This window comes from Streptomyces sp. NPDC097617 (assembly GCF_044761485.1).
Taxonomy (GTDB): Bacteria; Actinomycetota; Actinomycetes; order Streptomycetales; family Streptomycetaceae; genus Streptomyces.
In genome coordinates this window covers 222291-278782 of sequence record NZ_JBIWCL010000002.1, presented here as the reverse complement: position 1 = coordinate 278782, position 56492 = coordinate 222291, and the positions used below count along the sequence as shown (strand labels likewise).

General features: G+C 72.7%; 49 protein-coding genes and 3 pseudogenes (2 of these 52 cut by a window edge). 21 read left to right on the top strand and 31 right to left on the bottom strand.

The genetic code is table 11. From position 1 onward, the window contains the following. On the top strand, positions 1 to 745 hold the 3' portion of the coding sequence (locus ACIQZO_RS04560) for a hypothetical protein (RefSeq protein ID WP_403619992.1). 821 nt of this gene lie to the left of the window's left edge; the window shows 745 of its 1566 coding nt (coding positions 822-1566); its start codon lies beyond the left edge, outside the window; its stop codon occupies positions 743 to 745. A 16-nt stretch (positions 746 to 761) separates the two neighbouring features. Here ACIQZO_RS04560 and ACIQZO_RS04555 read toward each other — a convergent pair whose 3' ends face one another. From ACIQZO_RS04555 to ACIQZO_RS04545, 3 genes and pseudogenes are all read right to left on the bottom strand, one after another. Continuing rightward, a complete protein-coding gene (locus tag ACIQZO_RS04555) occupies positions 762 to 956 on the bottom strand; it encodes a hypothetical protein (RefSeq protein WP_403619990.1) in 195 nt (64 codons plus the stop codon). Between the two features lie 428 nt (positions 957 to 1384). Further along, a pseudogene (locus tag ACIQZO_RS04550) lies at positions 1385 to 1852 on the bottom strand (TOBE domain-containing protein); the annotation flags it as partial. Between the two features lie 12 nt (positions 1853 to 1864). Further along, positions 1865 to 2161 (bottom strand): annotated as a pseudogene (locus ACIQZO_RS04545) (hypothetical protein); the annotation flags it as partial. On the opposite strand from ACIQZO_RS04545, the gene ACIQZO_RS04540 reads away from it, so the two are divergent. Continuing rightward, a complete protein-coding gene (locus ACIQZO_RS04540; protein ID WP_403619986.1) occupies positions 2088 to 2795 on the top strand; it encodes a M24 family metallopeptidase in 708 nt (235 codons plus the stop codon). The pseudogene ACIQZO_RS04545 and the gene ACIQZO_RS04540 sit on opposite strands and share 74 nt — an antisense overlap. A gap of 29 nt (positions 2796 to 2824) precedes the next feature. On the opposite strand, the gene ACIQZO_RS04535 is transcribed toward ACIQZO_RS04540, so the two are convergent. The 7 genes from ACIQZO_RS04535 to ACIQZO_RS04505 form a co-directional block, all read right to left on the bottom strand. After that, on the bottom strand, positions 2825 to 7105 hold the full coding sequence (locus ACIQZO_RS04535; protein WP_403619982.1) for a molybdopterin-dependent oxidoreductase: 4281 nt from the start codon (positions 7103 to 7105) through the stop codon (positions 2825 to 2827). A gap of 342 nt (positions 7106 to 7447) precedes the next feature. After that, positions 7448 to 8110: a hypothetical protein gene (locus ACIQZO_RS04530; RefSeq protein ID WP_403619979.1), complete on the bottom strand. Its 663-nt coding sequence runs from the start codon at positions 8108 to 8110 to the stop codon at positions 7448 to 7450. Beyond that, positions 8107 to 8685: an RNA polymerase sigma factor gene (locus ACIQZO_RS04525; RefSeq protein WP_403619976.1), complete on the bottom strand. Its 579-nt coding sequence runs from the start codon at positions 8683 to 8685 to the stop codon at positions 8107 to 8109. Before ACIQZO_RS04525 ends, ACIQZO_RS04530 begins: the two co-directional genes overlap by 4 nt. Before the next feature lie 120 nt (positions 8686 to 8805). After that, a complete protein-coding gene (locus ACIQZO_RS04520) occupies positions 8806 to 9459 on the bottom strand; it encodes a hypothetical protein (protein WP_403619973.1) in 654 nt (217 codons plus the stop codon). Continuing rightward, the gene (locus tag ACIQZO_RS04515; protein WP_403619970.1) at positions 9456 to 9797 is read right to left on the bottom strand and encodes a S26 family signal peptidase; all 342 of its coding nucleotides are present in this window, start codon (positions 9795 to 9797) and stop codon (positions 9456 to 9458) included. The genes ACIQZO_RS04520 and ACIQZO_RS04515 overlap by 4 nt, the downstream gene beginning before the upstream one ends. A gap of 129 nt (positions 9798 to 9926) precedes the next feature. Further along, entirely contained in the window at positions 9927 to 11582 is a 1656-nt protein-coding gene (gene dacB, locus ACIQZO_RS04510; RefSeq protein WP_403619967.1) for a D-alanyl-D-alanine carboxypeptidase/D-alanyl-D-alanine-endopeptidase, read from the bottom strand. Between the two features lie 87 nt (positions 11583 to 11669). After that, complete coding sequence (locus ACIQZO_RS04505) at positions 11670 to 13178, bottom strand: carotenoid oxygenase family protein (RefSeq protein WP_403619965.1); 1509 nt, start codon at positions 13176 to 13178, stop codon at positions 11670 to 11672. A 233-nt stretch (positions 13179 to 13411) separates the two neighbouring features. Here ACIQZO_RS04505 and ACIQZO_RS04500 point away from each other — a divergent pair, with 233 nt between their 5' ends. Beyond that, on the top strand, positions 13412 to 13876 hold the full coding sequence (locus ACIQZO_RS04500; RefSeq protein WP_403619963.1) for a hypothetical protein: 465 nt from the start codon (positions 13412 to 13414) through the stop codon (positions 13874 to 13876). A 3-nt stretch (positions 13877 to 13879) separates the two neighbouring features. Here ACIQZO_RS04500 and ACIQZO_RS04495 read toward each other — a convergent pair whose 3' ends face one another. The 3 genes from ACIQZO_RS04495 to ACIQZO_RS04485 form a co-directional block, all read right to left on the bottom strand. Beyond that, a complete protein-coding gene (locus ACIQZO_RS04495) occupies positions 13880 to 14272 on the bottom strand; it encodes a hypothetical protein (protein ID WP_403619961.1) in 393 nt (130 codons plus the stop codon). A 90-nt stretch (positions 14273 to 14362) separates the two neighbouring features. Next, positions 14363 to 15880, bottom strand: coding sequence for a cytochrome ubiquinol oxidase subunit I (locus ACIQZO_RS04490; protein WP_403619959.1), 1518 nt, complete (start codon positions 15878 to 15880; stop codon positions 14363 to 14365). A 111-nt stretch (positions 15881 to 15991) separates the two neighbouring features. Further along, the gene (locus tag ACIQZO_RS04485; RefSeq protein WP_403619957.1) at positions 15992 to 17074 is read right to left on the bottom strand and encodes a hypothetical protein; all 1083 of its coding nucleotides are present in this window, start codon (positions 17072 to 17074) and stop codon (positions 15992 to 15994) included. Positions 17075 to 17247: 173 nt separating this feature from the next. Between ACIQZO_RS04485 and ACIQZO_RS04480 the strand changes: the two genes are divergently transcribed. Beyond that, on the top strand, positions 17248 to 17682 hold the full coding sequence (locus ACIQZO_RS04480; RefSeq protein ID WP_403619955.1) for an Ig domain-containing protein: 435 nt from the start codon (positions 17248 to 17250) through the stop codon (positions 17680 to 17682). A 73-nt stretch (positions 17683 to 17755) separates the two neighbouring features. Further along, positions 17756 to 18373 (top strand): nucleoside/nucleotide kinase family protein, encoded by a 618-nt coding sequence (locus ACIQZO_RS04475; protein ID WP_403619952.1) that lies wholly within the window; start codon positions 17756 to 17758, stop codon positions 18371 to 18373. A gap of 47 nt (positions 18374 to 18420) precedes the next feature. Here the strand turns inward: ACIQZO_RS04475 and ACIQZO_RS04470 are convergent, their stop codons facing one another. Then, positions 18421 to 19026, bottom strand: a complete 606-nt coding sequence (locus ACIQZO_RS04470; RefSeq protein WP_403619949.1) for a GPP34 family phosphoprotein — start codon at positions 19024 to 19026, stop codon at positions 18421 to 18423. An 80-nt stretch (positions 19027 to 19106) separates the two neighbouring features. Further along, positions 19107 to 19409, bottom strand: a pseudogene (locus ACIQZO_RS04465) (hypothetical protein); the annotation flags it as partial. A 206-nt stretch (positions 19410 to 19615) separates the two neighbouring features. Here ACIQZO_RS04465 and ACIQZO_RS04460 point away from each other — a divergent pair. From ACIQZO_RS04460 to ACIQZO_RS04435, 6 genes are all read left to right on the top strand, one after another. Continuing rightward, positions 19616 to 20986, top strand: coding sequence for a CHAT domain-containing protein (locus ACIQZO_RS04460; RefSeq protein WP_403619946.1), 1371 nt, complete (start codon positions 19616 to 19618; stop codon positions 20984 to 20986). Positions 20987 to 21027: 41 nt separating this feature from the next. After that, a complete protein-coding gene (locus ACIQZO_RS04455; protein ID WP_403619943.1) occupies positions 21028 to 21408 on the top strand; it encodes a hypothetical protein in 381 nt (126 codons plus the stop codon). Beyond that, positions 21405 to 22040, top strand: a complete 636-nt coding sequence (locus ACIQZO_RS04450) for a hypothetical protein (protein ID WP_403619940.1) — start codon at positions 21405 to 21407, stop codon at positions 22038 to 22040. Before ACIQZO_RS04455 ends, ACIQZO_RS04450 begins: the two co-directional genes overlap by 4 nt. After that, entirely contained in the window at positions 22037 to 23692 is a 1656-nt protein-coding gene (locus ACIQZO_RS04445) for a hypothetical protein (RefSeq protein ID WP_403619937.1), read from the top strand. The genes ACIQZO_RS04450 and ACIQZO_RS04445 overlap by 4 nt, the downstream gene beginning before the upstream one ends. An 88-nt stretch (positions 23693 to 23780) precedes the next feature. Next, entirely contained in the window at positions 23781 to 24353 is a 573-nt protein-coding gene (locus ACIQZO_RS04440; RefSeq protein ID WP_403619934.1) for a PadR family transcriptional regulator, read from the top strand. 100 nt (positions 24354 to 24453) lie between these two features. Then, positions 24454 to 26190: an acyl-CoA dehydrogenase family protein gene (locus ACIQZO_RS04435; RefSeq protein ID WP_403619932.1), complete on the top strand. Its 1737-nt coding sequence runs from the start codon at positions 24454 to 24456 to the stop codon at positions 26188 to 26190. 58 nt (positions 26191 to 26248) lie between these two features. On the opposite strand, the gene ACIQZO_RS04430 is transcribed toward ACIQZO_RS04435, so the two are convergent. After that, positions 26249 to 26980, bottom strand: coding sequence for an SDR family oxidoreductase (locus tag ACIQZO_RS04430; RefSeq protein WP_403619929.1), 732 nt, complete (start codon positions 26978 to 26980; stop codon positions 26249 to 26251). Positions 26981 to 27115: 135 nt separating this feature from the next. On the opposite strand from ACIQZO_RS04430, the gene ACIQZO_RS04425 reads away from it, so the two are divergent. Beyond that, a complete protein-coding gene (locus ACIQZO_RS04425) occupies positions 27116 to 27709 on the top strand; it encodes a TetR/AcrR family transcriptional regulator (protein WP_403619926.1) in 594 nt (197 codons plus the stop codon). Positions 27710 to 27724: 15 nt separating this feature from the next. Here the strand turns inward: ACIQZO_RS04425 and ACIQZO_RS04420 are convergent, their stop codons facing one another. Further along, the gene (locus ACIQZO_RS04420; RefSeq protein WP_403619923.1) at positions 27725 to 28645 is read right to left on the bottom strand and encodes a DUF6891 domain-containing protein; all 921 of its coding nucleotides are present in this window, start codon (positions 28643 to 28645) and stop codon (positions 27725 to 27727) included. A gap of 55 nt (positions 28646 to 28700) precedes the next feature. Continuing rightward, the gene (gene bla, locus ACIQZO_RS04415) at positions 28701 to 29618 is read right to left on the bottom strand and encodes a class A beta-lactamase (RefSeq protein ID WP_403619920.1); all 918 of its coding nucleotides are present in this window, start codon (positions 29616 to 29618) and stop codon (positions 28701 to 28703) included. A 163-nt stretch (positions 29619 to 29781) separates the two neighbouring features. Between bla and ACIQZO_RS04410 the strand changes: the two genes are divergently transcribed. After that, entirely contained in the window at positions 29782 to 30282 is a 501-nt protein-coding gene (locus tag ACIQZO_RS04410) for a GNAT family N-acetyltransferase (protein ID WP_403619917.1), read from the top strand. A gap of 4 nt (positions 30283 to 30286) precedes the next feature. Here ACIQZO_RS04410 and ACIQZO_RS04405 read toward each other — a convergent pair whose 3' ends face one another. Beyond that, a complete protein-coding gene (locus tag ACIQZO_RS04405; protein ID WP_403619914.1) occupies positions 30287 to 30577 on the bottom strand; it encodes a transposase in 291 nt (96 codons plus the stop codon). Positions 30578 to 31230: 653 nt separating this feature from the next. Here ACIQZO_RS04405 and ACIQZO_RS04400 point away from each other — a divergent pair. From ACIQZO_RS04400 to ACIQZO_RS04390, 3 genes are all read left to right on the top strand, one after another. After that, positions 31231 to 32643: a family 2B encapsulin nanocompartment shell protein gene (locus ACIQZO_RS04400; RefSeq protein WP_403619911.1), complete on the top strand. Its 1413-nt coding sequence runs from the start codon at positions 31231 to 31233 to the stop codon at positions 32641 to 32643. Positions 32644 to 32748: 105 nt separating this feature from the next. Next, a complete protein-coding gene (locus ACIQZO_RS04395) occupies positions 32749 to 34101 on the top strand; it encodes a family 2 encapsulin nanocompartment cargo protein terpene cyclase (protein WP_403619908.1) in 1353 nt (450 codons plus the stop codon). Positions 34102 to 34116: 15 nt separating this feature from the next. Next, the gene (locus ACIQZO_RS04390; RefSeq protein WP_403619905.1) at positions 34117 to 35004 is read left to right on the top strand and encodes a geranyl diphosphate 2-C-methyltransferase; all 888 of its coding nucleotides are present in this window, start codon (positions 34117 to 34119) and stop codon (positions 35002 to 35004) included. Positions 35005 to 35102: 98 nt separating this feature from the next. Here ACIQZO_RS04390 and ACIQZO_RS04385 read toward each other — a convergent pair whose 3' ends face one another. Next, positions 35103 to 36725: an FAD-binding oxidoreductase gene (locus tag ACIQZO_RS04385; protein ID WP_403619902.1), complete on the bottom strand. Its 1623-nt coding sequence runs from the start codon at positions 36723 to 36725 to the stop codon at positions 35103 to 35105. A gap of 64 nt (positions 36726 to 36789) precedes the next feature. Here ACIQZO_RS04385 and ACIQZO_RS04380 point away from each other — a divergent pair, with 64 nt between their 5' ends. Continuing rightward, complete coding sequence (locus ACIQZO_RS04380) at positions 36790 to 37422, top strand: TetR/AcrR family transcriptional regulator (RefSeq protein WP_403619899.1); 633 nt, start codon at positions 36790 to 36792, stop codon at positions 37420 to 37422. 31 nt (positions 37423 to 37453) lie between these two features. Here ACIQZO_RS04380 and ACIQZO_RS04375 read toward each other — a convergent pair whose 3' ends face one another. Beyond that, positions 37454 to 37945, bottom strand: a complete 492-nt coding sequence (locus ACIQZO_RS04375; protein WP_403619896.1) for a MarR family winged helix-turn-helix transcriptional regulator — start codon at positions 37943 to 37945, stop codon at positions 37454 to 37456. A gap of 88 nt (positions 37946 to 38033) precedes the next feature. Here ACIQZO_RS04375 and ACIQZO_RS04370 point away from each other — a divergent pair, with 88 nt between their 5' ends. Both ACIQZO_RS04370 and ACIQZO_RS04365 read left to right on the top strand, forming a co-directional pair. Then, a complete protein-coding gene (locus ACIQZO_RS04370) occupies positions 38034 to 38900 on the top strand; it encodes an SDR family NAD(P)-dependent oxidoreductase (protein ID WP_403619893.1) in 867 nt (288 codons plus the stop codon). Positions 38901 to 39483: 583 nt separating this feature from the next. Further along, a complete protein-coding gene (locus tag ACIQZO_RS04365; protein WP_403620877.1) occupies positions 39484 to 40197 on the top strand; it encodes an NPP1 family protein in 714 nt (237 codons plus the stop codon). Between the two features lie 64 nt (positions 40198 to 40261). On the opposite strand, the gene ACIQZO_RS04360 is transcribed toward ACIQZO_RS04365, so the two are convergent. From ACIQZO_RS04360 to ACIQZO_RS04340, 5 genes are all read right to left on the bottom strand, one after another. After that, positions 40262 to 41410, bottom strand: a complete 1149-nt coding sequence (locus ACIQZO_RS04360) for a substrate-binding domain-containing protein (protein ID WP_403619890.1) — start codon at positions 41408 to 41410, stop codon at positions 40262 to 40264. Positions 41411 to 41443: 33 nt separating this feature from the next. Beyond that, complete coding sequence (locus tag ACIQZO_RS04355; RefSeq protein ID WP_403619887.1) at positions 41444 to 42502, bottom strand: ABC transporter permease; 1059 nt, start codon at positions 42500 to 42502, stop codon at positions 41444 to 41446. Next, positions 42499 to 44079, bottom strand: coding sequence for a sugar ABC transporter ATP-binding protein (locus ACIQZO_RS04350; protein WP_403619884.1), 1581 nt, complete (start codon positions 44077 to 44079; stop codon positions 42499 to 42501). Before ACIQZO_RS04350 ends, ACIQZO_RS04355 begins: the two co-directional genes overlap by 4 nt. 123 nt (positions 44080 to 44202) lie before the next feature. Next, entirely contained in the window at positions 44203 to 46878 is a 2676-nt protein-coding gene (locus tag ACIQZO_RS04345; RefSeq protein ID WP_403619881.1) for a SpoIIE family protein phosphatase, read from the bottom strand. A gap of 143 nt (positions 46879 to 47021) precedes the next feature. Beyond that, positions 47022 to 47969 (bottom strand): cyclase family protein, encoded by a 948-nt coding sequence (locus ACIQZO_RS04340; protein ID WP_403619878.1) that lies wholly within the window; start codon positions 47967 to 47969, stop codon positions 47022 to 47024. A gap of 91 nt (positions 47970 to 48060) precedes the next feature. Between ACIQZO_RS04340 and ACIQZO_RS04335 the strand changes: the two genes are divergently transcribed. Together ACIQZO_RS04335 and ACIQZO_RS04330 are read left to right on the top strand one after the other, a co-directional pair. Beyond that, positions 48061 to 49002, top strand: coding sequence for an NAD-dependent epimerase/dehydratase family protein (locus ACIQZO_RS04335; RefSeq protein ID WP_403619875.1), 942 nt, complete (start codon positions 48061 to 48063; stop codon positions 49000 to 49002). 19 nt (positions 49003 to 49021) lie between these two features. After that, positions 49022 to 52408: an aminotransferase class I/II-fold pyridoxal phosphate-dependent enzyme gene (locus tag ACIQZO_RS04330; protein ID WP_403619872.1), complete on the top strand. Its 3387-nt coding sequence runs from the start codon at positions 49022 to 49024 to the stop codon at positions 52406 to 52408. Positions 52409 to 52418: 10 nt separating this feature from the next. Here the strand turns inward: ACIQZO_RS04330 and ACIQZO_RS04325 are convergent, their stop codons facing one another. The 5 genes from ACIQZO_RS04325 to ACIQZO_RS04305 all read right to left on the bottom strand — a co-directional run. Further along, the gene (locus ACIQZO_RS04325) at positions 52419 to 52997 is read right to left on the bottom strand and encodes a toxin (RefSeq protein ID WP_403619869.1); all 579 of its coding nucleotides are present in this window, start codon (positions 52995 to 52997) and stop codon (positions 52419 to 52421) included. Further along, complete coding sequence (locus ACIQZO_RS04320) at positions 52994 to 53458, bottom strand: helix-turn-helix domain-containing protein (protein WP_403619866.1); 465 nt, start codon at positions 53456 to 53458, stop codon at positions 52994 to 52996. The genes ACIQZO_RS04325 and ACIQZO_RS04320 overlap by 4 nt, the downstream gene beginning before the upstream one ends. A gap of 288 nt (positions 53459 to 53746) precedes the next feature. After that, complete coding sequence (locus ACIQZO_RS04315; protein WP_403619863.1) at positions 53747 to 54898, bottom strand: MAB_1171c family putative transporter; 1152 nt, start codon at positions 54896 to 54898, stop codon at positions 53747 to 53749. A 41-nt stretch (positions 54899 to 54939) separates the two neighbouring features. After that, positions 54940 to 55671, bottom strand: coding sequence for a TetR-like C-terminal domain-containing protein (locus ACIQZO_RS04310; RefSeq protein WP_403619861.1), 732 nt, complete (start codon positions 55669 to 55671; stop codon positions 54940 to 54942). Positions 55672 to 55799: 128 nt separating this feature from the next. Then, positions 55800 to 56492, bottom strand: the 3' portion of a protein-coding gene (locus tag ACIQZO_RS04305; RefSeq protein WP_403619858.1) for a hypothetical protein. It continues 27 nt past the right edge of the window; 693 of the gene's 720 nt are visible here — the last part of the coding sequence; its start codon lies beyond the right edge, outside the window — the gene reads right to left on this strand; it ends in the stop codon at positions 55800 to 55802.

Sequence of the window (56492 nt, the reverse complement as noted above, 5' to 3'; positions counted from 1 at the left end):
ACTCCGCGGCACCTACGAGGACTGGCTGCGCATGTGGGACTCCGTCACCGGCCAGTGGGCCTACCTCGGAGCCGCCGCCGTCGGCGTCCTGCTGGGCCTCGGGGCCGGGCTCGTCGCATCCGCATCCGCATCCGCATCTACACCAGCACCAGCACCAGCACCAGCACCAGCATCCGCATCCGCACCGGCATCCGCGTCCGTGAAGCGGGCGGCGGGCCGGGACGTCCCGCGGGGGATGCTCGTCGCCCTGCTGCTGCTTCCGGTGCCCGTCGTCGTGCTGGGGTCGTTCGCGGTGGTGCTGGGCCTGCGCAGCGGCTACGGACCGACCGGGTGGACGTACGCCCGTACCTGGACGAACTACCTCGTGCCGATGGAACTGGCGCTATGTGTCTACGGGGTGCTGCTGGGGGTGTGGGCCCGCCGGTTCCTGGCGCTCCGGGGGGCCGCGGCCACGGCCCTGCCGGCGGGTGTCGTCGTCGCGACCGGACTGGCGCTGGCCTCGCTGGCCGTGCTCGTTCCGAACGTCAAGCAGCTCACCACGGCCACGGTCACCCGGGCGGTGGCCTGGGACGCCCAGAACTCCCGCATCCGGACCGAGGTCGCTGCCGGTGCCACCGACCTCGGCTACCGGCCCCTGCACATCGCAACCCTGGCCGAGCCCTTCTTCACCTCCGACTACGACCGGGACTGGGTCGCCGCCTGCATCTCGGACTGGTACGGCATCGACCGGATACATCCCCTCTGAGCGAGGGCGTACGGGGTCAGCCGCGCGGCACCGCGCGGGCCAGGAAGTGCCCGGCGGCGTCCTCGTACTCCGCCAGGTGCCAGCCCGCGTACCCCAGCGCGCTCCGCGGGTACCCCTCCGTGAGCAGGTCGTCGGGGTCCGGGGTCCGGGGTGCGGCCGTGCCGGGCGGCGCGCTCCGCGCGTCCCGACGGGTGGAAGAGCAGCAGGACACCGTCGACCGCCGTGACGCGGGCCCATTCGCGCAGGGCCGCGGACGGGTCCGGGAGGGTACCTCCGCGGCGAGTGCCTCCCGTACGAAGGCCGGATCGGCGGGGTCCAGGACGATCACCCTCGACGCCGCTGAGATCGGCTGACGGGGCGGACGGCCCGGCGTCGCCCGCGGGCAGCGGCAGGACGGTCCGGGAACTCAGCCCCGCGGCGGCGAGCAGCCGGCGCACGGCGTTCGGCGCGGGTCCGGCCGCGTGCTGCGTGACGACCACCGCCATACGTAAGTCCTCGCATTCGAGCCGGTGGACCTGTTTCAAGTTGTATCTGCGCAAGCATGCCCACATGGGGGCCGCATATACCAGATGCGCTCCGGTCCGTGAGGCGGGTGGGGCGGATGGTGTCCACCCGGTCGGATCCCAGCGGGCTCAGAGGGGGGACGAGGGTGATCTCGGTGGCCTTGACGCTGCACCACGCCTCGGTGCCGTCGGCGATGGCCAGCTCGGCGGCCGCCTGCGGGGTGATCTCCGAGACGACGTCGGCGGCGGCGTGCGAGGTGATGGGGACACGGAGCCTGCTGCCCGCCGCGGTGATCTCCCGGACCGTGCCGGGCCACACGTTGCGGGGGCTGCCGGACGGCTGCTCGCGTTGCAGGGAGACGGCCTCGGGCGCCACGATGGCCAGCGCCTGCGAGCCCTCCGCCCCGGGCTCCGCCACCACGACGGAGCCGCCGGCGACGAGGGTGAGCCCGTCCGCCGTGGTGATTCCGGGCCAGGCGTTGCGGCCGAGCATGCGGGCCACCCACGGGGAGCGCGGGTTGCGGGTCACCTCTGCGGGCGGTGCGTCCTGGAGGGCGTGGCCGTGGTCGAGTACGAGGACCCGGTCGGCGAGGGAGACGGCTTCGTGCTCGGGCCAGTAGAAGGTGAGCGCGGCGCGCGGGTGGACGGCCAGTTGGTGTCCCTTGGGGCTGAAGCCGTGCCCGGCGAACTGCCACCCGGAGCCGTCCGCTCCTTTGAGGATCACATGCGCATGCGTCCGCACAGGGGCATGCGCATACTCGGAGGCACGCGCTCGCGCAGGCGCGCCCCCGGGTCGGGCCCATCCGGGCCGTGCGCCCACTACGACGGAGGGAAGCCTCGTGACGCTCGGGACGACGGACGCACTGGAGGAACGGCGCGTCCACGGGCTGGTGGCGGCGCAGGAGAAGGCCATCGCGCTGTTCGCCGAGGTGGAGGCACGCGGGCTCGTGGTGCCCGGGCGCGGGGAGCGCGAAGCCAGCGACCTGATCCGCGATCTGGCCAACGAGATGTTCGGCACCACCAAGCACTGGCACAAGCGGATCATCCGCTCCGGCCCCAACACCCTGCTGCCGTACCGGGAGACCCCACCGGACCGGCTCATCGACCCCGACGACATCGCCTTCGCCGACTTCGGCCCGATCTTCGAGGAGTACGAGGCGGACTTCGGCCGCACCTACGTCTTCGGCGACGACCCGCACAAGCACCGCATGCTCGCGGACCTGCCCCGCATCTTCGACGCCGGGCGCGCCCACTTCGCCGCTCGTCCCGACATCACCGGCCGGCAGCTGTACGCCGAGGTCGAGCGGCTGGCCGCCGAGGCCGGCTGGGCCGTCGGCATCTGGCACGCCGGCCACCTCGTCGGAGAGTTCCCCCACGAGACCAACGACGGCGCCAAGGCCGACTCCTACATCACCCCCGAGAACGACACCCCACTGCGCCGCACCGACCGCGCCGGCCGGACCTGCCACTGGATCCTCGAACTGCACCTCGTCGACCGGGAGCGCGGCTTCGGTGGATTCTACGAGCAGCTCCTCGACCTCGCCTGACGCGCCCGCCCGGGACCCCCGGCAGACGCTCAGTACACGTCGCGGCCGTACCGCTTGGCGGCGGAGAGCTGCTTCAGGTACGCGGCGGCCTCGTCCTCCTCGAGGCCGCCGTGCGTCACGGCGATCTCGCGCAGCACCCGGTCCACGTCCTTCGCCATGCGGCTCGCATCACCGCACACGTAGAAGTGGGCGCCGTCCTGGAGCCAGGACCACACCAGGGCGCCGTGCTCGCGCAACCGGTCCTGGACGTAGACCTTGGCCCGCTGGTCCCGGGAGAAGGCCAGGTCGAGGCGGGTGAGCGTGCCGTGCCGGTGGAGTTCCTCGAGCTCCTCGCGGTAGTAGAAGTCGGTGGCTCGGCGCTGTTCGCCGAAGAGCAGCCAGTTGGCGCCCCGGTGACCGAGCGCGCGGCGGTGTTCCAGGAAGCCCATGAACGGGGCGATCCCGGTGCCCGGGCCGACCATGATCGCCGGGGTGTCCGCGCCCGCGGGAGGACGGAAGTGCGCCGAGCTCTGGACGAACAGCGGTACCGGGGTGTCCGGTTCGGCGTCCGCCAGGAAGGCGGAGGCGACGCCCTTGCGGTGGTGGCCGCCCGGTCCCTCGTAGCGCAGCACCGAGACGGTCAGGCCGACCCGGCGCGGGTCGGTGAGCGGGCTGGAGGAGATGGAGTAGAGCCGCGGCTGCAGGCGCCGCAGGCGCTCGGCCCACATCTGGGCGCTCAGCCGGACCGGGAACTCGGCCAGGACGTCGACGGGCCCGCGACCCCAGGTCCACCGGGCGAGACCGTCCTTGTTGTCGGGGCGGGTCAGCTGCTTGAGCCTGCGGTCGCCGGTGTGCTCGGTGATGAAGCGCAGCAGTTCGGGCGTCAGACGGGTGATGTCCAGGTGCCGGTGGAGCGCCTCGGCGAAGGGCATGGGCTCGCGGCCGGGCACGGCGACCTCCGCGTCCGGGGGAAGACCGGTGGCGGCCAGCCATTCGGTCACCAGGCCGGGGCAGTTGACCGGCTGGACCCCGAGGGCGTCGCCCGCCTCGTACGCGGGGCCGTCCTCGCCGAGGTCGAAGGTGAACCGGCGGACCTCCTTGGCGGCGCCGGGCAGGCTGAGCAGCCGGTTGCCCGACAGGCGTGCGGTGTGGGGGGAGTTGCGGTCGGGAGCGGGGCGGGGCCGCTCGGCAGCCGCCGGGGCAGGGGCCGGGGCGGCCGCCGGGGCAGCCGCGGTCGCGGGTTCGGGGGCGGCCGAGAGCGCCGCGCGCACCTGCTCCAGCCACCGGCCCGCGGGTTCCTCGTAGTCGGGCTCGCAGTCCACCCGGGGCAGGATGCGACGGCCTCCGAGCTCTTGGAGGCGCTCGTCGAGCCGGCGGCCGTGGCCGCAGAAGGCGCCGTACGCGGAGTCGCCGAGCGCCAGCACCGCGTACCGGACGTCCTGGAGGCGAGGCGCGTCGGCGGCGCTGAGGGACTCCCAGAACGCGGCGCCGTTGTCCGGAGCGTCTCCGTCGCCGAAGGTGCTGGTGACGACCAGCAGATCCGTACCGGGTGTCAGGGCGGCGGGTGTGCGGTCCGCCATGTCGTGCACGCTCGCCGGGGAGCCGCTGTCGGTCAGGGCCGCCGCGACGGTGGCGGCGAGCTCCTCGGCGTTGCCGGTCTGCGAGGCCCACAGGACCACGGCCTGCCGGGTCGGGGTGGCGGGCACCGCTGTCGCGGGAGCCGGGGCCGGGGCCGGGGCCGCGGCGGCTGCGGTGGCCAGGGCGGTCGCCGTACGCGAGTACGTGCCGGCGAGGACCCCGTCGACCCAGAGCGCGCTGCCGGGCTCGAACGGGGCGCCGGCCGGAAGCGCCGGGACGCCCGTGCCGGGCGGGGCGGAGGCGAGCCCGGTGAGGAATCCGGCGAGGTACTGGCGCTCCCGGTCGGAGAGAGCGGGCGGTGTGTGGTCGTCGAGCCCGAACAGGGCGGTGAGAGCGGCGGCGGCCGGGGCGGCCGCCGGATGACGGATCGGGGTCGTGACGGCACCTTCCGACGGGACCCGGGCGGGTGCGGCGGCAGGGGCAGGAGAGGCAGGGGCAGGAGAGGCAGCGGCGGTGGGCGAGAGGGCCGCCGCGGAGGCCGGGGCCCGGACCGGGACCGGGACCGGGGCCAGCGTCCTGGTCAGGGTCACCGCGCACATCTTGAAGCCGGGCTGGAAGGAGATCGGGTCGACGGCGTCGTCGGTGACGGCGTTGACGCTGAGGTACTCGCCGAACAGGTCGTTCCAGTGGAAGGGGGCGAAGCAGTTCCCGGGCCGGACCCGGTCGGTGACCACGGCCGGCAGCACGGCCCGCCCGCGCCGGGAGGCCACCTCCACCCCGTCGCCCTCCGCGATGCCGAGCGCGGCCGCGTCCTGCGGGTGGATCTCCACGAACGGTCCGGGGTTGAGCTTGTTGAGCCCCGCGACCCGGCCGGTCTTGGTCAGGGTGTGCCACTGGTGCTGCAGCCGGCCCGTGTTGAGTACGAACGGGTAGTCGTCGTCGGGGAGTTCGCCGTCCGGCAGGTGGGGGCGGGCGAAGAACACCGCCCGTCCCGTCGCTGTCGGGAAGACCAGCCGGGGGCGGCTGCCGTCCGGGCGCTCGGCCAGGGTCTGGCTGACCCCGTCGTTGAGGTAGCGGACCGGGTTGCGGTCCGGCCCGTCCGGAGCGGCCGGCCACTGCACCGGACCCGAGCGCAGCCGCTCGTACGTGACTCCGCGCAGGTCCCAGCCGGTCTTGGGGTTCCAGGCCTGCCGCAGCTCCTCGAACACCTCCTCGGCGCACGCGTACGTGAAGGCTTCGGCGAACCCCATCGCGCGGGCGACCTCGGCGATCAGCTGCCAGTCGGGGAGGGCCTCGCCGGGCGGGTCGGCCGCCCCCTGCACCAGGGTGAGGTTGCGCTCCGAGTTGATCATCACCCCGTCCGCCTCGGCCCAGAGGGTGGCGGGCAGCGCGATGTCGGCGTAGGCATTGGTCTCGGTCTCCGCGAACACGTCCTGTGTGATGACGAGTTCGGCGGTCTCCAGCGCCTTGATCACGGTGCTGCGGTTGGCGACGGAGGCCACCGGATTGGTGCAGATGATCCAGCACGCCTTGATCTCGCCGGCGGCCATCTTCTGGAACATCTCGACCGTGCCGCTCCCGACGTCGGTGCGCAGCGTGCCCTTCGGAATGCCCCACAGCTCCTCGACCCGGTCGCGGTCCTCCGCCACCAGGACGGAGCGCTGGCCGGGGAGCCCCGGCCCCATGTAGCCCATCTCCCGTCCGCCCATCGCGTTGGGCTGGCCGGTGAGGGAGAAGGGGCCGCTGCCCGGACGGCAGACGGCGCCGGTGGCGAGGTGCAGGTTGACCAGGGCGTTGGTGTTCCAGGTGCCGTGGACGGACTGGTTGAGGCCCATGGTCCAGCAGCTCATCCACGCGCCTGCCTCCCCGATCCAGCGGGCGGCCAGCCGGATGTCGTCCTCGGGTATCCCGGTGATCTCGGCGACCCGCGCGGGCGCGTAATCCTCCAGGAAGGCGGGCATGTCCTGCCAGCCCTCGGTGTGCTCGGCGATGAACCCGGGGTCGGTCCAGCCGCCCTCGACGAGCAGGTGCAGCAGGCCGTTGAGCAGGGCCAGGTCGGTGCCCGGCCGGATCTGCAGGAACAGGTCGGCCTTGTCGGCGGTGGCGTTGCGCCGGGGATCGACCACGATGAGCCTGGCGCCGGCCGTCTTGACCCGGTCCATCATCCGCAGGAACAGGATGGGGTGGCAGTCGGCCATGTTGGAGCCGATGACGAAGAAGGCGTCCGCCCGGTCGAAGTCCTCGTACGAGCCGGGCGGCCCGTCGGCGCCGAGCGAGAGCTTGTAGCCGCTGCCGGCGCTCGCCATGCACAGCCGTGAGTTGGATTCGATCTGGTTGGTCCGCAGGAAGCCCTTGGCGAGCTTGTTCGCCAGGTACTGGGCCTCCAGGGACATCTGGCCGGAGACGTAGAGCGCCAGCGCGTCCGGGCCGTGCTCGTCGAGGATCTTCCTCAGGCGCCGGGCCGTCTCGGCCACGGCGGCCGCCACCGGGGCGGCGGTGGGTTCGGCGCCCCGCTCGCCGCGGACCAGCGCGGTCTCGAGCCGGCCGGGGGCGGCCAGCATGTCGGCGTGCGTGGCGCCCTTGGTGCACAGGCGCCCGGCGTTCGCGGGGTGCTGTTTGTCGCCGACCGCCCTGGCCACCGTACGGCGCCCGTCGGCGCCCGTGGCGATGTCCAGGACGATCCCGCAGCCGACCCCGCAGTAGGAGCAGACCGTACGCACCTGCTGCCCCTTCGCGGCCTTCGTCTCCGCCACAGCAGCCCCCCTCGATCCCGTTGCGGACCAACGTAGGAAGTCCCTGTTGCGCGCATGTGTCGGGCGGTGCCACCCCGGGGTTACAAGGGGCTTCACCAAGATCGTGACGGGTGGTGAGGCGCTGAGGCTCTGAGGTGGTGCGGCGGTGCGGTGACGCGGCGGTCGACGGCTCAGCGGCTCACGGCGTCGAGGTGACGGTGGAGCGCCCGGTGCCCCTCGGGAGTGGGGTACAGGCCGTCGACGAGCAGCCGGAGGGTGGCGGTGCGCGGACCGCGGTCACGGTCCGCGCACCGTCCTACGAGGAACTTGCCGGCAGGGCCGGTGCCGTCCGGGCCGGGTGGCCTACGGGTTGGTGCCCGGGGCGACGTAGCCCTCGCCGATGTCGTTCTTGGACTCCGGGAAGCAGCTGGGCACCTCGCGCACGACCGACATCCGCAGCGCGCCCACCTGCCCGTGCGGTCCTGTCGTCGCCACGAACAACAGGTGCGACCCGCTCGGGACGGCGCTCGGCCTGATCAGCGAGTAGTGCCCGTCGATCCCGCTGTCCCCGCGGTCCTGGGGAAACACCCCCATGAGGTCGGCGCTCTCGTCGTAGCGGATCGTCGCGCCGCACGAGGCCGACATCCCCATCACCGCCGCGGGAATGCCCGCTCGGCGAAGAGCGGCCTGCAGCCCGGGGATGCCCTGGGGACTCATGACCTCCACGGCGATCGTGCCGTCCGGGATGGACTTCACCACGTAGTCGGCGTTGACGATGTCGATCGTGCCGCTCCCGGAGCCGTGGGGTGCCGGCGCGGCCCGCGGGTCGTGCGTCCCGCCGGCCGGCGCCGTGGACACGGCCAGAGCCACGGCCGCGGCGGTCGCCGCGACGGCGCCCAGCGCGAAGGTGAGCCGACGGCGCGGGGCGCGGGTCCGGACGCGGTGGCCCGTCGGGGCGGCCAGGGCCGTCGCGCGGGCGTGGAGCTCGTCCGCGAGCTGCTGCTTGAAGTGCAGGGGGGCGTTCACTGGGTGGCCTCCAGAACGGCTTCGCGGTGGTCGGTGCGGGTCTGCTGGGCGCTGCGCAGGGCCTTGCGGGCGCGGTGCAGCCGCACCCGGGCAGCGGCCGAGCCGATGCCCAGCGCCTGTGCGGCCTCACGGGTGGTCAACCCGTCCAGGGCGACCAGGTCGAGCACCTCGCGCAGCGGGTCGGGCAGCGCGGCGTGGGCGGCTGCCATCTGCCGGGCGGCGCGGGCGGCATCGATCCGCCCCTCGATGGCGCTGAGGTCCTGGTCGTCCAGGAGGCGGCGCCCGGCGATGCGGGCGACCGCGTGCTGTTCGCGGGCGCTGCCGCGGAAGTGCGCGGAGATGACGTTGCGGGATATGCCGTACACCCAGGCGGCGGGCGCGCCGCGGCGGGTGTCGTAGGTGTGCGCGTTCTCCAGTGCGGCGACGAAGATGTCCGCGGTGAGGTCGGCGGCCAGGTGCGGGCTGTCGACGCGCCGGGTGACGAAGCCGAGTACGTTGTCGAACTGCTGCTCGTAGAACACGGCGAACCCGTCGGGGTCGCGCAGGGGTGGTGCTGTCGGATGTTCCGCTGGCACGGATCGCTCCCTGGGGCAGGTCGGGCGTGTGCTGCCTTACGTCTCTACTTGGTCGCAGCGCCCGGAAGTGTTACATCCCCGACCTCGGAGGCGGCCGGCCCCAGTGGGTTCGGCTCCGGGTCACGGGCTCCACTCGTCGCAGTACTCGATGTGGATCTCGCGCGCGTTCCCGAGGACGCCGGCGTCGGCGTGGAGTTGGGTGCAGAAGTGCGGGCAGCGCGGGTTGTCGGACACGTATCCGGGGCCGTTGCGGGCGACATCGACGAAATGGCGGGCCGTGTCCCTGAAGACCTTCGCGCTGCCCGTCATGAAGAGGGTCTCGGCGTGGAGGTGCTGGTGGAACAGGTCCCGGTTCTCCCGGTAGTGCCGTTCTCCCTGGAAGGCCGAGGGGTCGTCGGTGAGATCCGGTGCGGGCAGCTCCACCGTCCGCGGGCGTCCCGGGTCGAGCCGGGCGCGGAGCTCCTTCCAGCGGGAGGGCGCGAACTGCAGTGAGTGGTCCAGCAGTACGAGGTCCAGCTGCCGGGTGCGGGGCTCCGGCGGTTCGTGCGCGGGGGCGGGATTTCCGCGCACCGGCAGGTGGATCAGCGAGCGCGGGGAGGAGGAGGCGAGCGTCCACAGGCCGCCGAACAGTTTCGCCGCCTGCTGGTCCAGGTAGGCGTCCAAGTGGCTGTCGTGGTCGACCAGTACGGCGTTGACCAGGGGCCGGGCCGGTCGGATGACCTTGAACTCCATCGCTCCGAGCCGGGCGCGGTGGACGGTGACGCGCAGCTTCACCTGTCGCGCCGCGTCCTGGCCGCGGCTCCCGCCCGGGGGACACCGTCGACGGCCACGCAGATGCCGAAGACCCGGTCGTGGCCGGTCCAGCCGTTCACCCGGCCCCGGTTGTTGCTGATCCGGACCCGCTTCCTCGCCGGGTCCAGGGAGGAAACCAGGTGCAGGTACACCGTCCCGGCGACGCGGGCGAGGACGATGTCCCCGACCTCGAGCCTCGACGGGTCGGCCGGAGCGACCACCACCTGCTGACGACTGCGTATCAGCGGAACCATCGACGAGCCGGTCGGCCGGAACTCCACGGTGGCTCCGCGGGCGACCCTGCCGGCCACTGCGTTCATTGCACCCATGGTGAGGATGCTGGCAGATCCGCCCGCAGGACCCCATTGATTTACTTCCTGGGGGCTGATCGCGGTCCACGACGAAGTGGTGGGCGTCCTCCGGTCGATCGGGGCGTACTGACGCGCGCGTCAGGGCGAGGAGGCGGACTCCTGGAGGTAAGCGGCGATCAGGGCGAGGTCGTTGGCGATGGACAGCACCTCGGTGGGGTCGGCGCCCGGTGTGGAGGCGCCGTTGACGCCCGCGTAGAAGGTGTCGAAACGGCCGCCGCCCTTGTCCAGGTAACCCGCGATCGTGATGGCGCCGACGGCCAGCCGGTCGTTGAGGGCGTCCCCGCCGACCGCCGCGCCCGTCTTCGCGAACACCTTCCCCTTCGCCGGACAGGTACGGCAGTTCTCGGCGAGCAGCCCGTCGACCCCCAGGATGGGCAGGGCCTCCCGGAACAGTCGGGCCTGGGGGCCGTGCTGCCAGTACGCCAGCATCTGCACCAGCACCTGCGGCGTGGCCCGGTCGGCGGGGTTGCCGCCCCGGCCGTCCATGAGCTGCGCCTGCCCGCGGTCGACGCCCGCCCGGTCGAGGAAGCCGGCGAGCACCGGGAAGCCGGCCGGGCACTGGTTGCTGTCCGCCGTGACGGCCAGCAGGCAGATGCCGAGGTTGGCGCCGAGGTTGTGGCTGACCTTGAGGATCAGCTTGGCGTACTCGGCGTAGGGCGGGGAGGTGTACGCGGCCACGCGCGGCCGCCCGTCGTAGTCGCGCGGCAGCCGCGCCACGGGGTTGGGGCCCGACGGGTCGGCCGTCACGTGCACCCCGGCGCGTTCCAGCGCCTCGATCAGCGCGACGCGTCCGAAGGCGGCCGGATCGGTGATGGGGGAGGTGCGCAGCAGCGGTTCGGAGTCCGCCGCTATCGTTCCGGTCAGCCGGATCCGGGTGCCGCCGTCGGTGGCCGTCACATTGACCGCGGTGGGCTTTCCGGCCGCCACGGTCTTGACCTCCGAGGTGACGTGGTACGGAGCGACCTTCGGCCGCCAGCCCAGCGCGGCGTCCGCGCCGGGCCGGTCCCCGGGGGTGGTCAGGAGGTCGATCAGGTTGTCGTTGACGATCAGGGGCGTCGGGGTGGGCACGAGCTCCGGGTCGGGGAGGAACAGCCGGCTGTCGACGATCACGTCGCCGTCGACGCGGGTGATGCCGGAGGCGCGCACCTGCCGGGCGAGCTCGTCGATCCCGGCGAGGGGGTTCTCCGGGGTGAGGGTCGCGCCGGGGAAGTCGTTGGCGTAGGTGTGGTCGAGATCGGTGTACGCGACCGTGCCGTCGGGGCGTGTCCGGCCACCCATGGTGAGGTCGCCCTGGGCGACGAGGTCGAGGTCGCCGGTCAGCGTGGCGCCGTCGCGTTCGCCCACCGCATGCACGGGCGTGACGAAGCGGTGGTCGGCGCCGAGGGTCTGCCACGGGCCCGAGACACTGAGCAGTTTGGCCGTGGACCCGGGGATGAAGAACTGCTCGGGGAACAGGCTGTGCACCACGCGGCCGGTGTCCGGATCGGTCTGCAACAGGCCCCACTGGGCATTGCGGTACTCCGGCTTCCGCATGATCGCCGTGATGCGCGGGTCGAGCCCGCCGAGGCCGGTGTCGCCGGATGCGGAGGGCGAGGACGGCGGCGTCGGGGAGGACGGCGAAGGGGTCGGGTCCGCGCCGGTCGCCGTACCCGCGGCGAGGGCCACGAACAGCAGGGCGGCGCAGGCCGCTGCCGCGGCGCGCCGCGGCCGTGCGGGGTGGATCGGTCCGCTCACAGCGCGCTCCGTTCGTCGCGGCTGTCTCCTCCCGAGGCCAAGGAACAGCGTGGCACGGCCGGGGCGCCGGGGCGCGTCGGGCGGGGTTCACTCCTGCGTCGGCAGCCAGCAGCCGTGCAGGCCGAGCGGGACGCGGACGGGGATGCGGACGCGGGCCACCGGGCCGGAGGCCGGGTCCTCGGCCGGGAGGACCAGGAACCAGCTCGAGCCGTCCGTACGGTCGGTGGCGAACGTCAGCCAGTAGCCGCGCTGCTCGGCGTCGGAGCCGTCGGAGCCGTCGGAGCCGTCGGAAGCGTCGGAGCCGTCGTCGGAGGGGTCTGCGGTGTCGGAAGACCCCCAGGAGCCGGGCTCGGGGGCGAAGACCGGCTCGCCGACCGAGAGGTTCCCGGCCGACCAGACGCGGGAGGTGCCGGTCCGGCTGTCGTACCAGCGCACGGCGTCGTACTCGCCGGGCAGCAGGTCCGTCCGACCCGTCCCGGTGGCCAGCGCGGTGTACCGGTGGCGCCGGCCGATGCGCCGGTCGTCGACCCGCGGGAACTCCACCCGGGAGTCGTCCAGCAGGGTGCGGGTCATGCTTCCCGCGACCGGGTCGATGCGCGCCCGTACCAGGCCGCCGCTGACCGGGTCGGAGTCCTCCTGCGGTCCGCCGACCGCCAGCCGGCTCCACTGCACGTAGTCGAGGACCACCGGGGCGTCCGCGCCGGGCCCGTCGTCGTGTGCGTTCACCGTGTGCCACACCCAGAAGGCCTCGTCGGCCGCCCAGCGCGGCGGCCCGCCGTCGCGCGGGATCAGCGCCACGCGGGTGCCGCGCTCGGGGCGCCAGGCCAGGAAGGAGCCGCCCGCCATGGCCGCGGCCAGGTCGAAGAAGGCCGGGGCGAGGACGAGGACGGCGTAGCGGTCGGTCAGCGCCATGTCGTGGATCATCATCGGCTCGTCGACCCCGTCGACGGGGGTGGGCCCGCGGCCGACGGTGCCGTCGCGGCCGATGACGGACCAGGTCAGGTAGGGCGGCTCCAGGCCGTAGCAGAAGACGACCATCTCGCCGGTGACCGGGTCGATCTTGGGGTGGGCGGTGATGCCGGCCGGCAGGACCCCGCCGAAGTCCTCGCGGCCCAGCGTCGCCAGCCCGTTGTCGACGCGGAAGGGGCAGGCCGACTCGGCGAGGGCCAGCAGGCGGCCGGCGTGCCGGACGACGTTGATGTCGGGGAGTTCCCTGAAGGTCCCGGCGAGTTCCGGTCCCACCTGGTCGGCATCCGGCACGATCAGCGATCCGAGGCCGCCCCACAGGGCGCGGCCGGCCCGTTCCTCGGCCACCAGCGCGGGGGTGCGCACGAAGCGGTTGCGGTAGCGGGCCCGGCCGCCGGAGATCCACACGCCGTGCAGCATGCCGTCGCCGTCGATGGGGTACAGGTACGAGCCGATCGGCGTGAAGCGCGGATTGGGGCCGTTGCGCAGGTACAGGCCGTCCAGGGTGTCCGGCAGCTCGCCCGTCACCTCCAGGTCCGCGACGTCCACCTCCTCGGACACGGGCGCGAAGCTCCCGAGGAGGTGGGGGACGCGGGTGGGGTCGAAGCGGGGTGGCACGTACGTGTTCACGGGACCTCCCGGGGTGCACGGTCCGGCGCCGGCGCGCTTGTACGCCACCCTCCAGTGAAACGCGCGTCGGGTGGGCCTGCCAGGCGGCTCCACCGGCCCGTCGGCCTCCCCCGCGGTTGCCGGTCCTCCGTCCCGGAATGCGGCCGGTCGCGGGCGCTCGCAGGACGGGGAACGAGGCGGGTACCGGTTCCGGCACGCCGGGGCGCCCCGCTCCGTACCGTTGTGGAGGCCCGATGGCTGCTGCGGACCGTACCGATGGCAAGGCTCTTGGGGCCGGCCGCTCCGGCATCTTCCTGGGGTTCGCGCCGTGGATCATCTTCGACGTGGCGGCGGGCCCCAGTACCTGGAAACTGGCCGCTTTCACCGCGCTGATCGCCTCACTGGTGCTGAACCTGGCCGACATGCGGCGGGGCAGCCTCAAGTTGCTGGAGGTCACCGGCCTGGTGTTCTTCGCCGTCATCTCGGTCCTGGCGCTGGTGCTCGACCGCCAGGACCTGATGTGGCTGGAGACGTACGCGCAGACCCTGGCGAGCGCGGTCATCGCGGTCTTCGGCCTGATCACCGCGCGGACCGGGCACCACGGGGACTGGCTCAACTGGGTCGTCCCCATCGCCTTGCTGGTCCTGGCGGTGAAGTTCACCAACTGGTACCCGGAACACGTCCGCGCGAGCATCCGGGACGGGGGACGGGTGGCGTGAACCTCAGGCGGAGGTGAAGAGTTCCGCGTGCGCGCCGTCGAGGACGAACCCGTTGTCGAAGCGGACGCGGACCGTCACGTGCAGCCTCCGCTCCTGGTGGGCGATCCACGCCGGCTCCAGGGAAACGACCTTGTCCTCCAGCTGCTTCCTGCTTCCTTCGGGCATCTGGTGCCCGAAGGAGTCCAGGAGCGACCGCAGCCGCTCGTACTCGATGACGTCCTCGCCGCTCTGCGGATGGTGCTCGTCCACCCGCTCGACGGCGCCCTCGGTGCCCGCCGCCAGCGCCAGGAAGCCGGCGACGGCCTCCCCCTCGGGTGCGACCGGGCCGGTCGTCAGCCTGAGCTCCGCCGCCAGCTTCACCCGGCTGCCCACCCGCGGGCCCGCGTTCAACGTCATCGTTCTTCATCTCCCCGGTCGGGGCACGAGCCTACCGGTGGCGCGGCCGCCGGCCCCGACCGGCACCGCACCGCACCGCACACGTCAACGTCAGTACGAGAACGCCATCGGCCGGTCGTTGTCGTCGTCGTGGTCGCCGCCGACCCGGGTGGGCGGGTCGAGCTCGTGCACGGCCGGTTCCGCGGGACCCGCCCGCACGGCCGCGACGATCAGCTTGATCTCGATCGCGGCGAGTACGGCGTACAGCGCGGTGTAGGCCGTGAGGGAGGCGATCACCTCGCCCTGGGAGACCTCGGGGGACACGGCGTCGACCGTGCGCAGGAGCCCGTACACCACCCACGGCTGACGGCCCATTTCGGTGAAGATCCAGCCCCAGGAGGTCGAGACGAGCGGGAAGGCCAGGGTCCACACGGTCAGCCACCAGTACCAGGTGGCCACCCTCGGGGGCAGCCGGCGACCGCTGGTGAGGGCGAGCTGCGGCACCTCGTCCTCGGTGGTGCGCAGGGCGGGCCGGAGCAGGAAGCGGCGCCGCGTCAGCCACAGGCCGAGGAGGCCCAGGCCGAAGGAGGCCATGCCGAAACCGATCATGAAGCGGAAGCCCCAGAAGGCGATCGCGACGTTCGGGAGGTAGTCGCCGGGGCCGTACCGCGCCTCCTCGGTGGCGGCGGTGTCGTTGATCCCGGGGACGTAGGCGGTGAAGTTCCCCTCGGCGAGGAAGGACAGCAGCCCGGGGACGGACCATTCGACGGTGTTGTGCCCCTCGGACACGTCACCGATGGCGAAGACCGAGAAGGGCGCGGAGGTCTGGCCCTCCCACAGGGCTTCGGCCGCGGCCATCTTCATCGGCTGCTGCTGGAACATGACCTTCCCCAGCGTGTCCCCGCTGAGGGCCACGAGCAGGCCCGAGACGGCCAGAGTGACCAGGCCCAGGCGCAGCGAGGTGCGCATCACGGGAACGTGCCGGCCGCGCCGCAGGTGGATCGCGGCCACGCCCGCCATGAAGGCCCCGCCGGTCACGAACGCGGCGGAGAGCGTGTGGTAGACGACCACGCGCGTGGTTTCCTGCGTCAGCACGGCCAGGAAGTCGGTGAGTTCGGCGCGCCCGGTCTCGGGTGAGATGCGGTAGCCGACGGGATGCTGCATCCACGAGTTGGCCGCGAGGATGAACCAGGCGGAGAGCAGGGCCCCGGTGGCCATCGCCCAGGCACAGGCCAGGTGGATCCGCTTCGGCAGGCGGTCCCATCCGAAGATCCACAGGCCGATGAAGGTCGATTCGAGGAAGAAGGCGATCAGCGCCTCGAAGGCCAGGGGCGCGCCGAAGACATCGCCGACGAACCGTGAGTACGTCGACCAGTTCATGCCGAACTGGAACTCCTGCACGATGCCCGTGACCACGCCCATCGCGACGTTGATCAGGAACAGCCGCCCCCAGAAGGTGGTGGCCATCAGGTACTTCCGCTTCCCGGTACGCACCCACGCGGTCTGCAGGAGGGCCACGAGCACGCCGAGGGAGATCGTCAGCGGCACGAAGAGGAAGTGGTAGACGGTGGTGATGCCGAACTGCCAGCGGGCGACCGTGTCGGGTGCCAGCGCCAGGTCCCACGGCATCCTCGTCCTCCTCCGTGCACGGCTGCTTCCGAGGAGGGCCACTCTGCCCGGAGCACCGGCGTCGGACCCGTCGCCGGCGGCCGACCCGCGCGGCGTTGCCCCGTACGGTCGTCAGCCGCGGGCCGCGAGGTGCTCGGCGACCGCCTCGTGGGTCAGGTGCAGGCCCGCCCGCAGGACGACGTCGTGCCGGGTGGGGTGGGCCGCGCGGTGGGCGAGGTCCAGTGCGCGGGAGCGGTCGAGGTCGGCCGCTGCCGCCGCGCGGTCCTCGTCGCGCAGGGCGGCGTCCACGGTGCGGGCCGTGGCCCGGACCAGCGGGGCGAGGTCGCGCAGGGCGGTGTCCGCCCCGGCGGGCGGAGCGGGGCCGTCGGTCCGGGCGCGCTCGCGCAGCTCCTGGGTGAAGTACTGGAGGGTGAGGGCGGTCCGGGCGGCGAGCCTCAACCGCTCCTCCAGCCCGTTCGGTGGCCGGCCCGGCGTACGGAGGTACAGCCGGGTGAGCCGGGTGCGCCGGGCGGCCCGTTCGTAGGCGGCGAGGCCGTTCCCCGGTCGCCCCCACAGCTGTGCCTCCTCGGGGCGATCCCGGGCGGCCGGGGGGCCGCCGGAGCCGAGCCGGGTGGCGACCGTGCCGAGGAGGCCACCGAGTTCGCCCCGGTACGCGTCGAGGCCGGCCGCGGCGGACCGGTACGGGTCCGGCGGCCACAGCAGCGGCCCGAGCAGGACGACGGTGGCGATGCCGACGGCGCTCTCCGCCAGGCGGGCCAGAGCGTAGCCGGGGGTGGCGGTCGCGTAGATCACCAGCGCGGTGACCAGGACCTGCTGGTTGGGGGTGCCGCCGCGGTACATCAGGTACATGCCCGCGCAACCGCAGGCCAGTACGGCGAGGAAGGACGCCGAGGCGGCCCACGACACCGAGCTCACCGAGTCGGCCGTGGGCGCCGGCAGCCAGTGCAGCACGAGCGCGGTCAGCACCACGCCCACGACGACGCCCACGAGCCGGTCCCACCCCAGGCGCGGGGCGGCGTACACGTCGTCGCGGAGGATCAGTACGGCCGGCAGGGCGGCCGGCACCGGGACCGTGCTCGTGCCCCACCACAGGCAGAGGAACCAGGGCACGGCGGCGCACACGGCCAAGCGGGCGGCGGACCGCAGTCGTGCGCGGGGCGGCGGGTCGAGCGGAACGCGGACCGAACCGGGCATGGCGGACATCGTAGGCCCGCGGGGCCGCTCGCGGCGCCATCGACGGGACGGCCGCGCCCGCCTATGATTCCGACGCGCCACGCACCTCGAACATGCATACCCGCAACGGGTGATGACGGCCCCGGGACCCGTGCCGGAAACGCCGCTCTCTCCCGACGATTTCGGAGGTCCTGTTGAGCACATCCACGCGCACCGCGCACACCTCGCGCGCTCCTCGCAGACTGGCGGCGCTGGCCGTGGGCCTGACCGCCGTCCTGGCCGCATCGGTCGGTCCGTCCTTCGCCGCGCCGCACACCACGACCGCCGCGCCGACCCGGACCGCGGCCGCGGCCGCCCCGTCCGTGGTCAACCCGGGCAACCAGGTGTCCCTCCAGTACGACTCCGCGTACTTACCGATGCGCGCCAACGGCGGCGCGGCTCCCTACACCTGGTCGGCGGTCAACCTGCCCGTCGGTGCCTCGATCAACGCCTCGACCGGCCTCGTCTCGGGCCTCCTGCGCGGCAGCGGCATCCGTACGGTGACCGTCACCGCCAAGGACGCCACCGGCGCCACGGCCTCCACCACCTTCACCTGGCGCGTGATCCGGGACGCCTGCCCCCGCTGCTGACCCGGCGCCCGGTGTCCCCGCCCGGCGCCGCGGGCGGGGACACCGGGCGGTGTTCCTCGGGCAGGATGGACGGATGCGTACGACGGACTGGGCAAGGAGGGCGGAGGCGCTGGCCGCCGCCGGCGAGCGGCGCATCCTGGGCATCGCCGGGCCCCCGGGGGCCGGAAAGTCCACCCTGGCGGCCCGGATCGCGGACGGGCTCGGACCGGAGCGGGCCGTGGTGGTCCCGATGGACGGGTTCCACCTCGCCCGGGCCGAGCTGGACCGGCTGGGCCGCGCCGACCGCAAGGGCGCCCCGGACACCTTCGACGCCGCCGGCTACGTCGCCCTGCTGCGCCGGCTGCGCGCACCGCAGGGGCCCACCGTGTACGCGCCCGCCTTCGACCGCTCCCTGGAGGAGCCGATCGCGGGCAGCATCCCCGTCGCCCCGGACGTACCGCTGGTGATCACCGAGGGGAACTACCTGCTGCACGACGCGGGGGAGTGGGGCTCGGTTCGGCCCCTGCTGGACGCGGCCTGGTACCTCGCTCCCGCCGAGGACCTGCGCCTGGACCGGCTGATCGAGCGTCACGTGCGGCACGGCAAGGACCCCGCGTACGCGCGCGCCTGGGTGGCCCGCTCGGACGAACCCAACGCCCGGCTCGTCGCCCGGGGCCGCCACCGCGCCGACCTCGTCCTCGACGCCGGCTGACGCGCCGGTCCGCGCCGGCACACGACGGGGCACCGGCGGCGGGTGCCTCAGGGACCGCGCCAGATGTTGGCGAACGCCGCGTTCTCGATGGTCCGCCGCTGGCGTACGGCCTCCAGCTCCATCACCGCGTCGTTGACCACGGCCAGGACGGTCGTCACCGCCTCGTCGTCCGGGCGCGGTTCGGCCTCGGAGTCGCCGCCGCTGATGCCCACGACCGTGGCCAGGGCGGCGAGAACGGGCTCGTCCTCCTCCCGGCGGCCGAGGGCCCGGCGGCGGGCGGGGCCGTCGGCCACTTCCATCCGGTCGCTGCCGAAGGGGAGCAGGCCGCGCCGTCCGCGCGTCAGCTCACCGGCCTCCTCCAGAGCGGCCTGGTAGGTCGCGGACAGGTCGCGGCCGCGGCGCCACAGCCAGTCGTCGACCCGTTCGTACGGGACCTGGCGGGTGAGCGCCGACGCGGCCTCGGCCAGCAGCGGATCGTGGAGTTCCGGCTGCCCGCCCGGCACGATGCGGTCGCCGTCCAGGGAGGCGGCCTGCGCGTCGAGGAGATCGATCAGCTCGGCTCCCGCGAGGGCCAGCGACAGGTCTCCCTGCCCGACGGAACGGTCCGGCGGCGGTTCCATCGCGATGATGAACAGGTCTTTCGCCGTGCTCATGAACGGCTCCCCTCGGGGTCATCGGAAGGCGCGGGTGCCTGCGGGGGCCAGCCGGCCGGTGGGACCGGCTGATCACCTTCCTATGGTCGCACCAACGCCCGCCGCGGCCCCGTGGTTCCCGGATCCACCCGGCCGGCCCCCTCCAGCAGGGCCTGGCCGACGTATTCGCCGGCCCGGGCGCCGCCGGGGACCACGAACAGCGACGAGGCCTCGTGGACCAGGTAGCGGCCGAGGGCGTCGCCCCGGGCGAGTCGCCGCTGTACGGGGACGAAGCCGGTGCGCGGGTCGGACTGCCAGGCGACGAAGAGCATTCCGGCGTCCGGCGTGCCGTCGGCGCGCAGGCCGTCGTAGTACGACCAGCCGCGGCGCAGCATGGTCGCGCCGCAGGAGGTGATCAGCAGCGCGGTGGCGGCTGCGGCACACACGTACGCCGTGCGGCGCGCTGCCCGGCCCCCCCCCACGAGGGCGAGGGGCGCGCTGGTGGATTCGACGAGCGGGACCCCGGGCGCCGGCCCACCACTCGTCTCCGCGAACGGCGGACACCGGCGGGCGGATTGTCTACCCTCGCTCTGGGGTGGGGGAGGGACAGGTGCAGGACGACGACCGGCGGGACGCGCATCCGGTGGACCGGCGGGTGGCGCTGTCCCGGGAATGGGACCGACTCGTCGGCCAGGTACGTGAATTGGGGCGTGCCCGCGGCATCTCCGAACTGGCCGACTTCCTGCGTCCGCCCCGCGCGGCCTCGCTGACGGCCGCGGGCGGCGAGGGAGCCGTCGTGGCCGTCAACATCAGCGGCCTGCGCTGCGACGCCCTGCTGATCACGGGAGCCGGCGTAGGGGACCTGCCGCTGCCCGGGGTGACCGCCGGCGCGGTGGAGGAGCGAACGGTCGCGTACCTGGCGGTCCTGCGCACCATGGAGGCGGCGGGCTGGGAGCTCCAGGCGGCGAAGCGGGAGTTCGACCTCGGCGACCGGTCTCCGGAGGCGTTCTACCGGATCTCCGCCGCGCGGGTGGCGCTGTCGGCCGCCCGGGCGGCGGCCGAGAGCGAGCTCGGCGCCGTCACCGGGTGGCTCTGGGACGAGATCGCCGGTCCCGTTCTCGACGCCCTGGGGCACACCGGTCCGCCGGTCGCCGGAGCACCGCTCCCGAGACTGTGGTGGTGCCCCACCGGCCTGCTCAACCTGCTGCCCCTGCACGCCGCCGGGCACCACGGGGAGGCCTCGGACGGCCCGCCGAGGACGGTCCTGGACCGGGTCGTCTCCTCGTACACGCCGACCGTTCGCGCGCTCCTCACGACACGCACCCGGCCGGCCTCGGCCGTCCCCGCCGGGAACAGTGCCGGGGACGGCCGGATGCTGTTCGTCGCGCCGGAACCCGTCGGCCTGCCGCCCCTGCCGTCGATCGCGGCGGACCGCGAAACACTGGCCGGGTGCTTCGGCGCCCGCCTGACCCGCCTGGAAGGCGCCGACGCGACTTCCGAGGCGGTCCTGGCGGAACTGGAGCGCCATCCGTGGGCGCACTTCAGCAGCCATGCCGGACAGGACATGAACGATCCCGGGCTGGGCACGATCGCCCTGCGGGAGGACGGACTCACCGTGTACGACCTCGCGCAGCGCAGCTACAGCGGGGAGTTCGCGTTCCTGTCGGCCTGTCAGACGGCCGTCGGGGGCATCGACCTGATCGACGAGGCGATCACTCTGGCCAGTGCCCTGCACGTCGCGGGCTTCCGGCACGTGATCGGCACCCTCTGGTCCGTCCACGACGGGGCCGCCGCGGACATCACCCGGGACTTCTACGCGAACGGCGCCACCCCCGACGGCGAGCCGGTTCCCGCGGCCGGGCCGGCGGACTTCGACCCCGCCGACGCGGCCCGTCGTCTGCACCGCGCGGTGCGCGCGATGCGCGACCGCGACCGTTCGACCCTGACGACCTGGGTTCACTTCGTCCACATCGGCCCCTGACCGGACCGACCGAGCGCCACCGAAGGCAGCGAGGAAGCGGCATGACGACACCGCAGTTGATACCGCACAGCCACCAGCCCGTCCCCTACGAGGAGACGACGGACCCCCGCTATGCCCAGGACGTGGTCGCGAACCACGATGTCGCGCACGTGAAGGGGAAGGACTACACCCTCACCTGCGTCTGCCCGCGCTGCGGGGCGGCGCTGGCGGTCCCGCTCTTCGAACCGGACTACCGCGCCCTGCTGGGCGCCCGCCGGTCCGCGGCGCAGCCCGCGGCCGCCCCCGCTCCGTCGCCCGCACCCACCTCCGCGGCCACGGCGAACCCTCCGTTCCCGATCAGCTGCGACTGCCCGGGCACGCACGACGGCCGTCCCGAGGACCGTACGGGCTGCGGGGCCTTCTGGACCCTGACCCTGTCATGACCACTCCCCGGGTTCCCCCGCGGATCGGCGCCGGCCCACCGGCCCGCGCGCAGGACCTCCTGGCCGCCCAGGAGCGCAACCGGCAGGCCAGGGAAGCGCTGCCCAGACTGCGGGCGGCCGCCCTGGGGTGGCGCAACGCGGCCGGCGCGCTCATGGCCGGACTCGTCGGCTTCGGCCTGATCAAGGGCCGGTCCGACGTGGGACAGCTCGACAAGACCTGGGCCGTCGTGGTGGGGTGCCTGCTGCTCGTGGCCCTGCTGTGCGGGGCCTGGGGCGCGTACCTGCTGAACCGGGCGGCCCACGGACCGCTGAAACCGAAACCGCTGGGACCCCGGGCCACCCGTGCGGCGGTGGAACACCTGGAGGTCGGGGACGCCCTGCGGGCCCTGCGGCTCGGCGTCGCGTCGACCCTCACCTGCACGCTGTTCCTCGTGGCCGCCCTCGCCGCCACCTGGTACGGGCCGAGCGCCAAACCCCCCGCGGTGGAGCTCACGACGCCCGCCACGGGCCGGCTCTGCGGCACCGTCACCCGGGTGGGCGAGGGGAAGATCCTGCTCAAGACCGGCGCGACGACCGTCGAGGTGGCAACAGCGGCCCTGACCCAGCTGAGGACGGTGGAAGCGTGCTCATGAGAGATCTCCGCTACGCGGCCTCGTTCCATTTCCGCTGGCGGCCCCTGATGGGGCGCCTCTTCCGGGCCGTGGAACGACAGGACGCGGAGGCGTTGGCGGAGCTGATCCGCGAGATGGACGGCGTTGCCGAGCGGGACAGCCGCCTGTCGCGTTGGGGGCGCGACGTGATGGGGCGAACGCGGGTCCTCGCCCTCCTCGAGTGTGCGAAGGTGCTCCACGACCCCGCGGTGCTGGACCGGGCCGTCGACCTCGCCCGGGGCACGCTCATGGAACCGTCCACCACCTGGGAAGCGGAGGCCCTGGACCGGAGCGTGCTCGGGGAGGCGCTCGTGCAGCGTTTCGAGCAACGTGGCGACCAACAGGACGTGGACGACGCGATCACCGCCTACCGGCAGGCCTGGGACCTGTGCCGGGCCGCGGACGCGGCCCCCAGGATGTCGAGGCGCCGAAGGCTGCGGCGCTTGTGGCGGGAATCCTGGAGCACCGAAGGGGCCGGACCCTGGCCGCGGATGAACAAGGGCGCGAAGGCATCCATCCTGATGAGCCTCGGAGACGTCCTCCACACGCGCTTCACCTACCTGCGCATCCTGGACGACTTCCACGGGGCCGTGCGGGTCAGCGAGGAGGCGGAGGCGTACACCCGTACATGGGGTTGGGCGGTCTCAAGTGGGCAGGCGAGCTACGGCCACGGCCGCGGGATCGCCCTGAGCCAGTACGGCCGAATGCTGGCAGAGCGCTGGGAATACTTCGGCGCGGCCGAGGACATCGTCCGGGCCGTGTGGTTCTTCAAGGACGCGGACCGGCTCCTGCCCCGCCGCGACGACGAGGGCCCCACGCTCGCGCTGCACCGGGTCCATGCCCTGACCAGGCAGGGCCTCGCCCTGAACCGGGTGGAGGACTTCACCGAGGCGGCCTCCGTACTGCGGCGGCGCGCACCGCGCGATCCGCACTGGCTCCCGCAGGTGGAAATCCTGACCGGGCGGGCGGGAGTCGAGGGCTCCACCGACGGCCTCGAGGAAGCCGTGGACATCCTGGAGGCGGCCGCCGCACGGGGCGGAAGCGGCACGCACCGGGTGCTGATCTGGCTGGCGTCGACGCTGCGCCAGTGGGCCGTCCACATCAGGGACAATCCGTCGGCGTCCGGTCCGGCGGATGCGGAGCGTGATGCGGCCCCGCTCTGGCGCAGGTCCACCGATGCCTGGCGGCTCGCCGCGCACCGGGAGGCGGCCCCCGCCTTCAGCAGGCTGCACGCGGCGTCCTACTGGAGCGCCCAGAGCGGGCAGCTGAACCCCGGCTCGGCCGAGGCTGCGGAGGCGAGCTCCCTGGCCGTGCGGCTGCTGCCGCTCGCCGCCTGGCGCGGGCTGGACCGCCTCAGCCAGGAGGGCCGGCTCAAGGCGGCCGGTTCCGGTCTGGCCACGAGCGCGGCCGCCGACCAGCTGGCGCAGGGAGACCCGGCGCAGGCCCTGGAACTGCTGGAGCTGGGACGCGGAGTCCTGTGGTCCCAGAAACTGGACGGCCGCACCGATCTGAAGCTGCTCGCGGCCACGTCGCCCGAGCTGGCCGAAAGCCTCACCCGGGTCCGCGTACTCCTGGAAGGGGCGCGGGACCCGTCGGCGCACACCGCACGCAAGCGTCTGATGCCCCCGCCCTGACCGGGCGGGACCGACGGAGCGGGTGAGCCGCGTCTCACCTGATCGCTCCCGCTTGTCTATGCAACGAGTTGCATAGAAAGATCGTGGCATGGCGCTCGACCACGCGATCCTCGTCTCCCTGCTGGAGAAGCCGGGCTCCGGCTACGAGCTGGCCCGCCGGTTCGACCGGTCCATCGGCTACTTCTGGACCGCCACCCACCAGCAGATCTACCGCGTCCTGGGGCGCATGGAGCGCGACGGTCTGCTCGCCGTCCGCGAGGTCCCGCAGCAGGGCCGACCGGACAAGAAGGAGTACTCCGTGGCCGCCCCCGGCCGCGCCGCTCTCGCCGGATGGCTGCACGAGCCGATCGAACCCGAGAGCCTCCGCCACGACCTCGCCGTCAAGATCCGCGGCGTGGCCTTCGACGATCCTGCGGCGCTCATCCACGAGGTCGAGCGTCACCACCGGGCGCACAGCGACCGGCTGACCCGCTACCTCGCCGGTGAACTGCGCGACTTCACCGGGCCGGACGCCCCCGCCCCCCTCGACGCCGGCCAGGAGCTCCAGCACGTGGTGCTGCGCGGCGGCATCGCGTACGAGCGGATGACGATCGCCTGGCTCGACGACGTCCTCGCCACCCTGCACCGGCTCGGCGGGCACCCGCCGACGGCCACCGGCTGACCCGCACCGCCCCCCGAATCGCACCGCGCCGCCGCCGCACCGCCCCCCCCACGCACATGACCGGCTCCCGATCCTCCAACCCCTCGGAAGGTGAACCTCCATGGCAGACGCCCTGCTCTTCAACCCGAACACCTACGACCCGGCGCACTTCGACCCCGAGACCCGCAGGCTGCTGCGCGCCACCGTCGACTGGTTCGAGAGCCGCGGCAAGCGCCGGCTGATCGAGGACTACCGCTCCCGGGCCTGGCTCGCCGACTTCCTCGCCTTCTCCGCGAAGGAGGGGCTCTTCGCGACCTTCCTGACCCCGGCCGCCGCCGCCGGCGAGGGAGAGTCCGACAAGCGCTGGGACACCGCCCGGATCGCGGCGCTGAACGAGATCTTCGGCTTTTACGGCCTCGACTACTGGTACGCCTGGCAGGTCACCATCCTCGGCCTCGGCCCGGTCTGGCAGAGCGAGAACGCCGAAGCCCGCGACCGCGCCGCGCAGCTCCTCTCCGAGGGCGAGGTGTTCGCCTTCGGCCTGTCCGAGAAGACGCACGGCGCCGACATCTACTCCACCGACATGCTGCTGCAGCCGTCCATCGACGAGGACGGCGTCGGCGGATTCCGCGCCACCGGCTCCAAGTACTACATCGGCAACGGCAACGCGGCCGGCCTCGTCTCCGTCTTCGGCCGCCGCACCGACATCGAGGGCCCCGACGGCTATGTCTTCTTCGCCGCCGACAGCCGCCACGCGGCGTACCACCTGGTGAAGAACGTCGTCGACTCCTCCAAGTACGTCAGCGAGTTCCGCCTCGAGGACTACCCGGTCCGCGCCGAGGACGTCCTGCACACCGGCCGGGCCGCCTTCGACGCCGCCCTGAACACCGTCAACGTCGGCAAGTTCAACCTCTGCACCGCCTCCATCGGCATCTGCGAGCACGCGATGTACGAGGCCGTCACCCACGCGCACAACCGGGTCCTCTACGGCCGCCCCGTCACCGCCTTCCCGCACGTGCGCCGGGAGCTGGCCGACGCGTACGTCCGCCTGGTCGGGATGAAGCTGTTCAGCGACCGCGCCGTCGACTACTTCCGCACCGCCGGCCCGGACGACCGCCGGTACCTGCTGTTCAACCCGATGACGAAGATGAAGGTGACCACGGAGGGCGAGAAGGTCATCGACCTGATGTGGGACGTCATCGCCGCCAAGGGCTTCGAGAAGGACAACTACTTCGCGCAGGCGGCCATCGAGATCCGCGGGCTCCCCAAGCTCGAGGGCACGGTCCACGTCAACCTGGCCCTGATCCTGAAGTTCATGCACAACCACCTGCTGAACCCGGCCGAGTACCCCGAGGTGCCGACCCGCCTCGACGCGGCCGACGACGCCTTCCTGTTCCAGCAGGGACCGGCCCGGGGCCTGGGCTCCGTACGCTTCCACGACTGGCGGACCGCCTACGACGCGTACGCCGCGGTGCCGAATGTGGCCCTGTTCCGCGAGCAGGCCGACGCCCTCTGCCGGTTCGTGGCCACCGTCGCCCCGGACGAGGAGCAGAGCCGCGACCTCGACTTCCTCCTCTCCGTGGGCCAGCTGTTCGCGCTGGTCGTCTACGGCCAGCTGGTCCTGGAGCAGGCCCGCCTGACGGACCTGGACGAGTCCGTGCTCGACGAGCTGTTCTCCGTCCTCGTCCGCGACTTCTCCGGACACGCCGTCGAGCTGTACGGCAAGGACTCCGCGACCGCGGCCCAGCAGGACTGGGCGCTCGGCGCGGTCCGGCGTCCGGTCGTCGACGAGGCCCGCGCGGCGCACGTCTGGGCGCGCGTCGAGGCGCTGTCCGGCGCGTACGAGATGGCCCCGTAGGACCGGCTCCGTCGGGGGACCGGGGCCACCGGCCGACCGGGCCGGAGCCGGTCCCCCGTCAGGCCTGCGCAGTGGGCCGCACGACGATGTCGCCCACGTCGACCCCGTCCGGCTGCTCGATGGCGAAGGCGATGGCACGCGCCACCGCGTCCGGCGAGAGCGCGGTCTCCATCATCCGGTCGATCCGGGCCCGGGCCTGCGGGTCCATGCGCTCCGTGAAGTCCGTACGGACGGCCCCCGGCGATACGACGGTCACGCGCAAGCTGTCCCCGGCCTCTTGGCGCAGCCCCTCGGAGATCGTGCGCACGGCGTTCTTGGTGCCCGCGTACACCGACTGGAGCGGCACGACGCGCAGTCCGGCGGTGGAGACGGTGTTGACGAAGTGTCCGCTGCCCTGCTCCCGGAAGACGGGGAGCGCCGCGGCGATCCCGTAGAGCACGCCCTTGAGGTTGACGTCGATCATCTCCTCCCAGTCGTCGACGCGCAGGTCGTCGAGCGGGGAGATCAGCCCGACCCCGGCGTTGCTGACGAGGACGTCGAGCCCGCCGAAGCGCTCGCGTGCCAGGTCGACGAGGCCGACCAGATCGGTGCGCCGGGTGACGTCCGTGCGGATCCAGGCGGCCTGGCCGCCGGCCTTCTGGATCCGGGCGGTCAGTGCTTCCAGGCGTTCCGTGCGGCGTGCGCCGAGGACCAGCCTCGCGCCCCGCTCGGCGAGCAGGAGGGCGGTGGCCTCGCCGATGCCGCTTCCGGCGCCGGTGACAGCCACGATCTTGCCTTCGATTCCCGACATGGCGGGAGTCCTTTCGCAGGAGGAACGGGGCAGGCCGAGGGCATGCCCTAGAGTGAAAGTGGAGGCGCCGCCACTTCAGCTCACACTAAGTGGAGGCTCCTCCACTTAGCAAGCGGGGAGCAGGGAGAGCCGTTGATGGCCGCAGAAGCAGGACGCCCGCTGAGGGCCGACGCACAGCGCAACCGGGACAAGATCCTGGCCGCCGCGGTGCGCGTGTTCACCGAGCAGGGGCTGGAGGCGCACTTCGACCGGATCGCCAAGGAAGCCGGGGTGGGCACCGGCACCCTCTACCGCAACTTCCCCACCCGGGAGGCCCTGATCGAGGCGGCCTACCGCAACGAGGTGGCCCGCCTGTGCGACTGCGTCCCCACCCTGCTGGAGACCTTGCCGCCGTACGAGGCCCTGCGCGCCTGGACGCGCCGCTTCATCGACTACGCCACCGCCAAGATGGGCATGGCCGACGCGATGCGAGCCGTCCTCGCGGCGGGGAGCAATCCGTACGCCGACAGCCGCCGGCTGATCCAGGACGCCCTCACCTCGCTCATGGAGGCCTGCACCGCCGCGGATGCGATCAGGTCCGACATCAGCTCGACCGATATGTTCGCCGCGCTCGCCGGTATCGCCCTCACCTCGGCGGGCCCCGAGCAGCGGGCCCAGGCCGAACGCCTCCTCGACCTCAACCTGGACGGCCTGCGCCACCGTCGGACGAACGACGACGCTGTGCGGTGATCCGCAAGAGACGCGCTAGCCCACGAGCCGTCTGTGCCAGGTCAGCGGGGTGACGGTGATGGCCCGGCCCGGGTCGCCGCCCCACTGCGCGGGCAGGCCGGCACGGGACAGGGCGGCGACGACCTCGCGGCCGACGGCGGCGGTGGTCGCCGAGGCGCCGTCGAAGCCGCCGTACAGGAGCGACAGACCGTGGCCGGCCGCCGCCGCGTCCGTGCACTGGTCGTGGAAGTACACGAAGCCGCGGGCCCCCGGCCCGCCCTCCGCGCCTATCTCGGCCTCCCCGCAGCCGCGGCAGCAGGTGAAGTTCTCGCGGGCCGTGATGCCCGCCGCGTCCAGCTCGGCGAAGGCCCGGGACAGCCGTTCCGGATCGGTCTCGCCCTCCCAGCCGGCCTGCTCCTCGACCCGTTCGAGCCACATCCGGTCGGCCAGCGCCGCGGCCTGGGCGCGGGAGAGGGGCCTGCGGTCCCCGGACACGAGGTAGTCCTCGGCCAGTTCGGCGAGCCGGTCCCGTGTCGTGTACCCACCGGCCAGCACCGTGCGGACCCGGTCCTCCAGCAGCCCCCGCTCCTCCTCGTCGAGTTCGAGCGGGGGCACCGGCGGTACGGGCGGGAAATCCGCGCGCTCCCAGACCTGCCCGGCGTCCCAGCCGTCCGGCCGGCCGGACGCCCACGCGGTCATGGTGGCGATCACGGACTCCGGCCCGTCGACCGACGTACCGAAGTGCCGCTCGGGGCTGCCGGCCCGGTGCTCCAGGGTGTAGGCACCGCCGGCGGCGTGCCACACCTGGATGAAGACGTCGGGCAGGTCGGGGATGGTCTGGACGACGAGGAACCGGTCGCCCTCACCGCCGATCCGGTGGACCAGCGCGGCGAGTTCCCCCTCGGCGGGCCGTACGTGCCGGGGGCCGGGTTCGGTCAGGACCGTGATCGCGAGCATGGTCACCAGTGTGCCCGGGGGCACTGACACCGGGGCCCGCGGATCCGGACCACCGTCAGACGAGCGCGTCCGACAGCAGTTTCGCGGCCCTGGCGATCAGCGTGTTGTCGCGCGCCGCCGTCGCCTCCGGCAGGGTCGACAGGATGGACAGGACCACCGGCGGGCGTCCCGGGGGCCAGGCGACGCCCACGTTGTTGTTCGTCCCGTACGATCCGGCGCCCGTCTTGTCCGCGACGGCCCAGTCCTTCGGCAGACCGGCCCGCAGGCGGTCATTGCTGGTGGTGTTGGACAGCAGCCACCGCTTCAGCTGCTCCCGGTCCCCGGAGTCCAGCGCGTCGCCGAGCGCGAGCCGTGCGTACGTCCGCCCGATCGCGCGGGGGCTGGTGGTGTCGGTCACCCGCGACGGCTCCGCCGAGTTCAGCGCGGGCTCCCACCGGTCGAGCCGGGTCGTGCGGTCGCCCAGCGAGCGGCAGAAGCGGGTGATCGCGGTGGGGCCGCCGAGCTCGCGCAGCAGCAGGTTGCCGGCCGCGTTGTCGCTCTGGGCGATGGCGGCGGAGCAGAGCTCGGCCACGGTCAGGCCGCCCGCGATGTTCTCGGGCTTCTCCGTGATCGATCCGCCGCCCGCGTCCGTGACGTCCTGGAGCGTGTAGTGGATGCGCTGGGCGAGATGGGCGCCGTCGTGGTCGAGGTCGCGCAGCACCGCGGCCGCGGCGACCGTCTTGAACAGCGAGCACATGGGGAACAGTTCGTCGGCCCGGTGGACCACGGTCCTGCCAGTGGCGGTGTCCCGCGCGTACACCCCCAGCCGTGCCCCGTACTCGCGCTCCAGTCCGCGCAGTCGCGCCACGACATCCCCCTCGCCGTGCCGGGACGCGGCGCGGGCCGCGCCGGCCGGCAGCGTGGCGGCCAGTGCCGCCCCCGCTCCTACGGTCAGCAGTGCGCGGCGGGACGGTGATGCGCCCTGGGTCTTCACGTCAGGTTCTCCTCTTCCTGGCCGGCCATGTGAGAGCGAAGACGCCAAACGTGATCATTTCGGTTCCTGGGCCGGGAAATCAGCAGGGTGTACCAGGGCGTGTGTTCAAAGTGGATCAAGGTGCTGGTTCGGGCTCCGTCTTGCGGCATGCGATGTTGGCGGCATGACTGATCAACGCGGGGTTGTCGTCGGCCACTGGCCAGGTCAGGATCCTTCTGCCGAGGGCGGGCCGGCCGAGTTGTTGGCCGCCTACCATCTGCAAACGCAGGCCGAGAAGGGCGAGGCCGTCACGGACGTGGACGGGTTGCCAGACCGCTACCGAGCAGAGGTCCTGGATCCGCAGACAGCGTTCGTGGATGACGTCGTGCTGGTCGCGTTGAGTGGGGACACTGCTGTGGGCTGCCTGGTGGTGACTGCCCCCGTCAGCGGGCAGTGCGAGGTCAAGAGGCTCTGGACGGACCCGTCATTCCGGGGCCGGGGCATCGCATCCGGCCTGGTCAGCGCCGCGTTGGCACATGCTGTGGAAAGCGGCGTCGGCATGGTTCGGCTGTCGGTTTGGGCCTGGCGGGCCGACGTCATCGGCCTGTACGAGCGGATCGGTTTCACCGTCTCCGACTCGTGGGACGAGCGGGCTCAGCTGGTGTGCATGCAGCGCGCCGTGTGAGTGGTCACAGCCACTCGTTGATGGCCGCGACGAGGACGGTCGCCTCGTAGCGGACCGCGAGCTTGTCGCATCTTGTGGCCACGGCCCGGTGTCTCTTGAGCCGGTTGATGCCGCATTCGACCGCGTGCCGAGCTTTGTAGTCCTGCGGGTCGAACTTCGGCGGCCGACCGCCGCGAGAGCCGCGTTTCTTGCGGTTGCGGGCATGGTCGGGCTTGTCCGGGATGGTGCAGCGGATTCCGCGACGGCGCAGGCAGGCGCGGTTCTTGCGGGAGGTGTACGCCTTGTCGGCTCGCACCCGATCGGGCCGGGTGCGGGGCCTGCCGGTCCGGAGAGGGGTACGCCGATCGTGTTCAGGACGGGCTCGAACTACGGGGAGTTCCCGCGCTGCCCCTGGTCTGCCATGACCTGGTTCGCGGGCGGATCGGACCGCATACGGCAGGCGTGGTTCGCCGCCGCACTGCGTACCCACGCCACGCTCCTCGGCGGCCGCCGCCACCTTCTGACCGATCGGGACGGGCGGCCCGTCGCCGCCGCCGTGCCCTGGTGGGCTGCGGCCCGCGCGCCCTGGGGCCACGGCCGACGCGTCGAACGTCGGGCTCCACCGCCCATTCGGCTTAACCGCTGTGCGGAGCCCGGCGGTCGGTCCGCTGGAGGTGACGGCGATGTGGCGGCCGGGCACGCTCCGGCCGATGGCCGCCCACCGCCGCTGCTTTCCGGCCGTGTTCGTGAGTAAGGCCGAATATCATCCATAACCCCGGCAAACCACCTGCGAGGCAAGATCACTGCATTGAGTTAATGCCAACGGTTTTCAGGCTCAAGTGGGCGTACCCGGCCGTTACTGTTCCAGCGGATCTGGACGGATTCCCGGATATTCACCCCCTTTTTTCCTCGTTCTCCGGTGACGCGCGCACGCGCCGGTCACCGCCCTTACGAAGGAGAGCTCGCCCGATGAGCGTTGACACCAGCCCGGAAGCGCAGCTGGAGCCGCCGCGGCAGTCCAGCCTGAGCACGGCGGCCGCCCGCAACCTTGCCAGCACGACCAAGTCCGCCCCGCAGATGCAGGAGATCACCTCCCGCTGGCTGCTGCGGATGCTCCCCTGGGTGGAGACCAAGGGCGGCGCCTACCGGGTCAACCGCCGACTGACCTACACCGTGGGCGACGGGACCATCGAGTTCGTCCAGGACGGCGCGAACGTCCGGGTGATCCCGCGCGAGCTCGGCGAACTGGCCCTGCTGCGCGGCTTCGAGGACGACGAGGTGCTGACCGCGCTCGCCGGCCGCTGCGTCCAGCGCGACTTCCGCGCCGGTGAGCTCATCGTCGAGCGCGGCACCGCCGCCGACCAGATCCACCTGATCGCCCACGGCCGGATCAGCCAGACCTCCGTGGGCAAGTACGGTGACGATGTCGCCGTCGCCGTGCTCGCCGACGGCGACCGGTTCGGCGAGAACGCCCTCCTGGACGCCGACGCCACCTGGGACTACACGGCGACCGCCGAGACCCCCGGTGTCCTGCTCACCCTCTCCCGCGCCGACTTCGCCTCCGTGCTCGCCGCGGCGCCGCAACTCCAGTCCCACATCGACCGGTTCAGCATGCTCCCGCAGCAGCGCCAGAACAAGCACGGCGAGGCCGAGATCGCGATGTCCGCCGGCCACACCGGTGAGGCGGACCTGCCCGGCGCCTTCGTCGACTACGAGCTCAAGCCCCGCGAGTACGAACTCTCCATCGCGCAGACCGTACTGCGGATCCACACCAGGGTCGCCGACCTCTACAACGGGCCGCACAACCAGACCGAGGAGCAGCTCCGGCTGACCATCGAGGCGCTGCGCGAGCGCCAGGAGCACGAGCTGATCAACAACCGGGACTTCGGTCTGCTCCACAACGCCGCCTTCAAGCAGCGGATCCAGACCCACTCCGGCCCGCCGACCCCGGACGACCTCGACGAGCTGCTCTGCCGCCGCCGCGGCTCCAAGTTCTTCCTCGCCCACCCCCGGACGATCGCCGCGATCGGGCGCGAGTTCAATGCCCGGGGGCTCTACCCGGACCACGTCGACGTCGGCGGCCAGCAGGTCCCGGCCTGGCGCGGGGTCCCGATCCTGCCCTGCAACAAGATCCCGATCAGCAAGGAGAACACCAGCTCGGTGCTCGTCATGCGTACGGGCGAGGACAACCAGGGCGTCATCGGCCTGCACCAGACCGGACTCCCCGAGGAGTACGAACCGGGCCTGTCGGTGCGCTTCATGGGGATCAGCGAGCAGGCGATCATCTCCTACCTGGTCACCACCTACTTCTCCGCAGCCATCCTGGTGCCCGACGCGCTCGGTGTGCTGGAGAACGTGCAGATCGCCCGCAGGCGGGACTAAGAGGACCTGCCCGACGGCCGCGACAGCCAGGACCTGTGCCTGTCCTGGCCCGCCGAGCATGCCCGGGATCCGGGACAACCCACTGACGTCACCAAGGAGTTACGGATGCCCGATCCTGGGCCTTCCCCTCTGCAGTCGAGCCTGCCTGCCGCCGCGGCCTCCTTCGGGGCCCACATCCTCGCCAACGCCCTGGCCGCCGGCGTCGAACCCACCGCCGGCGACGGGCCCGTCCGGCCCTCGCCCCCGTCCCCGCCCGCCCTGCCCACGGGTCCCCCCGCACTGACGCCCGCGTCCCCTCCGGCACCCGTACCCGCATCCGTACCCGTACTCGACGAAGGTGCGGCCCCGGTCGCCGCGCCGCAGCCGAGCGCCGCCCTCGAGCGGATCCTGCGCGGACCCAGCGGCCTGGGCACGGAGAGCCTGCACTGGTCCCGGAGCGAGGCCGAGACCTCGGCGCCCGCCGCGTCGGCGCCGGCCGCCGGCAACCCGATCCCGGGCCTCTACCACCACCCGGTGGCGGAGCCCGACTCCGTGCGGGTCGAGGAACTCAGCCGCAGGGTCAAGGCCTGGGCGCTGGACGAGGTCTCCTTGTACCCGGAGGACTGGGAGGACCAGTTCGACGGCTTCTCCGTCGGGCGCTACATGGTCGCCTGCCATCCGGACGCCCCCAGCGTCGAGCACCTGATGCTCGCCACCCGGCTGATGGTCGCCGAGAACGCGGTCGACGACTGCTACTGCGAGGACCACGGCGGCTCGCCCGTCGGCCTCGGCGGGCGGCTCCTGCTGGCCCACACCGCGCTCGACGCCCTGCACACGACGAAGGAGTACGCGCCGCAGTGGGAGGCGTCGCTGCTCTCGGACGCACCCCGGCGGGCCTACCGCTCCGCCATGGAGTACTTCCTCCAGGCGACGACCGCCTCCCAGGCCGACCGGTACCGGCACGACATGGCCCGACTGCACATGGGCTACCTCGCCGAGGGGGCCTGGGCGCAGACGGAGTACGTCCCGGAGGTGTGGGAGTACCTGGCGATGCGTCAGTTCAACAACTTCCGTCCCTGCCCCACCATCACCGACGCGGTCGGAGGCTACGAGCTGCCTGCGGACCTCCACGCGCAGCCCGCCATGCAGCGGGTCATCGCGCTCGCCGGCAACGCCACTACGATTGTCAACGACCTGTACTCCTACACCAAGGAACTGGCCAGTCCCGGTAGGCATTTGAATTTGCCGGTGGTGATCGCCGAACGTGAGGCCCGCTCCGAGCAGGAGGCCTACCTGAAGGCGGTGGAGGTCCACAACGACCTCATGCACGACTTCGAGGCCGCGGCCGCCGAGCTCGCCCTCGCCTGCCCCGTCCCGAGCGTGCAGCGCTTCCTGCGGGGGGTGGCCGTATGGGTGGACGGCAACCACTACTGGCACCAGACCAACACCTATCGCTACAGCCTGCCCGATTTCTGGTAAAGATGGGAATTGTTCATGACTAGCACCGATCTCACCACCGCCGCCGGTCCCTCCTCCGTGTTCATCCCCGGACCGGCGACCCCCTACCAGGGGGACATCGCCCGCTACTGGGACCACGAGGCCAGGCCGGTGAACCTCCGTCTCGGCGACGTCGACGGCCTTTACCACCACCACTACGGCATCGGCGACATCGACCACGCCGCCCTCGGTGACACCGAGGACAGCGCATACGAGAAGAAGCTGATCGCCGAGCTCCACCGGCTGGAGTCGGCGCAGGCCGAACTCCTCCTTCAGCACCTCGGCCCGATCGAGCGCGACGACACCCTCGTCGACGCCGGCTGTGGCCGCGGCGGCTCGATGGTCATGGCCCACCAGCGCTTCGGGTGCAAGGTCGAGGGCGTCACCCTGTCGGCCAAGCAGGCCGACTTCGCCAACGGGCGCGCCCAGGAACTCGGCATCGAGGACCATGTCCGGGCCCGCGTCTGCAACATGCTCAGCACGCCCTTCGAGACCGGGCAGGCAGCGGGCTCGTGGAACAACGAGTCGAGCATGTACGTCGATCTGCAGGACCTCTTCGCGGAGCACTCGCGCGTCCTCGCGGTCGGCGGCCGGTACGTGACCATCACCGGCTGCTGGAACCCGCGGTACGGCCAGCCCTCGAAGTGGGTCTCCCAGATCAACGCGCACTTCGAGTGCAACATCCACTCCCGCCGTGAGTACCTGCGCGCGATGGCCGACAACCGCCTCGTACCGCAGGCCGTGATCGACCTGACCCCCGACACCCTGCCGTACTGGGAGCTGCGGGCCACCTCCTCCCTGGTCACCGGCATCGAGGAGGCGTTCATCGAGTCCTACAGGGACGGCTCCTTCCAGTACGTCCTGATCGCGGCCGACCGCGTCTGAGCGCACGCCGGCCGCCGGTCCGCCGAACGCCGGCCGAAGGGGCCGGGGCCGTCGTCCGACGGACCCGGCCCCTTCGGGGTGCGGGGCGGCCCGCCCGATCAGTCCACGAGCACCCCGGGGTTGAGGATGCCCCGCGGATCGAGCGCCCCCTTCGCGGCCCGCAGAGCGAGGGCGAAGGGCTCGGGGCGCTGGCGGTCGTAGCCCGGGCGGTGGTCCCGGCCGACGGCGTGGTGGTGGGTGATGGTGGCCCGGTGGCGGTGCAGGACCTCGCTCGCGACGGCCTTGAGCTCGTCCCAGACGGCGACCTCGTCACCGGGCCGGCCGGCCGCCAGCACGGTGAAGTAGGGCGCCGCGCCGTCCGGATACACGTGGGTCAGACGGCAGTTGACGGTCGCGGGATGTCCGGTGGCCTTGACCGCCGCCGCGCCGACCTCCCTGCGTACCTCCTCGATCAGACCGGGGACCCGGTCCCAGGTGGCCGCCGTCTCGAAGGTCTCCGCCACCGCGCCCATCCTGGCCATGCCGTCGCGGAGGTAGGGCATCCGCAGGAAGGCCGACCGCCAGGCGCTCACGGCCGCGTCGCCGCCCGGGGCCTGCGGCGGACCGCCGGCCGCGTCGGACCCGCCCGCCCCGCCGTGCCGGCCGCCGTGCGAGCGGGCGAGTGCGACGGCCCGTTCCAGCAGGGCGGTCACCGGTTCGTCCGCCGACTCGAAGCCCAGCACGAGTATTGAGCGGCCGTCGTGGGCCGCACCCGACAGTGCGGCCTCGCCGGAGTCCAGCAGGCGGCAGTTGGCGGGGGAGAGGTCGGACTGCGCGAGGGCGCGCACCGCCCGCAGGGCGTCCTGGAAGTCCGAGAAGGAGACCGCTGCGGAAGCCTTGTGGCGGGGGCGTTCCTGCAGGCGGACCCAGGCCTCGGTGATCACGCCGAGAGCCCCTTCGGAGCCCAGGAACAGGCGGTCCGGGGAGGGGCCCGCCCCGGAGCCGGGCAGCCGCCACGACTCGCCGGTGCCGGCCGGGGTGACGACGCGCAGCGACTGCACGAAGTCGTCGATGTGGGTGCGGCCGGTGGCGTAGTGACCGCCGGCGCGGGTGGCGAGCCAGCCGCCCAGCGTGGAGAACTCGAAGCTCTGCGGGAAGTGCCGCAGGGTGAGGCCGTGGGGCCGCAGCTGATCCTCCAGACTCGGCCCGAGGGTGCCGGCCTGGATGCGCGCCGCCCGGCCCACGGTGTCGACCTCCAGGACGCGGCCCATGGCGGTCAGGTCGAGGGACATCACCGCCCGGTGGGCGTCGCCGCGGTACTCGACGCCACCTGAGACCGAGGAGCCCCCGCCGTACGGGACGACGGCGACCTGCCGTGCACCGGCCCAGTCCAGCAGATCGGCCACGCCCCGGTCGTCCGCCGGCCGGGCCACGAGGTCGGGGATGCGGCCGGGGCGGCCGCGCAGGGCGCGCACCACGTCGCGGTAGGCCTTGCCCATCGAGTGGGCGGCGCGGTCCCCGGGATCGGTGCTGATCAGGTGGGCGAGGCTGCGCGGGGGTTCGGCCGCGGGGCTGCCGATGCCCAGGTCGCTCACGCGGGGCACGGGCAGCGGGCGGCCGAGGGTGCCGGGGAGCAGGGCGCCCATCGCGGTGCACTCCGCGTCGTCGGGATGCGCGTCCGTCCAGCCCCAGCCCCACCAGGAGCGGGTGTGGGACGTGGACTGCGGGGTGGTGCCGGCCATGGCGGCGCTCCAGGGGTAGAGGTAATTTACCTAGGGGTAAATTACCTACTGATAATATCGGCTCATGGCAACCCTTTCCTCGAAAGCCGGCACCAAGGGAGTCCCGCGGGAGCACCGGCGCCGCCAGATGCTGGAGGCGGCCGCGGAGGAGTTCGGCGCCCATGGCTTCGCCGCCGCCTCGCTCCCCGCGATCGCCGCACGCGTGGGCGTCACCAAGACGCTCCTGCACCAGTACTTCGGCAGCAAGGAGGACCTGTACATCGCCTGCCTGGTCCCCGTCGGGGACGGGCTGCTGGATGCTGTCCGTGAGGCGATGGGGGAGGGCGGGGCCGCGCCCCACACGCCGCTGCGCGTGCTCCACGGCATCTTCACCGCCCTGGAGGGCCGGCGCGAGGCGTGGTTCGTGCTCTACGACACCACCCTGCCGCCCGGCGGTGAGGCCGCCCGTCGGGCCTCGGAGTACTGGGCGGCCATCGACCGGCTCGCCGCCGGCGGCACCGCCGAACTGCTGCGCGCGGCCGGCTCCACCGACCCGCTGGACGCCGACGCGCTCAAGTACGTCTGGCGGGATCTGGTCGCCACCCTCGTCCGCTGGTGGGTCAAGCACCCGGAGCAGAGCCCGGAAGCCATGACGCGGCGCTGCGCCCGCCTCTTCGCGGCCGCCGCCACCCTCACCCCTGACGGCCTCGGCGCCTGACCGGGGCCCGCGGCGGGCGGGCGGGCGGGGTCTACCTCGTGCGTTCCTGTTCGGCCTGTTCGGCCTGTGCGGCCTTCGCGGCCTTGAGCTTGCGCCACACGGTGCCGAGCGCCTCCAGGTCCCGCTCGTCGAGGAGCTCGGTGAAGACCGGGGCCAGGGCCTCGCGCCGGGTGGTGTCGGCCTCGGCGAACACCGTTCGTCCGGCCTCGGTGAGGGAGACCTCCACCGACCGGGCGTCACGCGCGGAGGGCGTACGGGTGACCAGGCCCCGGGTCTGCAGGGCGTCCACGACGCGGGAGACCTGGCTGCGGCTGAGCAGGGTGCTGTTGCCGAGGACGGAAGCGGGCACCGGCTCGGGGCTGGAGGCCAGCCACAGCATGACCTCGAACCAGGACACGGGGAGGTCGTGGGCCTTGACCAGGGCACGGTCGACGCGGTCGGTCATGACGGTTCCGGCCCACACCAGCCCGTAGAAGGCGTAGTCGGCCGCGGGCGTCTCGGCTTCGGTGAGCTTTTTCGGCATGTCGGAAGTCTAGAGCTTGCGTGCGCACGCACATAATTTTATAGTGTGTGTGCACGCACATAAATCACCCCCCGTGAAAGGCCCCGTCATGTCGACCCTCCCCGCCACCCCCGCCACCCCCTCCCGCACCGTCCTGATCACCGGCACCTCCTCCGGCATCGGTCTGGCAGCCGCCGTCGCAGCCGCCCGGGCCGGCTGGCGCACGGTCGCCACCCTGCGTGACACGAGCCGCGCCGACGCCCTGCGCAAGGCCGCCGTCGAGGCGGGCGTCGAACTCGACATCCGACAGCTCGATGTCGTCGACGAGGCCTCCGTCGCCGCCGCCGTGGACGGCGTCATCGCCGACTACGGCCGGCTGGACGCGGTCGTGAACAACGCCGGCGCCGGGCACGTGGGCACGCTGGAGCTCGAATCCGTGGCCGACGTCCGCGAGGTCATGGAGGTCAACTTCTTCGGCGTCCTGAACGTCTCCAAGGCGGCCCTGCCCCACCTGCGGGCCACCGGCGGCCGCCTGATCACGGTGACCAGTGTCGGCGGCGTCGTCGGCCAGCCCTTCAACGAGGCCTACTGCGCGGCCAAGTTCGCCGTGGAGGGCTACATGGAGAGCTTGGCCCCCGTCGCGGGCGCCGTCGGGGTGAGCGTCTCCGTCGTCGAGCCGGGCGCCGTGGCGACCGAGTTCGTGAACAACATCGACCTCGACCTCGAGGCCCGCATCGCTGCGGCCGGCCCGTACTCCGACGCGCTGCGCAACTACGTCGAGCGCACGGTCGGCCAGTTCCTGAACGGCGCGCAGACGCCGGAAGGCGCGGCCGAGTCCGTGGTGGAGGCGCTGACCGCCGAGCGGCCCGCCTTCCGCATTCAGACCTCCGACTGGGCGCGCGACTTCACCGGGAACAAGCTGACCGACCAGGACGGCTCGGCGGTCATCGGCATGACCGGCACCTGGGTCGCCTGACCCGCCGCGTGCATCGGGCCCCAGGGCCGGTCTCCCGGCCTGCCCGGTCTCCCGACCTGTGCTCCGTGCGGAACCGGGTCATCATGGCCAGAGGTGGACGAGTCCCCCGTGCGGTCCCCGGACCGCGCGCGGTGGCCCGTACCCGCCCGAGCCGGGAGGTGACTCGTACGCATGGACGAATCGCGCAAGGCCTGGATCATGATCGGCGCCGTCGTCGCCGTCATCCTCCTCGACCTCCTGGCCATCATCCTGATGAACACCCTCTGATGATGAGAGCGTGACGCTCCGCCGCCGTACCCGGCCGTCCGCCGGGCGGCGGCTGTCCGTGTCACCCCTGCATTACTGACATTCAGTCAATTCCCCTTGCGTACACGGCTTTTCCGGCCCTTCGGTGCGCAAGGAGACAGCTCTGCCCGGCCTCTTGCCGCGCCACACCGGTTCGCGAATGATGCTCCCGGCGTGTCGGTCGACGGTGTTCCGCCGCGATGCGTCCGCCACCCCTCGCACCCGGTCGGCCAGGAGGCCCGTTTTGCGGACGAACCGTCACATTCAGAGATCATTAGTGGTTCTCGGGGCTGCCCTCATGGTGGTCGTCGCCGTTCCCCAGGCGGCCTTCGCGGCGCCGCCCCCGGCGCTCCCCGGCACGTCCGAGGCCATCGAGTCGACCTATCAGCCGGCCTACGACTACGACACCGACGGCTGCTATCCGACACCCGCCATCGGCCCGACCGGTGTGCTGAACGGCGGACTCAAGCCCACCGGCGCCCTCAACGGGAGCTGCCGGGACGCCTCGGACCTCGCCAACACCAACGGCTACTCCCGCTGGAAGTGCAACAACGGCTGGTGTGCCGTCATTTACGCGCTCTACTTCGAGAAGGACCAGGCCCTTCCCGGCATCGAGCTCGGCGGCCACCGCCACGACTGGGAGCACGTGGTCGTCTGGATCCAGGGCAACGAGGCCAAGTACGTCGCGACCTCCGCCCACGGCGACTTCAACATCCACTCACGCGACCAGATCCGCTGGGACGGCAACCACCCCAAGATCGTCTATCACAAGGACGGCATCGGCACGCACTGCTTCCGCGCGGCGAACACCAACGACGAGCCGCCCGAGAACCACCGCGGCACGTGGCAGTTCCCCACGCTCGTCGGGTGGTCGGGCTATCCGGCGACCCTGCGGGACAAGCTCACCCAGGCCGACTTCGCAAGCGCGCACTTCGGCCTGAAGGACGGCTCCTTCGCGTCCCACCTCGCGGAGGCCAAGCCGGCGGGCATCCCCTTCGACCCGTACCAATAGCGGTCGGCACGGGGCGGGGACCGGTCCCCGCCCCGTGCGGGACCGGTACCGCCGCGCCGTGCCGTCAGCCGGCCCAGATCCTGCGGTACCCCTCGCGGTAGCCCGACGGTTCCCAGGACGTGGCGCCCTCGCTGTTGCGCGCCGTCGCGATGTGCACGGGAGCCACGTAGCCGCTGGCGGGCCGCCCGGCGAAGGCGCGGTTGAACTCGTCGACGATCTGCCAGCCCTGCTGGTTGAGCGGTTCGGGGACGGTGGCGGCCTGGTACTGCTCGCTGTTGATCCGCTGGAAGGCGGAGGGGTCGCCGTCGCCCGCACCGACGTTGAAGGGCGGTCCCGAGCCCGGCCGGCCGGCCGCCCGCAGGGCCGGGGCCGCGTCGGCGAAGTAGAGGTCGTTGATGGCGACCGAGTACGTCCAGTCGTCCTGGAAGCGGGACAGCAGCCCGGAGACCGCCTGCGCGGTGCGGCTCGCGGCGTCCGGAATGGGGATGTTCTCGTACGACAGGAGACGTACGCCGGGACAGGTGGCGAGCTCCTTGCGGATCAGCTCGGACTTGTTCCGGGCGAACGGGATCGAGCCGTCGGTGAAGAGGACGACCCCGGCAGCGCCCCGGGACCGGGAGATGATCCAGTCGGCGCTGATCCGCGCCACGTCCTCCACCTTCGTGGTGACATTGGTGAACAGCCTGGGCCGCTCGCTCGGGCCGGGGGAGCCCACGGCGTGCCAGCCGACGACCGGGATGTCCGCCGCTTCGGCCCGCGCCATCTGCTGTGCGGTCAGCTGGGGGTCGAAGCCTCCGATGACGATGCCCGAGGGCGCCAGGGTGATGGCCTGGCTGAGCGCGGCCTGGATCCCGGCGGGGGTGCCGTCGCCGTCGATCACCCGGACCTGCCAGCCGATGGCCTTCGCGGCCTCCTCGACGCCCTTCGCGACGCCGGCGACGCCGGGGTTGGTCATGGTCTGCGCGACGTAGACGATCGACTTGCCGGGCACCGCCGCGGGGCCGGTCGTGGGGCCGCGCCAGGAGGTGTCGGCCTTCTCGGCCCGCGCGACGGCCGCCGCCGCGCCCGCGAGGACGCCGGGGCAGCCCGCCTCCGGCGGCGCCGCGCCGGTGGAGGGGCCGCCGCCCGCGCAGCCGGCGACGAGGGCGGCGGCCGCGGCCAGCAGGGCGGCGGTCGTGCGGGTGGTCCTGCGGTGCGGGGCCTTCGGGTACACGGTGCTCCTGACGCGGTGCGCGTACGGATTTCTCTAACGGGTGCGCAGTCGGCGGCGGGCGGAATAGCCGGCCAGGCCGACGGCGATGAGCAGGGTGGCGCCGTTGAACAGCGGCGTGGCCCAGAAGTCGGCGCCGAGCTGGCCGATGCCGGCCAGACCGATGGCGAGGACCGCGACGGCCACGACGGTGCCGAGGGCGTTGACGCGGCCGGGCTTGATCGTGGTGGACCCGAGCAGCGCGCCGACGAAGGCGGGCAGCAGGTAGTCCAGCCCGACGCTCGGGTTGCCGGTCTGCTGCTGGGCGGCGAGGAGCACGCCGGCGAGGCCGGTGACCAGGCCCGATCCGGCGAAGGCGTAGACGGAGTACCGGTGGCGGGGGATGCCGATGATGTCGGCGGTGCGCCGGCTGGAGCCGATGACGTACATGTACCGGCCGAGCGGCAGCCGTTCCAGGAGCACCCAGAGGGCGGCCGCGAGGGCCAGGACGTAGTAGGCGGGCAGGGGCAGGCCGAGGAACCGGGAGTCGTACAGGCCGGTGAAGGAGGCGGGCAGGCCCTCGGGGCCGGGGACGATCCGGGAGCCGTCCGTGATCCAGCCGGTGACGGCGTACATCATGCTGCCGGTGCCGAGCGTGGCGATGAAGGAGTCGATCCGCACGTACTCGACGATGACGCCGTTGAGCACGCCGACCAGCGCCCCGCCGACGACCACGGCGAGGCAGGCCAGGGGCCAGGGCCAGCCCGTGTCGACGATGAGCCGGAGCACCATCACGTGGGCCAGGCCGAGGCCGTAGCCCATGGACAGGTCGAACTTGCCGGTGGCGATGGGGATCGTCGCACCGAGCGCCAGGATGGCGGGGATGGACTGGTTGGAGAGGATCGAGGAGACGTTGTCCCGGGTGGGGAAGGTGTCCGGCAGGACGAGCGAGAAGACCAGGAACAGCAGGACGGCGAGGATCAGCAGGCCGTAGGTGCCGAGGTGATGGCCCCGCAGACGGTTCAGCAGGGACCGCGGCGACAGCGAGGGGGCGGGCGGCGGCGAGGGCGGCGGCGGAGTCGAGGACGGGGGCCGGGGCGGGGGCGGCGTGGTCATCGGTCCGTCGCGGTCCCGGTGATCGCGGGCATCGCCGAGGCGGTGCGGGTGAGTTCGGCGACGGTGAGGGACCCACCGCTCAGCTCTGCGCTCACGCTCCCGCGGACGAACACCAGCGCGCGATGGCACACGTCCGCGACCTCTTCGAAATCGGTGGAGATGAGCAGGACCCCCAGGCCGGAGGCGAGCGCGTCGTCGAGCAGCCGGTGGATGGTGGCCTTGGCGCCGATGTCCACCCCCGCCGTCGGCTCTTCGAGGATGAGCAGGCGCAGGTGCCCCCGCAGCCAGCGGCCGACCATCACCTTCTGCTGGTTCCCGCCGGACAGGGTGGCGATCGGCACCTCGCTCTCGCGGGGGTGCACCGAGAACCGGTCGATCAGGGCGAGGGCCTCGGCGCGCTCGCGACGCGGGCTGATCCAGTGTGCGGCGGCGGCGCCGGACGCACGGGGGTTGGCCAGGAAGTTCTCCCGTACCGTCAGATCGGCGGCGCAGCCCTCCTCCTGACGGTTGGCCGCCACGAAACCGACGCCGGCGTCGAGGGCGGCGTGGACCGTACGCGGGTGGTACGGCCGCCCGTCGAGCCGTACCCGCCCCTCCAGGATCGGCCGGGCGCCGGCCAGGGCGCGGCCCAGCTCCATGTGGCCGGCGCCGGTCAGCCCCACCATGCCGAGGATCTCGCCGGGCCACAGGTCCAGTGCGACGCGCCCGGTGGACGCGGTCCGCACCCCGTCGAGGCGCAGCAGGGGAGTGCCGGCGGCGGGCGGTGCGCCGGGCGCCCGGTCGGACGGTGCGTGCCCGGCCGGTGCGTGCCCGGACGGGGCGTGGCCCACGATCGCACGCACCAGCCGGGCCGGGCTGTGGCCGGCGAGCGGGCCCCGGTCGACCAGCCGGCCGTCGCGCAGGACGGCGAAGGTGTCGGCGACCTCGTAGACCTCGTCGAGCCGGTGGCTGACGTAGAGGATGCCGTGTCCGCGGTCGCGCAGGGCGTGCAGTACCTCGAAGAGCCGCGCGCAGTCGGCGGCGGGGAGGGTGGCGGTCGGCTCGTCGAGCACGATGAGTCCGGCCCGGGTGGAGAGCGCGCGGGCGATGGCGACGAGCGAGCGCTCGGCGGGGCCGAGATCGGCGATCCGGGCCTCGGCGTCCAGGTGGCCGGCGACGATCCGCAGGGCCTCGTCGCAGCGCTCCCGGGCCCGCCGCCAGGAGATCAGTGCGCGGCGGCGGGGGTAGCCGGTGCCCAGGGCGATGTTCTCGGCCACCGTCATCCACGGGACGAGACCGAGGTCCTGGTGGATGAAGGACATGCTCCGGGTCGCGGTGTGGCTGCCGAGGGGATGGCCGGCGACCGTGATCGCGCCCTCGTCGGCGTGATGGACCCCGGCGAGCACCTTGATGAGGGTGGACTTTCCCGCTCCGTTGGGGCCGAGCAGGGCGAGGACACTGCCGCGGTGGATGTCGAGGTCGACCGAGGCCAGCGCGAGCGTGCCGCCGAAGCGCTTGCTCAGGCCGCGCATCCGGACCAGTGGGGCGGCGCCGGAGCGCGGGGGTGGGCCCGTCCAGGGGTCGGGAGCGTCATGCACAGACTTCTCCGGGGGTCGGCCTCCGAGTTCTTCCCGACGGTACGCGGCACTCTACGGGGATATGGCCATCCGTTCCCGGTATGTCGCCACGCCCTGTGCCCCCGATGGCCCAACGAGCCGGGGTCATGCCGCCGTCAGGCTGCACTCGGCCCAGATGACCTTGCCGTCGGTGGTGTACCGGGTGCCCCAGGACTGGGCGAGCTGCGCGACGAGGAACAGGCCGCGCCCGCCCTCGTCGGTGGTCGCCGACTGCCGCATGCGCGGGGCGCTGCTGCTCGCGTCGTGCACCTCGCAGATCAGGTTGCGGTCGTGGATGAGGCGGACCCGGATGGGTGCGGTCCCGTAGCGGACGGCGTTCGTGACCAGCTCGCTGATCAGCAGTTCCGTGGCGAACGCGGACTCCTCCAGCCCCCACCGGCTCAACTGGCTGACGCAGGCGCCGCGGACCTCGGAGACCAGGGCCGGGTCGGCGGCCAGGTCCCAGGTGGCGATCCGGTCCCGGGGCAGGGCGTTGGTGCGGGCGACGAGGAGCGCGATGTCATCGGCGGGGTGCGCGGGCGCCACGGCGTCGATCACCGCCCGGCAGGTCTCCTCGGGCGCGCGGTCCGGGTGGGCCAGCGCGCGGTTCAGGGCGTCGAGGGCCACGTCGATGTCGCGGTGGCGGTCCTCGATGAGCCCGTCGGTGTACAGGACGAGCTGGCTGTGCTCGGGGAGCTTGATCTCGACCGACTCGAAGGGCAAACCGCCGAGTCCGAGCGGGGGACCGGCGGGCAGCTCCAGCAGGGACACGCTGCCGTCGGGCCGGACCAGCGCGGGCGGAGGATGGCCGGCGCGGGCCATCGTGCACAGCTGGGAGGTGGGGTCGTAGATGGCGTACAGGCAGGTGGCGCCGACGATGCCGGTGCTGGCGGAGTCGGGGGTGTCGCCGCCCTCCTCGCGGTCGAGGCGCACCATCAGGTTGTCCAGGTGGGTGAGGAGCTCGTCGGGGGCGAGTTCCAGCTCGGCGAAGTTGCGGGCGGCGGTGCGCAGCCGGCCCATGGTGGCGGCGGCGTGCAGCCCGTGGCCGACGACGTCGCCGACGAGGAGGGCGACCCGGGTGCCGGACAGCGGGATGACGTCGAACCAGTCGCCGCCCACTCCCGACTCGGCGGGCAGGTAGCGGTGGGCCACCTCGAGGGCGCTCTGCTCGGGGAGGCCGCGCGGGAGCAGGCTGCGCTGCAGGGACAGGGCGAGGGTGTGTTCGCGGGTGTAGCGGCGGGCGTTGTCGATACAGAGGGAGGCGCGGGCGGCGAGCTCCTGGGCCAGCGAGCGGTCGTCGTCGCCGTAGGGGGCGGGGCTCTGCGAGCGGTAGAAGCTCGCGACGCCCAGGATGGCGCCGCGGGCGAACAGGGGGACGGTGATGAGGGAGTGGATGTTGTGCGCGAGGAGCAGTTCGGCGTGCGCGGGGTCCTGGGCGAGCCAGCCGAAGGCGGCCTTGAGATCGGGTTCCAGCACCGGCTGCCGGGTGGCGATGCAGCGCATGTGGGGCGTGGTGGGCCGCAGGCTGACCTGCTCGCCCACCGGGTAGAAGGGGCAGTCCTCGCGGATGCCGTGGACCACCGTGCGGTGCATCACGGACGTGGGGCGGGGGGACTCCTCGCCCCGCAGCACCGCCTCGGGCAGGTCGATGGTGACGAAGTCGGCCAGCCTGGGGACCGCCGTCTCGGCGAGCTCCCAGGCCGTACGGCTCACGTCCAAGGTGGTGCCGATGCGGTTGCTGGCCTCGGCCAGCAGCTCCAGGCGGCGCCGCGCGGCGACGGCGTACTTGCCCACCTCGGGCTCGCCCACCAGCACCAGCCCTCTGACCCCGGCGTGCCGGGTGGGGGTGGGAGCGGGGGCGTGCCGTTCGGAGTCCTCGGGCAGCAGCGCCTCGACCACGACGCCCTCCACCCCGGAGGCGCTCGTCACCGGGCGGCTGACGAGCGTGACCCACCGGCCGCGGGACAGCGGGACCTCGGCGGCGGCCCGGCGGTCCGCGGACATCAGCTCCGTGGCCCTCTCCTTGAGGGTGCTCTGATCGCTCTGCTCCAGTTCGCTCCGGAGGAACTCGTCCAGGGCGACCGGGTGCCCGTCGATGCCGTACTCGCCGTTCTGGTTCAGGCTCGCGGCGTCGAGATAGGCCTGGAGCAGAGCGCGCTCGCGTGCCGAGCTCTGGTCCATCAGCCGCCGCTCGATGGCTTCGGCCGCCTTGCGTACCACGGGGATCAGGGCCGGGTCGGCCTCGGTGTAGGGGTACCCGAGGCACAGGACGCCCTTGATGTGCCCGCTGAGCTGGTCGCGCAGCGGGATCGCGGTACAGGCGCTGGACTGGGACCGCTCGGCGAAGTGCTCGGCGCCGTAGACCTGGCACAGGCGCCGCTCCGCGAGGCTGAGGCCGATGCCGTTCGTTCCGGCGAACTGCTCGGCGAACACGAACCCGGGGAGGATCTGGATCGCGGCGAGCTGCCTGACCATCGATTTCTCGCCGAAGCGGCGCGCGAGCACCATGCCGTGACCGTCGGCCAGGCAGATATTGGTCCGGCTGCCCGCGAAGATCGCCTGGAGTCGGTCGAGCACGGGATCCGCGGCGCGCAGCAGGGCGGCGTCCGGGTCGAAGTCCTCCGTGAAGGGCAGCTCGGACGTGTCGGGCGAGAGCCCGAGCAGCCGGCTGCGCTGCCACGAGCTCAGGATGGGACTTCTCACGCTCCCCTCGACCGACTCGCCCTGCAGGAATCGGTCACGGGAACGCACGGGGCCGATGCGGTCTCCGACGACCCCCATGTGCATCACTTCCCCTCGCCGGAGCACCCTCGGTCGCAGATTTGAGTATAATCCTCACATTTCGGCGGTGAGCAGGGCAGCGAACCGATCAAGGGGTATCGCAGGCATCGAGCGGCATCGAGCGGCGCCTCGGGGCCGGGCCGTCACAGGATGGCGACCGGACTGACCGGCGAGCCCGTGCCGCCCGGGACGTTCAGCGGTGCCACGACGATCAGGAACGCGTACCGGCCCGCTTCCGCGCAGGCCGCGGACAGCGGTTCGAGGTCGAGGTTGTCCAGCAGGGGCACCCCCATCGCCGCGACGGCGAGCGTGTGCACGGGGGAGTGCAGCCCCTCGACCGGTGAAGGGCGTACGTCGCTGTCCCCGTCACCGCCGAGCAGTGCGACGGCGCGCTCGGCCAGCAGGGGCAGGGCGTCCACGTGCCACCCCGCGCTCGCCGCGTCCGGGTTCCAGGGGCCCCGTTCCCGGCGCCGGCGCAGGGCCCCCGAGCGCAGCAGCACCGCGTCCCCGTCCCCGACCGTCACACCGAGCGCCTCCTCGGCCGCGAGGAGCTCGCGCGCGTGCACCGCACGACCCGGTTCGAGCCAATCGATCCCGAGGACCGCGGGCAGATCGATCAGCACGCCCCGTGTGACCAGGGGGCCGAGCTCCGACACCGCGCCGAACCGGGCCCCGGTCGCACCGACGGCCTCGCGCGCCGCGCGGCCGCCGTACAGTCGCCCTCGGTAGGCGACATGTGACAGCGCGTCGAGATGGGTCATGGCCTTGCCGTGGAAGTCCGCGCCGAGGAAGTCCTTGTGCACGGTCGGTTCCGGGGCTTCCACGTCGCCGAGGTCGGACATGTAGTGCAGCGCGGGCCTGGTGTTGTCCGGGCCGGGGCGGGTGTCCCAGGGCCGCGCCATCGGTACGGCGGTCCCGGAGCGGACGGTGGCGGTGGCCCTGCGCACGTGGTCCGCCGTCACCCGGTTCCAGGCGCCGCGGTCGGCCGCGGCCCATCGGCCCCACGTAAGGACCGACTCGAACAGCGTGTCGAACTCCTGGCGGGAGACGGCGGGCCCGTTGTCGGGCGCGCCGGCGGAATGGTTGCCCATGGGCCAAGTGTCCGGCGGATCGCCTCCGCGCGCTGGCCGGTAGCCGATCACCCGTGCCGGGGGTGTCGGTGGCCCGCGCTAATGTGCGTCCGTGAGCTTTCATGTCGTCATAGGTTTTGGACCCGCCGGCGCCGCCACTGCCCGGCTCCTCGCCGAACAGGGCCATACCGTAAGGGTCGTCACCAGATCGGGCCGCAGCCCGGAACCCGGAATCGAGCACGTCGCGCTGGACGCGACGGACTCCGAGCGGCTGACCGAGGCGGCCCGGGGCGCGGCCGCACTCCACAGCTGTGCCGCACCGCCCTACCACCGCTGGGCGAGTGAATGGCCGCCCCTGGCCGCGTCGCTCTGCGCCGCAGCCGAGACGACCGGGGCGGTACTGGTCATGCTCGGCAACCTCTACGCCTACGGCCCGGTGGACGGCCCCCTGACCGAGGAGCTGCCGCTCGCCGCGACCGGCCCCAAGGGGCGGGTGCGCGCCGCGGTCTGGGAGCAGGCCCGCTCCCTGCACGAGCAGGGCCGGATCAGAGCCGTCGAGGTGCGCGCCTCGGACTTCTTCGGACCCGGAGTCACCGAGGGCGGCCATCTGGCCGGCCGGGTGCTGCCGCCGCTGCTGCGCGGGAGGCCGGTCACCACGCTGGGGGACCCGGACGCCCCGCACAGCTGGACCTACCTCCCCGACGTGGCCCGGGCGTTGACCGAGGTCGCGGGCGACGAGCGGGCCTGGGGACGGGCCTGGCACGTACCGACGCAGGAGCCGCAGTCCGTCAGGGGGATGGTCGACCGCCTCGCCGCCGAGGCGGGCACGGGGCCGGTCGCCGTGCGCCGGCTGCCGTCGGCCGTGGTCGGCCTGGCGGCCCTCTTCTCCCCGCTGATCCGCGAACTGAAGGAGGTCCGCTACCAGTTCGACCGCCCGTTCGTCGTCGATTCGAGCGCCTACGAGACGGCGTTCGCGGCGCGGCCCACCCCGCTCGACGAGCAGGTCAAGGCGACCGTGGACTGGTGGCGCGAGCGAGTGGCGACCGACGAATGACATGGGTGACAGGACAGGGATGGACCACATAGAGGACCCGAGCGGAACGCGCCGCGCGGACATCGCCGTCGTGGGGATGGCGTGCCGCTTCCCGGGGGCGCGCGATGTCAATCAGTACTGGCGGCTCCTGACGGCCCCGCAGGCGCAGTTCTCGAGGATTCCCGACTCGCGGTGGCGCGCCGCGTCCTTCCTCAGCGACGACTTCCGTGACACCTCCTCGGCGTACACGGACACCATGGCGCTGCTGCCGGACGTGGGCCACTTCGACGCGGCCCACTACGGCATCCCGCCGCGCCGGGCCCGGGCGATGGACCCGCAGGCCCGCCTGCTGATCGACCTCGCCCGTGAGGCGATCCAGGACGCGGGGTGGGAGGCCGACGGTTTCGACCGCGAGGAGACCTCGGTGATCACGGCGCTCACCGAGGGCGGCTACCGCGAACTCAGCACCCTGCAGATCCGGATGCGCCAGCTGGCCGGGGGCGAGTTCGGCGCGCGGGCCGCCCACCCCCGCCTGTCGGAGGCGGTCGGGGCGGTCGACGGCCTCAACGGCACCTCGGTGGCCGGACTCCTGCTCAACATGGGCCCGAACACGATCAGTTCGGTCTTCGACCTGCACGGCGAGAGCTACGCGCTGGACTCGGCCTGCTCGGGCGGACTCATGGCCGTGGCCAACGCCGTGCACGCACTGCGTGCAGGCCGCTCCCGCATCGCCCTCGCGGGCGGCGCCCAACTGATCCTCACCCCCGACCTGCTGGTGGGGCTGTGCCGGATCGGCGCCATCTCGCGCAGCGGCCGCTGCCTGCCCTTCGGCGCCGGGGCCGACGGCTTCGTCCTGGGCGAGGGCGCCGGGGTCCTGGTGCTGCGACCCCTGGCCGACGCGCTGGCGGCCGGAGACCGGGTCTACGCGGTGATCCGGGGCGTGGGAACGGCCAACGACGGGACCGTGCAGGGCGGGATGCACCCCCAGGCGGCCGGCCAGCTCCGCACGCTGCGCCGGGCCTACCGCGACGCGGGCCTGGCCCCGGCCGCGGTGGGCTACCTGGAGGCACACGGCACCGGGACCACGGTCGGCGACCCCGTCGAGCTCGGGGTCCTGCGCGAACTGCGCGGTGCGGCGGCCGAACCCGCCTACCTCGGCGCCGTGAAGGCGGTGGTCGGGCACTCGCTGAACTCCGCGGGCATCGCCGGGCTCATCAAGTCGGTCCTGGCCGTGCAACGCGGCGTCATACCCCCGCAGCCGGAGAGCGAGGGCGGCCCGGCCGATCGCGCCGCGCTCGACGCCGCCCGGCTGACCGTCCCGACCGCGCCGACCCCGTGGCCGGCCGGCGGCGGACCCAGACGGGCTGGCGTGAGCGCCTTCGGATTCGGCGGCACCGGGGTCCACCTGGTGGTGGAGGAGTGCACCACGGCGCCGGCGCCCCGCGCGGCAGCGGAGGAGGGGCCGCACATACTCCTCCTCAGCGCGCGCGACCGGACCGGACTGGCTCGCTACGCGCGGGAGTTGGCGGACACGATCGCCGTGGACCGGCCGCCGCTGGCCGCGGTGGCCGATACGCTCGCCCGCCGCGCGCCCCTCACAGAACATCTCAACGTGGTGGCGCGGGACACGGCCGATGCCCTCGCGCAGTTGACCGCGGCGGGCCGTACGGAAGCCCTCGCGGGGCACACCGCCACGGGCCCCGTGCTCCGGCCCGCGACGGTGCGGACACCTCCGTGCACCCTGCCGCCGAGTCCCCTCGCCCCGCGCCGCCACTGGGTCGTGGACGACTCGGCGCGCGAGGTGTCGGATCCGGCGCCCGCCGCGGCACCCACCGCACCCTCCGCGACGCGTACCGACGGCGCGCCCGCCGAGTCCAGGGCGCCCGCCGCGCCCACGGTGCCCGCCGCGCCCACGGTGCCCGCCGCACCCACGGCGTCCGTCGCCTCGATCGTGCTCGAAGAGGTCTCCCGGACCGGGGTCTTCCCGCTCTCCGAGCTGAGCGAGCGGATGCTGCTGGTGGATGATCTCGGCTTCGACTCCCTGATGCTCCAGGAGCTCGAGGTCACGATCGGCGGGCGCATACCCGGCGCCCGGGCCGAGGAGCTGTTCTCGCGCGAACTCACCGTCGGCCGGCTGATCGAACTCCTCGATCCGGACCACGCGCGGACGGCCGCCCCCGCCGGGGCGGCCGTCCCCCATCCCACCGCCGAATGGGGCGCCGACACGGCCGGTGTCGAGGAGTTCCCCGAGGTGGGCGAGTTCGAGCAGCGCCTCGACTGGATCACCGACAGTGGCGCGCAGAACCCGTACTTCCGCATCCACGAGGGCACCATCCGCGACACGACCGTCGTCGGGGGCCGCGCCTGCCTGTCCTTCGGGAGCTACAACTACCTCGGGCTCTCCGGTCATCCGGCGGTCAACGAAGCCGCCCACCGGGCGGTGGAGCGGTACGGCACCTCGGTCTCGGCGAGCCGTGTGCTCTCCGGCGAACGGGGCCTGACCGTCGACCTGGAGCGGGCCCTGGCGCGGCTCCTCGGCGTCGGCGACTGCCTGACGCTGGTGAGCGGCCACGCCACCAACGTCACCGCCGTCGGACACCTCGTCGGCGCGGGGGACCTGGTGCTGCACGACGCCCTCGCCCACGACAGCATCCTCCAGGGCTGTGCCCTGTCCGGTGCGGCGCGGCGCCCCTTCGCCCACAACGACATGGGGCAGCTGGAGCACATGCTGCGGATCAACAGGTCCCGGTTCCGGCGGGTGCTGATCGCCGTCGAGGGCGCCTACAGCATGGACGGGGACCTCGTGAACCTGCCCGCCGTGATCGAGCTGAAGAAGCGCTACGGCGCCCTGCTGCTGGTCGACGAGGCGCACAGCATCGGCACCGTGGGCGAACACGGCCGGGGCGTCGGCGAGTTCTTCGGCGTCGACCGGTCCGACGTGGACCTGTGGATGGGCACCCTCTCCAAGGCCTTCGCCAGCTGTGGCGGTTACCTCGGCGGCTCGGCCCGGACGGTGCGCTGGCTGCGCCACACCCTGCCCGGCTTCGTCTACAGCGTGGGCCTGACCCCGGCCAACGCGGCCGCGGCGCTGGCCGCCGCCGAGCTGCTCACCGCGGAGCCGCAGCGGGTTCGCGCGCTGCGGCGCAACGCCGAGCTCTTCCTCGGTCTCGCCGCCTCCGCCGGTCTGGCGACGGGCTCCAGCGCCGACACCCCGATCGTGCCGTGCATCCTCGGTGACTCGGCCAAGACCCTGCACGTCGCGGACGCGCTCTTCGCCCGGGGCGTCATCGCCGACCCGATCTTCCACCCGGCGGTGGAGGAGGGGCTGACGCGACTGCGGTTCTTCGTCACCAGCGAGCACCGCGAGGACGACATCCGCCGGGCCGTGGCGATCCTGGCCGAGGAGGTTGCGTCCGCCGGGCGGTAACGGGGCCACGTCAGATCAGGGTGCGTTCGATGCGGCTGAGCGTGGCGCTCCTGGCGGGGTTGCCGTCCTGGCCGGCCTGCGCGGCCGGCTCCGCGCCGTGCCGCTGCTCGGCGTCGCCCATCCGCTGGGAGAGGAAGTAGGCGATGATCTCCGCCTCCTGCTCCTGGGCGTCGTCGTAGGTCGCGCGCAGGAGCATGTCGCGTACGAGTTGGGGGTCGAGGTTGGGGAAGAGGAGGCGTGCGGCCGCCTCGTCCAGCCCCCCTGCCCCGCGATGGCAGCAGATGATGTGGCCCAGCTCGTGCAAGATGATGTGCTCCTGATGCGCGCCGGTGGTGTTCGCGTCGTAGAAGATGAGGTCCTCGTCGCGTGCGGCGACCCACATGCCACACGGATGCGACGAGGGCATCTGCATCGGGACCAGAGTGATCGGACGGTCGCGCACCTCACCGAGGTGGCGGCACAGTTCGGCCAGGTCGGTACCCTCCGGCAGGTCGAGCTCGGCGATCCGCTGTGCGCCGGCCTTGCGGAGCTTCTTGAGCCGGCTGCGGCGGTCGTGGTCGGCCGAACGCTCCTTGCGGGCGCCCCTCATCCGGACTCGGACGGGTCGGCGACGGGCGGCAGGCCCTGCATCTGCCGGTACTGGTCCATGATGGCCGTGATGGCCTGGAGGTTCTCCTTCTTCATGCCGGCCGCCCGCATCGCGACGGCGCGGACCCCGGACTGCCGCAGCGCCTCGATGGCGGCGAGTTCGCCGAGCACGGACTCGGCGACCTTGTCGTCGAAGAAGTAGGCGACCGAGACGCCGAAGAAGCGGGCCAGGGCGGACAGCAGGTCCGGCGACGGATTGGCGCGCTTTCCCGTGCGCAGCTGCGACAGGTACACGCCCCCGACCTTGAGTTCGGGGTTGGCCCGCTTGAGCTCGTCGGCGACCTCGGCGTTGGTCCAGTGCTTGCCCTTGGGGCGGACCGTCTTGAACAGGTCGTCGAGGCGCTTCGCGAGCAGGGGGCGTTCGTCACTCCCGCTCTCGGTGCCGTTGTCGTTCCCGGTCATGGTGAACCTTCCTCCCGTCCCCTCCTCGGCATAGCTCTCAGCTATACGCCAGTCTCACAGATTAGCGGTCAGTTGACAATTGACCAGGACTCGGCGAACGTGGGGTCCGGCCGCTAACTTGGTTCACGGGGGATGCCAAGTTGGTCGCCGGTGACATCGGACTGGCCCGGCCCTCGGGGGATGGGCCGGGCCAGTCCGGGCGGGAGCCACCCGTCCGGCCGCATGCAACAGCGGGGGAAACGGGAAACCCGCCCGGTTTGACGGGGGATGCAAACCGGGCGGGAGTTCTCAACTCGCCTTGCCGAGCTTACTGTAGGCGGCTGCCACTTTGGTGAGCCATGCGAGCTCTGCCGCGAAGTTGTTCGTATCGCGGTCGTCGAAATCGCCGGCGTCCTTGCTGTCCTGCGGGACGGTGTCGGTCAGTTTTGCCTGCAAGGCCCGCTTGATCTGTGCCGCTTCGGCGAACGCCTGCCGCAGTTCGGCGCTCACCTCCTTGTCCGGATCGCGCCCCTCGTGGGTGGTGCGGTCGATGTACGGACGCAAGTCCCGCCAGCCGTCCCGTATTTCGACGACCCGGCGGTGCAGCCGGTAGTCGAGGTCGGAGACCGAGGCGCCGGGCGGCTCGAGGGCGATGTCCGGGGACGACTCGTACAGGTCCCGCCAGAGCGGGTAGAGCGCCCGGTAGGACCGGTACGTGCGGGACCACTCCAGCAGCCGGGTCGCCCCGGGTCCCCAGGAGGAATTGGTCAGGCTCAGCGAGAGCATGACGATCCCCGCGGCGCTGAAGACCGAGGCCGCGACCTTCCAGGCGCCGATGTCGACCCCGCTCGCCGCCGTGAGGATGTTGACCGTCCTGGCCAGGCAGTAGAGGAAGAGCACCACCGCGGTGACGGAGAGCAGCCGCAGGGCCTGGCGCAGCGAGGCGTTGTCGGTCATCCGCGCGTACGGGCCGCACTGCAGGTAGATGGTGACGCACGGAATCGCCTGGGAAACGATGAAGGCCAGGAGATAGGTCAGGAGCAGCGGCTCGCTGGTCCCGTCGAAGTCCGAGGCCGGTCGGCCGGTGCCGTCGGCGAGGAAGAACAGTGCCGTCAGCAGCGCGTCGAGGGTGATGCCGGTGATGAGCCAGTAGCGGGTCTTGCGCACCGTCACCTCGTCCGCCGCGGCCCACCGCAGCAGGATGATCTGCGCGCTGACGCAGAAGGCGACCGCCGACAGGTGCATGAGGAGGACGGCGAGGTTGCCGACCCCCAGGAGGGGTCCGCCCCCCAGGGCGAGGGCGCCCATCGTGAAGGTGAGGCACTGGAGCAGCAGGGTGGCGATCAGCGTGCGGTAGGCGCCGTCCCTCCAGCTGCGCCGCGCCTGGCACAGCCGGTAGACGAGCGCCGCGTACGAGGAGAGCGCCGCTATGACGAAGCAAAGGGTTCTGGTGGTGTTCACGTCCTGGATTTCTGCCGGCGTCGCGCGTGGGGGCGGACGGTTCAGTCGGTGTTCTCGGCCGGCGGGACCTCGAGCCCGATGCTCTCGGCCGCCACGGCGATCGCGTAGTCGAAGAACGCCGCCTCGTCCCGCACGCTGTCGTGGGTACGGCTGAAGACCTGGAACACCAGGAGGCCGATCAGGTTGCTCCACAGCACGATGCCGCGCTCGATGATGTCCGAGAACGGAGCGTCGGGCGCGCCGCCGAAGAGCTGCACGGCTTCCGGCAGGAGCAGCGGCGGACCGGGCACCGCGCGCCGGGGCGGGACGAGTTCACCGGCCTCGAGCGAGGAGCGCACGATGCCGGCGAGGACCGCGGGGGTGCGCGACGCGGAGGGGACCGTGTCCTGGGGAGCGTGGTAGTCGGGCACGGGCGAGCCGTAGATCAGGGTGAACTCGGCGGTGTTCTCGAAGGACCACTGCCGCAGCGCACGGGTGACAGCGAGGAGCCGGGCGCCCCCGGACGCACCGGCCCCGGTGGCCGCCCCGTCGGCCTCCTCCATCGCCTCGGCGGAGGCGTCGTAGGCGTCGATGACCAGTGCGGTCAGCAGGTCGTCGCGGTGGGGGAAGACGGCTTCGACATCGGCCACGGGGATACCGCTGTCGCGGGACACGGCCTCCAGGGAGAGCCCCGCGGCGCCCAGCTTCACCAGCTGGTGGCGCGCGATGTCCTTGATCACCACCGCGGGCGTGATGTCTTCGTCGTCGTTCGAACTGATTGCGGAAACGTCCATGCGGCGAACCGTACCCGCCGGCAACCGGGGCCGGGCGCGCGGTCTTTGGAACCCCCTGACCATACGAAGGGATCCGGCCACCGGGCGGGTACGGAACGTTCCGGGCGAATGCGGTCGACCGGGCGGCGTCAGCGGCCGGAGAGGGCGCCGGGCCCGCCCGTCAGGGCGATGTGCAGGCCGTCCGACCGGACTTCGGTGGAGGTCGCGGCGAGCCCGAGCGGGTACTCCTTCGGCGCGCCCGCCTGCGGTCCGAGGCCGCCTTCGCCGATCCCGAGCCGGTCCGTGGGGACGGAGCGGCCGAACAGGGTGAGTCCGTCGACGGCGAGGGTGACCTTGCCGTCGGCGAGTACGGGACGCAGCGCGAGGCGTCCGACGCCGCCCGGGCCGACCTCCGCGAGGACCGTGCCCTTCGCCGGGTCGGTGGTGACCGGGCCCACCGCCACGGACGGTACGGCGTCGCGGATCGCGGCGGCGAGGGACCGCGTCGAGACCGTCACCTGCACCCGGGAGCCGCCGACGGTGGTCGTGCCGCCGAGGCGGACATCGTCCAGCCGGGCCCTGACGCTGACCTGGGAGAGCCTCCCGACCCGGGCGTCGTCGCTGCTGATGTCCAGTCGGGGGATGCTCTCGTGCGCCAGGTCCCACAGGGCCCACCCGCCGGCGACGCCGACCGCCACGTCGTCGCCGAGGCCCGGAGCCGCCTTCACGACGCGGCTCTGGATGACGCCGCGGACCGCGTACTCGGCCGTGCCGGTGGCGATGACGGCCAGCAGGAGCACGGTTGCCGTGATCGTGAGGACGAGATGCCGCCGCAGGGCCGC

Excerpts from the sequence above, each read along its gene's own strand:
- ACIQZO_RS04365 (WP_403620877.1), top strand. The coding sequence starts at position 39,484 with ATGGTGGTCGTCGCCGTTCCCCAGGCGGCCTTCGCGGCGCCGCCCCCG.
- ACIQZO_RS04515 (WP_403619970.1), bottom strand. The coding sequence starts at position 9,797 with ATGAACGCAGTGGCCGGCAGGGTCGCCCGCGGAGCCACCGTGGAGTTC.
- ACIQZO_RS04445 (WP_403619937.1), top strand. The coding sequence starts at position 22,037 with ATGAGAGATCTCCGCTACGCGGCCTCGTTCCATTTCCGCTGGCGGCCC.
- ACIQZO_RS04435 (WP_403619932.1), top strand. The coding sequence starts at position 24,454 with ATGGCAGACGCCCTGCTCTTCAACCCGAACACCTACGACCCGGCGCAC.
- ACIQZO_RS04330 (WP_403619872.1), top strand. The coding sequence starts at position 49,022 with ATGGACCACATAGAGGACCCGAGCGGAACGCGCCGCGCGGACATCGCC.
- ACIQZO_RS04370 (WP_403619893.1), top strand. The coding sequence starts at position 38,034 with ATGTCGACCCTCCCCGCCACCCCCGCCACCCCCTCCCGCACCGTCCTG.
- ACIQZO_RS04490 (WP_403619959.1), bottom strand. The coding sequence starts at position 15,880 with ATGCCGTGGGACCTGGCGCTGGCACCCGACACGGTCGCCCGCTGGCAG.
- ACIQZO_RS04320 (WP_403619866.1), bottom strand. The coding sequence starts at position 53,458 with ATGACCGGGAACGACAACGGCACCGAGAGCGGGAGTGACGAACGCCCC.
- ACIQZO_RS04380 (WP_403619899.1), top strand. The coding sequence starts at position 36,790 with ATGGCAACCCTTTCCTCGAAAGCCGGCACCAAGGGAGTCCCGCGGGAG.
- ACIQZO_RS04470 (WP_403619949.1), bottom strand. The coding sequence starts at position 19,026 with ATGAGCACGGCGAAAGACCTGTTCATCATCGCGATGGAACCGCCGCCG.
- ACIQZO_RS04395 (WP_403619908.1), top strand. The coding sequence starts at position 32,749 with ATGCCCGATCCTGGGCCTTCCCCTCTGCAGTCGAGCCTGCCTGCCGCC.
- ACIQZO_RS04310 (WP_403619861.1), bottom strand. The coding sequence starts at position 55,671 with ATGGACGTTTCCGCAATCAGTTCGAACGACGACGAAGACATCACGCCC.
- ACIQZO_RS04500 (WP_403619963.1), top strand. The coding sequence starts at position 13,412 with ATGGCTGCTGCGGACCGTACCGATGGCAAGGCTCTTGGGGCCGGCCGC.
- ACIQZO_RS04420 (WP_403619923.1), bottom strand. The coding sequence starts at position 28,645 with ATGCTCGCGATCACGGTCCTGACCGAACCCGGCCCCCGGCACGTACGG.
- ACIQZO_RS04390 (WP_403619905.1), top strand. The coding sequence starts at position 34,117 with ATGACTAGCACCGATCTCACCACCGCCGCCGGTCCCTCCTCCGTGTTC.
- ACIQZO_RS04410 (WP_403619917.1), top strand. The coding sequence starts at position 29,782 with ATGACTGATCAACGCGGGGTTGTCGTCGGCCACTGGCCAGGTCAGGAT.
- ACIQZO_RS04325 (WP_403619869.1), bottom strand. The coding sequence starts at position 52,997 with ATGAGGGGCGCCCGCAAGGAGCGTTCGGCCGACCACGACCGCCGCAGC.
- ACIQZO_RS04340 (WP_403619878.1), bottom strand. The coding sequence starts at position 47,969 with ATGGGCAACCATTCCGCCGGCGCGCCCGACAACGGGCCCGCCGTCTCC.
- ACIQZO_RS04455 (WP_403619943.1), top strand. The coding sequence starts at position 21,028 with ATGACGACACCGCAGTTGATACCGCACAGCCACCAGCCCGTCCCCTAC.
- ACIQZO_RS04485 (WP_403619957.1), bottom strand. The coding sequence starts at position 17,074 with ATGCCCGGTTCGGTCCGCGTTCCGCTCGACCCGCCGCCCCGCGCACGA.
- ACIQZO_RS04355 (WP_403619887.1), bottom strand. The coding sequence starts at position 42,502 with ATGACCACGCCGCCCCCGCCCCGGCCCCCGTCCTCGACTCCGCCGCCG.
- ACIQZO_RS04400 (WP_403619911.1), top strand. The coding sequence starts at position 31,231 with ATGAGCGTTGACACCAGCCCGGAAGCGCAGCTGGAGCCGCCGCGGCAG.
- ACIQZO_RS04430 (WP_403619929.1), bottom strand. The coding sequence starts at position 26,980 with ATGTCGGGAATCGAAGGCAAGATCGTGGCTGTCACCGGCGCCGGAAGC.
- ACIQZO_RS04475 (WP_403619952.1), top strand. The coding sequence starts at position 17,756 with ATGCGTACGACGGACTGGGCAAGGAGGGCGGAGGCGCTGGCCGCCGCC.
- ACIQZO_RS04440 (WP_403619934.1), top strand. The coding sequence starts at position 23,781 with ATGGCGCTCGACCACGCGATCCTCGTCTCCCTGCTGGAGAAGCCGGGC.
- ACIQZO_RS04450 (WP_403619940.1), top strand. The coding sequence starts at position 21,405 with ATGACCACTCCCCGGGTTCCCCCGCGGATCGGCGCCGGCCCACCGGCC.
- ACIQZO_RS04385 (WP_403619902.1), bottom strand. The coding sequence starts at position 36,725 with ATGGCCGGCACCACCCCGCAGTCCACGTCCCACACCCGCTCCTGGTGG.
- ACIQZO_RS04345 (WP_403619881.1), bottom strand. The coding sequence starts at position 46,878 with ATGGGGGTCGTCGGAGACCGCATCGGCCCCGTGCGTTCCCGTGACCGA.
- ACIQZO_RS04425 (WP_403619926.1), top strand. The coding sequence starts at position 27,116 with ATGGCCGCAGAAGCAGGACGCCCGCTGAGGGCCGACGCACAGCGCAAC.
- ACIQZO_RS04375 (WP_403619896.1), bottom strand. The coding sequence starts at position 37,945 with ATGCCGAAAAAGCTCACCGAAGCCGAGACGCCCGCGGCCGACTACGCC.
- ACIQZO_RS04495 (WP_403619961.1), bottom strand. The coding sequence starts at position 14,272 with ATGACGTTGAACGCGGGCCCGCGGGTGGGCAGCCGGGTGAAGCTGGCG.